This is a genomic window from Variovorax sp. efr-133-TYG-130 (genome assembly GCF_030208835.1).
Classification (GTDB): domain Bacteria; phylum Pseudomonadota; class Gammaproteobacteria; order Burkholderiales; family Burkholderiaceae_C; genus Variovorax.
Genome location: NZ_JARVTD010000031.1, coordinates 168,823 through 223,424 on the forward strand (window position 1 = coordinate 168,823; position 54,602 = coordinate 223,424).

54 protein-coding genes and 1 riboswitch (1 of these 55 running past the window's edge) are annotated in these 54,602 nt (G+C 68.2%); of the genes, 16 read left to right on the top strand and 38 right to left on the bottom strand.

From position 1 onward, the window contains the following. Positions 1-8 precede the first annotated feature (8 nt). The 8 genes from rhtB to QRN67_RS26305 form a co-directional block, all read right to left on the bottom strand. Positions 9-650, bottom strand: a complete 642-nt coding sequence (gene rhtB / locus QRN67_RS26270; RefSeq protein WP_285414224.1) for a homoserine/homoserine lactone efflux protein — start codon at positions 648-650, stop codon at positions 9-11. A 3-nt stretch (positions 651-653) separates the two neighbouring features. Then, positions 654-1,574 carry a hydroxymethylglutaryl-CoA lyase gene (locus QRN67_RS26275; protein ID WP_285414225.1) on the bottom strand — a complete coding sequence of 307 codons (921 nt, stop codon included), beginning with the start codon at positions 1,572-1,574 and terminating at the stop codon, positions 654-656. 137 nt (positions 1,575-1,711) lie between these two features. Beyond that, complete coding sequence (locus QRN67_RS26280) at positions 1,712-2,881, bottom strand: acyl-CoA dehydrogenase family protein (protein WP_285414226.1); 1,170 nt, start codon at positions 2,879-2,881, stop codon at positions 1,712-1,714. Further along, positions 2,878-4,101, bottom strand: a complete 1,224-nt coding sequence (locus QRN67_RS26285; protein WP_081269658.1) for a CaiB/BaiF CoA transferase family protein — start codon at positions 4,099-4,101, stop codon at positions 2,878-2,880. The genes QRN67_RS26280 and QRN67_RS26285 overlap by 4 nt, the downstream gene beginning before the upstream one ends. A gap of 52 nt (positions 4,102-4,153) precedes the next feature. Then, complete coding sequence (locus QRN67_RS26290) at positions 4,154-5,173, bottom strand: Bug family tripartite tricarboxylate transporter substrate binding protein (RefSeq protein WP_106936722.1); 1,020 nt, start codon at positions 5,171-5,173, stop codon at positions 4,154-4,156. 26 nt (positions 5,174-5,199) lie between these two features. Next, positions 5,200-5,589, bottom strand: coding sequence for a cupin domain-containing protein (locus tag QRN67_RS26295; RefSeq protein ID WP_198968860.1), 390 nt, complete (start codon positions 5,587-5,589; stop codon positions 5,200-5,202). Further along, positions 5,586-6,335, bottom strand: a complete 750-nt coding sequence (locus tag QRN67_RS26300; RefSeq protein ID WP_285414227.1) for an IclR family transcriptional regulator — start codon at positions 6,333-6,335, stop codon at positions 5,586-5,588. Before QRN67_RS26300 ends, QRN67_RS26295 begins: the two co-directional genes overlap by 4 nt. Before the next feature lie 93 nt (positions 6,336-6,428). Continuing rightward, positions 6,429-7,349 (bottom strand): 2-hydroxyacid dehydrogenase, encoded by a 921-nt coding sequence (locus tag QRN67_RS26305; RefSeq protein ID WP_285414228.1) that lies wholly within the window; start codon positions 7,347-7,349, stop codon positions 6,429-6,431. A gap of 85 nt (positions 7,350-7,434) precedes the next feature. Here QRN67_RS26305 and QRN67_RS26310 point away from each other — a divergent pair, with 85 nt between their 5' ends. Next, positions 7,435-7,749 carry an EthD family reductase gene (locus tag QRN67_RS26310; protein ID WP_081269654.1) on the top strand — a complete coding sequence of 105 codons (315 nt, stop codon included), beginning with the start codon at positions 7,435-7,437 and terminating at the stop codon, positions 7,747-7,749. Between the two features lie 38 nt (positions 7,750-7,787). Here the strand turns inward: QRN67_RS26310 and QRN67_RS26315 are convergent, their stop codons facing one another. The 10 genes from QRN67_RS26315 to QRN67_RS26360 all read right to left on the bottom strand — a co-directional run bounded on the left by QRN67_RS26315 (position 7,788) and on the right by QRN67_RS26360 (position 19,329). Further along, positions 7,788-8,717, bottom strand: coding sequence for a hypothetical protein (locus QRN67_RS26315; RefSeq protein ID WP_155742593.1), 930 nt, complete (start codon positions 8,715-8,717; stop codon positions 7,788-7,790). A 41-nt stretch (positions 8,718-8,758) separates the two neighbouring features. Continuing rightward, complete coding sequence (locus tag QRN67_RS26320) at positions 8,759-9,724, bottom strand: DUF4349 domain-containing protein (RefSeq protein WP_285414229.1); 966 nt, start codon at positions 9,722-9,724, stop codon at positions 8,759-8,761. A gap of 59 nt (positions 9,725-9,783) precedes the next feature. Further along, positions 9,784-11,808, bottom strand: coding sequence for an acetyl/propionyl/methylcrotonyl-CoA carboxylase subunit alpha (locus tag QRN67_RS26325; RefSeq protein WP_285414230.1), 2,025 nt, complete (start codon positions 11,806-11,808; stop codon positions 9,784-9,786). Further along, positions 11,801-12,475: a DUF4126 domain-containing protein gene (locus tag QRN67_RS26330; protein WP_081269650.1), complete on the bottom strand. Its 675-nt coding sequence runs from the start codon at positions 12,473-12,475 to the stop codon at positions 11,801-11,803. Before QRN67_RS26330 ends, QRN67_RS26325 begins: the two co-directional genes overlap by 8 nt. A gap of 15 nt (positions 12,476-12,490) precedes the next feature. Further along, positions 12,491-12,994, bottom strand: a complete 504-nt coding sequence (locus QRN67_RS26335; RefSeq protein ID WP_285414231.1) for an SMI1/KNR4 family protein — start codon at positions 12,992-12,994, stop codon at positions 12,491-12,493. Between the two features lie 5 nt (positions 12,995-12,999). After that, positions 13,000-13,800, bottom strand: a complete 801-nt coding sequence (locus QRN67_RS26340) for an enoyl-CoA hydratase/isomerase family protein (RefSeq protein ID WP_285414232.1) — start codon at positions 13,798-13,800, stop codon at positions 13,000-13,002. A 16-nt stretch (positions 13,801-13,816) separates the two neighbouring features. Then, entirely contained in the window at positions 13,817-14,683 is an 867-nt protein-coding gene (locus tag QRN67_RS26345) for an alpha/beta hydrolase family protein (RefSeq protein WP_285414233.1), read from the bottom strand. A 21-nt stretch (positions 14,684-14,704) separates the two neighbouring features. Further along, positions 14,705-16,333 carry a carboxyl transferase domain-containing protein gene (locus QRN67_RS26350; protein WP_081269647.1) on the bottom strand — a complete coding sequence of 543 codons (1,629 nt, stop codon included), beginning with the start codon at positions 16,331-16,333 and terminating at the stop codon, positions 14,705-14,707. After that, positions 16,330-18,009, bottom strand: coding sequence for an AMP-binding protein (locus QRN67_RS26355; RefSeq protein WP_285414235.1), 1,680 nt, complete (start codon positions 18,007-18,009; stop codon positions 16,330-16,332). The genes QRN67_RS26350 and QRN67_RS26355 overlap by 4 nt, the downstream gene beginning before the upstream one ends. Before the next feature lie 147 nt (positions 18,010-18,156). Beyond that, complete coding sequence (locus QRN67_RS26360) at positions 18,157-19,329, bottom strand: isovaleryl-CoA dehydrogenase (protein ID WP_081269645.1); 1,173 nt, start codon at positions 19,327-19,329, stop codon at positions 18,157-18,159. A gap of 140 nt (positions 19,330-19,469) precedes the next feature. Here QRN67_RS26360 and QRN67_RS26365 point away from each other — a divergent pair, with 140 nt between their 5' ends. Next, complete coding sequence (locus QRN67_RS26365) at positions 19,470-20,498, top strand: AraC family transcriptional regulator (protein ID WP_285414236.1); 1,029 nt, start codon at positions 19,470-19,472, stop codon at positions 20,496-20,498. 307 nt (positions 20,499-20,805) lie between these two features. Here QRN67_RS26365 and QRN67_RS26370 read toward each other — a convergent pair whose 3' ends face one another. The 4 genes from QRN67_RS26370 to QRN67_RS26385 all read right to left on the bottom strand — a co-directional run bounded on the left by QRN67_RS26370 (position 20,806) and on the right by QRN67_RS26385 (position 24,453). Continuing rightward, positions 20,806-21,132, bottom strand: coding sequence for a thioredoxin family protein (locus tag QRN67_RS26370; protein WP_285414237.1), 327 nt, complete (start codon positions 21,130-21,132; stop codon positions 20,806-20,808). 54 nt (positions 21,133-21,186) lie between these two features. Beyond that, positions 21,187-21,879: an HAD family hydrolase gene (locus tag QRN67_RS26375; RefSeq protein WP_106936710.1), complete on the bottom strand. Its 693-nt coding sequence runs from the start codon at positions 21,877-21,879 to the stop codon at positions 21,187-21,189. A 32-nt stretch (positions 21,880-21,911) separates the two neighbouring features. Continuing rightward, positions 21,912-23,795, bottom strand: a complete 1,884-nt coding sequence (gene thiC / locus QRN67_RS26380; protein WP_285414238.1) for a phosphomethylpyrimidine synthase ThiC — start codon at positions 23,793-23,795, stop codon at positions 21,912-21,914. A 91-nt stretch (positions 23,796-23,886) separates the two neighbouring features. Next, a riboswitch (TPP riboswitch) is annotated at positions 23,887-23,992 on the bottom strand. Between the two features lie 26 nt (positions 23,993-24,018). Beyond that, positions 24,019-24,453 carry a YchJ family protein gene (locus tag QRN67_RS26385; RefSeq protein ID WP_106936708.1) on the bottom strand — a complete coding sequence of 145 codons (435 nt, stop codon included), beginning with the start codon at positions 24,451-24,453 and terminating at the stop codon, positions 24,019-24,021. Positions 24,454-24,588: 135 nt separating this feature from the next. On the opposite strand from QRN67_RS26385, the gene QRN67_RS26390 reads away from it, so the two are divergent. Then, positions 24,589-25,347 carry a helix-turn-helix transcriptional regulator gene (locus tag QRN67_RS26390; RefSeq protein ID WP_285414239.1) on the top strand — a complete coding sequence of 253 codons (759 nt, stop codon included), beginning with the start codon at positions 24,589-24,591 and terminating at the stop codon, positions 25,345-25,347. A gap of 22 nt (positions 25,348-25,369) precedes the next feature. Here QRN67_RS26390 and iaaH read toward each other — a convergent pair whose 3' ends face one another. From iaaH to QRN67_RS26430, 8 genes are all read right to left on the bottom strand, one after another. Beyond that, positions 25,370-26,887, bottom strand: coding sequence for an indoleacetamide hydrolase (gene iaaH / locus QRN67_RS26395; protein ID WP_285414240.1), 1,518 nt, complete (start codon positions 26,885-26,887; stop codon positions 25,370-25,372). A 97-nt stretch (positions 26,888-26,984) separates the two neighbouring features. Then, positions 26,985-27,818 (bottom strand): metallophosphoesterase, encoded by an 834-nt coding sequence (locus tag QRN67_RS26400; RefSeq protein ID WP_285414241.1) that lies wholly within the window; start codon positions 27,816-27,818, stop codon positions 26,985-26,987. Next, positions 27,815-28,945, bottom strand: a complete 1,131-nt coding sequence (locus tag QRN67_RS26405; protein WP_285414242.1) for an acyl-CoA dehydrogenase family protein — start codon at positions 28,943-28,945, stop codon at positions 27,815-27,817. Before QRN67_RS26405 ends, QRN67_RS26400 begins: the two co-directional genes overlap by 4 nt. 118 nt (positions 28,946-29,063) lie before the next feature. Further along, complete coding sequence (locus QRN67_RS26410; protein WP_081269638.1) at positions 29,064-30,314, bottom strand: glutamate carboxypeptidase; 1,251 nt, start codon at positions 30,312-30,314, stop codon at positions 29,064-29,066. A gap of 85 nt (positions 30,315-30,399) precedes the next feature. Beyond that, a complete protein-coding gene (locus QRN67_RS26415; RefSeq protein ID WP_285414243.1) occupies positions 30,400-31,584 on the bottom strand; it encodes an acetyl-CoA C-acyltransferase in 1,185 nt (394 codons plus the stop codon). 56 nt (positions 31,585-31,640) lie between these two features. Further along, positions 31,641-33,461 carry a bifunctional isocitrate dehydrogenase kinase/phosphatase gene (gene aceK / locus QRN67_RS26420; RefSeq protein WP_081269636.1) on the bottom strand — a complete coding sequence of 607 codons (1,821 nt, stop codon included), beginning with the start codon at positions 33,459-33,461 and terminating at the stop codon, positions 31,641-31,643. A gap of 41 nt (positions 33,462-33,502) precedes the next feature. Beyond that, a complete protein-coding gene (can, locus tag QRN67_RS26425; protein ID WP_285414245.1) occupies positions 33,503-34,237 on the bottom strand; it encodes a carbonate dehydratase in 735 nt (244 codons plus the stop codon). Between the two features lie 29 nt (positions 34,238-34,266). Further along, a complete protein-coding gene (locus tag QRN67_RS26430; protein WP_081269634.1) occupies positions 34,267-34,662 on the bottom strand; it encodes a MerR family transcriptional regulator in 396 nt (131 codons plus the stop codon). A 120-nt stretch (positions 34,663-34,782) separates the two neighbouring features. Between QRN67_RS26430 and QRN67_RS26435 the strand changes: the two genes are divergently transcribed. From QRN67_RS26435 to QRN67_RS26450, 4 genes are all read left to right on the top strand, one after another. Then, positions 34,783-35,853, top strand: coding sequence for an MBL fold metallo-hydrolase (locus tag QRN67_RS26435; RefSeq protein ID WP_285414247.1), 1,071 nt, complete (start codon positions 34,783-34,785; stop codon positions 35,851-35,853). 9 nt (positions 35,854-35,862) lie between these two features. Further along, positions 35,863-37,170: a leucine-rich repeat-containing protein kinase family protein gene (locus tag QRN67_RS26440; protein WP_285414249.1), complete on the top strand. Its 1,308-nt coding sequence runs from the start codon at positions 35,863-35,865 to the stop codon at positions 37,168-37,170. Next, a complete protein-coding gene (locus QRN67_RS26445) occupies positions 37,167-38,087 on the top strand; it encodes a pseudouridine synthase (RefSeq protein WP_285414251.1) in 921 nt (306 codons plus the stop codon). Before QRN67_RS26440 ends, QRN67_RS26445 begins: the two co-directional genes overlap by 4 nt. 68 nt (positions 38,088-38,155) lie before the next feature. Continuing rightward, a complete protein-coding gene (locus tag QRN67_RS26450; RefSeq protein ID WP_285414253.1) occupies positions 38,156-38,926 on the top strand; it encodes an SDR family oxidoreductase in 771 nt (256 codons plus the stop codon). A 16-nt stretch (positions 38,927-38,942) separates the two neighbouring features. Here QRN67_RS26450 and QRN67_RS26455 read toward each other — a convergent pair whose 3' ends face one another. Genes QRN67_RS26455 through glyQ form a run of 7 tightly spaced genes read right to left on the bottom strand, consistent with a single transcriptional unit; the run spans position 38,943 to position 45,208 of the window. Continuing rightward, a complete protein-coding gene (locus QRN67_RS26455) occupies positions 38,943-39,914 on the bottom strand; it encodes a M48 family metallopeptidase (protein WP_285414254.1) in 972 nt (323 codons plus the stop codon). 17 nt (positions 39,915-39,931) lie between these two features. Further along, positions 39,932-40,702, bottom strand: a complete 771-nt coding sequence (locus QRN67_RS26460; protein ID WP_081270145.1) for a lysophospholipid acyltransferase family protein — start codon at positions 40,700-40,702, stop codon at positions 39,932-39,934. Further along, a complete protein-coding gene (gene gmhB, locus QRN67_RS26465; RefSeq protein WP_081270146.1) occupies positions 40,702-41,280 on the bottom strand; it encodes a D-glycero-beta-D-manno-heptose 1,7-bisphosphate 7-phosphatase in 579 nt (192 codons plus the stop codon). Before gmhB ends, QRN67_RS26460 begins: the two co-directional genes overlap by 1 nt. Then, on the bottom strand, positions 41,277-41,810 hold the full coding sequence (locus QRN67_RS26470; RefSeq protein WP_285414256.1) for a DUF6036 family nucleotidyltransferase: 534 nt from the start codon (positions 41,808-41,810) through the stop codon (positions 41,277-41,279). The genes gmhB and QRN67_RS26470 overlap by 4 nt, the downstream gene beginning before the upstream one ends. Then, entirely contained in the window at positions 41,800-42,129 is a 330-nt protein-coding gene (locus QRN67_RS26475) for a hypothetical protein (RefSeq protein WP_081270148.1), read from the bottom strand. Before QRN67_RS26475 ends, QRN67_RS26470 begins: the two co-directional genes overlap by 11 nt. A 25-nt stretch (positions 42,130-42,154) precedes the next feature. Next, on the bottom strand, positions 42,155-44,296 hold the full coding sequence (gene glyS / locus QRN67_RS26480) for a glycine--tRNA ligase subunit beta (RefSeq protein WP_285414257.1): 2,142 nt from the start codon (positions 44,294-44,296) through the stop codon (positions 42,155-42,157). Positions 44,297-44,299: 3 nt separating this feature from the next. After that, on the bottom strand, positions 44,300-45,208 hold the full coding sequence (gene glyQ, locus QRN67_RS26485; RefSeq protein WP_056577308.1) for a glycine--tRNA ligase subunit alpha: 909 nt from the start codon (positions 45,206-45,208) through the stop codon (positions 44,300-44,302). 200 nt (positions 45,209-45,408) lie between these two features. On the opposite strand from glyQ, the gene QRN67_RS26490 reads away from it, so the two are divergent. From QRN67_RS26490 to QRN67_RS26500, 3 genes are read left to right on the top strand one after another with little or no spacing between them, the layout of a single operon-like run. After that, positions 45,409-46,386, top strand: coding sequence for a diacylglycerol/lipid kinase family protein (locus tag QRN67_RS26490; RefSeq protein WP_285414260.1), 978 nt, complete (start codon positions 45,409-45,411; stop codon positions 46,384-46,386). Positions 46,387-46,404: 18 nt separating this feature from the next. Beyond that, positions 46,405-47,226, top strand: coding sequence for a metallophosphoesterase family protein (locus tag QRN67_RS26495; protein WP_285414262.1), 822 nt, complete (start codon positions 46,405-46,407; stop codon positions 47,224-47,226). Positions 47,227-47,236: 10 nt separating this feature from the next. Then, positions 47,237-48,079 carry a phosphatase PAP2 family protein gene (locus QRN67_RS26500; protein WP_285414263.1) on the top strand — a complete coding sequence of 281 codons (843 nt, stop codon included), beginning with the start codon at positions 47,237-47,239 and terminating at the stop codon, positions 48,077-48,079. Positions 48,080-48,090: 11 nt separating this feature from the next. Here the strand turns inward: QRN67_RS26500 and QRN67_RS26505 are convergent, their stop codons facing one another. Next, a complete protein-coding gene (locus QRN67_RS26505) occupies positions 48,091-49,161 on the bottom strand; it encodes an asparaginase (protein WP_081270152.1) in 1,071 nt (356 codons plus the stop codon). Between the two features lie 148 nt (positions 49,162-49,309). Here QRN67_RS26505 and QRN67_RS26510 point away from each other — a divergent pair, with 148 nt between their 5' ends. From QRN67_RS26510 to QRN67_RS26535, 6 genes are all read left to right on the top strand, one after another. Next, a complete protein-coding gene (locus QRN67_RS26510) occupies positions 49,310-49,999 on the top strand; it encodes a TetR/AcrR family transcriptional regulator (RefSeq protein ID WP_172839924.1) in 690 nt (229 codons plus the stop codon). Positions 50,000-50,156: 157 nt separating this feature from the next. Further along, positions 50,157-50,744, top strand: coding sequence for an NAD(P)H-dependent oxidoreductase (locus QRN67_RS26515; RefSeq protein ID WP_285414265.1), 588 nt, complete (start codon positions 50,157-50,159; stop codon positions 50,742-50,744). Further along, the gene (locus QRN67_RS26520; protein WP_285414267.1) at positions 50,741-52,015 is read left to right on the top strand and encodes an amidohydrolase family protein; all 1,275 of its coding nucleotides are present in this window, start codon (positions 50,741-50,743) and stop codon (positions 52,013-52,015) included. Before QRN67_RS26515 ends, QRN67_RS26520 begins: the two co-directional genes overlap by 4 nt. Before the next feature lie 17 nt (positions 52,016-52,032). Beyond that, positions 52,033-52,896, top strand: coding sequence for a creatininase family protein (locus tag QRN67_RS26525; protein ID WP_285414268.1), 864 nt, complete (start codon positions 52,033-52,035; stop codon positions 52,894-52,896). 75 nt (positions 52,897-52,971) lie between these two features. Continuing rightward, positions 52,972-53,955 carry an ABC transporter substrate-binding protein gene (locus QRN67_RS26530; RefSeq protein WP_285414269.1) on the top strand — a complete coding sequence of 328 codons (984 nt, stop codon included), beginning with the start codon at positions 52,972-52,974 and terminating at the stop codon, positions 53,953-53,955. A 19-nt stretch (positions 53,956-53,974) separates the two neighbouring features. Continuing rightward, on the top strand, positions 53,975-54,602 hold the 5' portion of the coding sequence (locus QRN67_RS26535; protein WP_081270157.1) for an ABC transporter ATP-binding protein. 209 nt of this gene lie beyond the right edge of the window; 628 of the gene's 837 nt are visible here — the first part of the coding sequence; its start codon is at positions 53,975-53,977; its stop codon lies beyond the right edge, outside the window.

The window sequence follows — 54,602 nt, forward strand, 5'->3', positions numbered from 1 at the left end:
CGAATCTATCAGGCGCTTCGCTTGAAGAGGAACAGGAAGGCGCCCATGCTCATGAGCACGCCGCCGAAGACGCGGTTCTGCGCGCGCCGGGCACGCACGCTGCGCAGCACGCCCTGCAGCCGCGCGGCCAGCCAGGCGTAGCCGTGCATCACGGTCACGTCGACCATCACCGTCGTGGCCAGCAGCACCAGCAGCTGCAGCCACAGCGGGCGCGTTGGCTGGATGAACTGCGGCAGCACCGCGGCCATGAAGACGATGCCCTTGGGGTTGGTCACGTTGGTGAGAAAGCCGCGCAGCACGCGCTGCGGCGCCGTGAGGTCGGGCTCGCGCGCGGCCTCGCCGCCGTCTGCACTCGCCGCCGGCGCCACGGGCGCGCGCCACTGGCGCCAGCCCAGCCACAGCAGATAGCACGCGCCAACCACCTTGATCACCGTGAAAGCGGTGGCCGAGGCGGTGAGCACCGCGCCCACGCCGAGGCCGGCCACCAGCAGGATCACCGCCAGCCCCAGCTGCAGGCCGACGATGGTCGCGGTGGTGCGCCGCACGCCGTAGCTGAGGCCGTGGCTCATGCTGAGCACGGCGCCCGAACCGGGCGACACCGCGATGACGCAACTCGCCACCAGGAATGCGAGCCAGACATTCAGGTCCATGCTTCAACCCGCCCGCTTGGTGCGGATGGCCTTGGACGCGCGCGAGTTCGGCTCGCGGCCCAGTGCCTCGCTGATGTACACGCCCGCGTCGATCAGCCGGTCGAGGTCGATGCCGGTCTCGATGCCCATGCCGTGCAGCATGTAGACCACGTCCTCGGTCGCCACGTTGCCCGTCGCGCCCTTGGCGTAGGGACAGCCGCCCAGGCCGGCCGAGGACGACTGGAAGTTCCACACGCCCAGTTCGAGCGCCGCCAGCGTGTTGACCAGCGCCTGCCCGTAGGTGTCGTGGAAGTGCCCTGAAACGGCGTCGACATCGAAGTGCGCCAGCGTGGCTTCCATGGCCGCCTGCACCTTGCGCGGCGTGCCCACGCCGATGGTGTCGGCCACGTCCACGCGCTGCACGCCGATGCCCTTCATGAGCTGCGCGAGATAGCCGACCTTGGCCGGCGCGATCTCGCCCTCATAGGGGCAGCCCACGGTGCACGACATGGCGCCGCGCACGCGAATGCCCTTCTCGAGCGCAGCGGCCACCACGGGCGCGAAGCGCTCGATGCTCTCGGCGATCGAGCAGTTGATGTTCTTCTGGCTGAAGGCTTCGCTGGCGGCGCCGAACACCACGATCTCGTCGGGCCATTCTTCGCGCGGCGCGGCAATGGCGGCCTCGAAGCCCTTCATGTTCGGCGTGAGCACCGAGTAGCGCACGCCGGGCTGGCGGCGGATGCCGTGCATCACCTCGGCGTTGTCGGCCATCTGCGGCACCCACTTGGGCGACACGAAGCTGGTGACCTCGATCTCCTTCAGGCCCGCGTCCTGCAGGCGGTGCACGAGGCCGATCTTCACTTCGGCCGAGACCGGCTGCTTTTCGTTCTGCAGGCCGTCGCGCGGGCCGACGTCGACGATCTTGACTTGGGCGGGGAGTTTCATGGGATGTCTCTTGTATCGCGGGAGGATGGAAGACCGCCTGCGATTGTCCGACACCTGCAAATGCCCTGCTCGCCGCACGAGTCGCGGAAGGTAGCAATGCCTGCCTGCGGGGTTGCAAATGGTGCCAGCCGCGCGGCTCAGTACGACTTGGGCAGCCCCAGCGCCTTCTCGGCGATGAAGTTCAGGATCATCTGCGGGCTCACCGGCGCGATGCGCGGTATGTAGCTCTCGCGCAGCAGCCGCTCCACGTGGTATTCCTTGGCATAGCCCATGCCGCCGAGCGTGAGCACCGCGTTCTGGCAGGCGTCGTGCGCAGCCTCGGCCGCGAGGTACTTGGCGGCGTTGGCCTCGACGCCGCAGGGCTCTCCCGCGTCGTACAGCGTGGCGGCCTTGAGCATCATCAGGTCGGCCGCCTCCAGGTTGGCCCAGGCACGCGCCAGCGGATGCGCCACGCCCTGGTTCTGGCCGATGGGCCGGCCGAACACGACCCGCTCCTGCGCGTACTGCGAGGCGATGCGCAACGCCGCGCGGCCGATGCCGATGGCTTCCGCCGCGATGAGGATGCGCTCGGGGTTGAGCCCGTGCAGGATGTATTCGAAGCCCCTGCCCTCCTCGCCGATGCGGTCTGCCTCTGGCACCGCGAGCCCGTCGATGAAGAGCATGTTGGAGTCCACCGCCGCGCGGCCGAGCTTGTGGATCTCGCGCACCTCGACCTTGCTGCGGTCCAGCGGCGTGTAGAAGAGCGTGAGGCCCTGCGTGGGCTTCTTCACCTGGTCGAGCGGCGTGGTGCGCGTGAGGATCAGCATGCGGTCGGCCACCTGCGCGGTCGAGATCCAGATCTTGCGGCCGTGCAGCAGGTAGCCGCCATCGGGCTGGCGCACCGCCTGCGTCTTGAGGCTGGTGGTGTCGAGCCCCGCGTCGGGCTCGGTCACGGCGAAGCAGGCCTTCTCGGTGCCGGCGATGAGCGGCGGCAGGAAGCGCTGGCGCTGTTCCTCTGTGCCGAACACCACCACCGGGTTGAGCCCGAAGATGTTCATGTGCACCGACGACGCGCCCGACATGCCCGCGCCCGACGCACTGATGGCACGCATCATCAGCGCCGCCTCGGTGATGCCGAGGCCCGCGCCGCCCTGTGCCTCGGGCATGGCGATGCCGAGCCAGCCGCTCTCGGCCACGGCGCGGTGGAACTCGTGCGGGAACACGGCGCGGTCGTCATGGTCGCGCCAGTAATCGGCGGGGAAGTCTTCGCACAGGCGATCGATGGCCGCGACCAGCGAGCGCTGGTCATCGTTCAGGGAAAAATTCATTCGCTGTCTTTCGTTGGTTCCGGTTGCAGCGTGACGCCGCGCGCCAGCATGGCTTCGATGCTCTCGTCGTCGTAGCCCGCCTCGCGCAGCAGCTCCACGCTCTGCTCGCCGATGCGCGGCGCAAGGCGGCGTATGGCGGTGGGCGTGGCGCTGTAGCGGCCGACCGGCGCGAGGGTGCGGATGCGCCCTTCGCTCGGATGGTCGAACTCGGGATAGAAGCCCACGGCACGCAGGTGCGGGTCGTCGAGCAGGCTGTCGGTGCTGTGCAGGCGCGCGACCGGAATGTCGGCCGCCGCCAGCGCGGCGAACCATTCGTCGCTGGTGCGCGTGGCCATCACCTCGGCAACGAAGGCGTACACGGCGCCGATGTTCGCGGCGCGCGCGGTGTGCGTGCCGAACATGGGCGAGTCGCGCAGCTCGGGCCGGCCGATCACGTCGAAGAAGGCCTGCCAGTGCTTGTCGTTGTAGATCAGCACGCTGAGGTGCCCGTCCGAGGTCGCATAGGGCTTGCGGTGCGGCGCGAGCAGGCGCGCGTAGCCGGTGGGGCCGAGCGGCGGCTCGAAGCTGTGGCCGCCGAGGTGATCACCCATGACGAACTGCGAGAGCGCCTCGAACATCGGCACCTCCACCGCCTGGCCCTTGCCGGTGCGCTGCGCATGCAGCACGGCGGCCAGCAATGCGATGGCCGCCTGCAGACCCACGGCGCGGTCGGCCAGCGTGACGGGCGCGTAGCGCGGCTCGCCGCCGCTTTGCTGCGCGAACAGCGAGGCGATGCCGGCCGCGCCTTGAATCAGGTCGTCGTACGCGGGCTTGCCCGCGTAGGGACCCTGCTCGCCGTAGCCGAAGGCGCCGAGGTAGACGATCTTGGGGTTGGCCGCCGCCACGGCTTCGTAGCCGAGCCCCAGTCGCGCCATCGCCTGCGGTCGCGTGTTGTAGATCAGCGCATCGCAGCCCGCCGCCAGCTTCAAGCAGGCCTCGCGGCCCTCGGGCTGCTTGAGGTCGAGCACGATGGAGCGCTTGTTGCGGTTGAGGTGCATCGCCATCGCGCCCATGCCCGCATGGCGCATCGGACCCACGGCGCGCAGGTTGTCGCCGCCGGGCGGCTCGACCTTGACGATGTCGGCGCCGAGGTCGCCGAGCGTCTGGGTGGCGTAAGGGCCCATCACCACGGCCGTGAGGTCGAGGATGCGGATGCCTTGGAGAGGTCCGGATGTACTCATGTCTTTGCGTTGGCTCCTTCCCCCTCTGGGGCGAGGGAGAAATTCAGTTCGCTCATTCGGGTTGAATGCCGGCGGCCTGGATCAGCTTCTTCCACTTCGCCAATTCAGATACCGTGAACGCCCCCAGCTCCTCCGGCGTGCTGCCGAAGGCATCGAAGCCCAGCTTCGCCACGCGCTCGCGGAAGACCGCTCCGTTCGCCATGTCCGACAGCACCTTGTTGAGCTTCAGCACAATGTCGCGCGGCGTGCCGGCCGGTGCGAACACGCCGTTCCACGAGGTGATGTCGAAGCCTTTCAGCTCCGGCGTGTCGGCCAGCGGCGGCAGCTCGGGAAAGAGCTTGGTGCGCTCCTGCGTGGTGACGGCAATCGCGCGCATCTTGCCGGCCTTCACCGTTGCCAGCCCCGCGGCGAGGTCGACCACCATCATCGACACCTGCCCGCCGATCAGGTCGGCAATCGCGGGCGGCGTGCTCTTGTAGGGCACGTGCAGCATCGGCACGCCGCTCATGCGCGACAGCGTGGCGCCGCTCACGATGCCGGTGCTGTTGCCGCTCGCGTAAGTCAGCTTGCCGGGATGCGCGCGGCCCCAGGCCAGCAGCTCGGCCACGCTCTTCACGGGCAGGTCGTTGTTCACCACCAGCATGAACGGCAGGTTGCCCATGCGGCTGACGGGCGCGAAGTCTTTCACCGGGTCGTAGGGCAGCGACTTCATCAGGCTCGGGTTGGCCGAGTGCGTGGTGTTGGTGGTCATGAACAGGGTGTAGCCATCGGGCGCCGCCTTGGCGACGTACTCGGCCGCGATGACGCCGTTTGCGCCCGCCCTGTTGTCGACGATGACCGAGCCCTTGAGCGCATCGCCGAGCATCTGCCCGGCGATGCGGGCCACAGCGTCGGTGCCGCTGCCGGCCGCGAAGGGCACGACGATGCGTATCGGCTGCTTCGGGTAGCCGCCGTCCTGGGCGAAGGCCCAGGGCGCCGCACTGGCCAGGCCCGTGGCGGCACCGATGGAAATGAAACGGCGGCGGCTTGCCACCACGACCGATTTCTCGGTCGCGTTCTTCGTTGTCTGCATTTGCTTGTCTCCGGGTTGTTGTCGCTTCAGGGCCGGATCACGCGCTCCGGCGATTCCTCGTACGGCGGGCTGTAGATCACCAGCACGCGCACCGGCTCGTCGCTCACCACCGTGAAGGTGTGCATCGCGTCGGCCGGGAAAAAGCAGCTGTCTCCAGGGTGCAGCTCCTGCCGCTGTCCGCCCACCTCGGCGACCGCGCGGCCTTCGAGCATGTAGCAGACCTGCTCGATGCCAGGGTGCGCATGCGGCAGCGCGCCCTTGCCCTTCTGGATGTGGCCGACCAGCACCTCGAGCTGCTTCGCGCCCACCGTCTCGGGGCCGATCAGCCGCTTGTTCAGCGTGCCGGTGTGGTTGGCGGGGTGGTAGCCGGCGATGTCGGCTTCCCGGACGAAGTAGCGGGCTGTGGAGGTGGTCATCGGGGGTTCTCGGTCTTGGGTTCGATGGCGAGGCAGGCGGAGCGCAGCATCGCGGCGATGTCTTCGATGCGCGGCTCCATGCGGTAGCGCGGGCCCGCGACCGAGATGGCGTAGGCCTCGCCGCCGATGCGCAGCGGCCAGGCCAGGCCGATCAGGTCGGGAATGCTTTCGCCGAGGTTGCCGTACCAGCCGCGCGCGGCGCCGCGCTGCAGCTCGGCTTCGATGGCTTCGGCGGTGGTGCGCGTGGCTTCGGTCAGCGGCGCGAGCGCCATGCCGTCCAGCATCTTGCGGCGCGCCTCGGGTTCGAGCGTGGACAGCAGCGCGCGGCCCAGCGAGTTGGCATAGGCCGGGCGCGTTTCACCCGACTCGGCGGAATAGCGGATGGCTTGCGGTGCGCTCAGCACCTCCAGGTACACCACCTGGCCCGCGTCGCGGAATTTTCCGAAGACCACCGTCTCGCGCGCCGCGTCGCGCAGTTCTTCCAGCGTGGCTTTCACCCGGTCGAGCACCGGGTCGTGGGCGGCGATGACCTGCGCCATCGCCAGCAGCCGGCCGGTCGGGTAGTAGCCCTGGCGGCGGCCGGTTTCATACATGTAGCCCTGCTCTTCGAGGGTACGGATCAGCCCCAGGCAGCTGGACACCGGCATGTCGAGCAGCCGTGCCATTTCCGAAAGCGCCAGCGGCTGCTTCTCCCGCGCGAACAGCTCGACGATCTCGATCACTCGAAACGCAGTTTTCACAGTCATGAAAAGATTTTCATGCTTGTGAAAAACTCGCGCTTCAGGGTTTCCCCTGCCCGCGCCGAATTGCGCCAGCGCCGGAAGCGGTGGCGCCCGCCTTCAGTAGCCGCGCGCCGGATCGACCACGCCGGCGATCGGCAGGCCCTGCTCCATCGCGCGGATCTTCCCGGCGATCTGGGCGATCGACTCCTCGCGCAGCGTGCGCGCCGAGCCGTGCGGCGTCACGGTGATCTTCGGATGGCGCCAGAAGGCATGGTCCGAGGGCAGCGGCTCGACCTGGAACACGTCGAGCGTGGCGCCCGCGAGCTCGCCTGCATCGAGCATCGGGATCAGGTCGTCTTCCACCAGGTGGCCGCCGCGCGCGATGCTGATCAGGTAGCCCCCGGGCTTGAGCCTGCCGAGCGTCTTGCGGTTGAGGATGCCGCGCGTGGCCTCGGTCAGCGGCAGCAGGTTGACCAGCACGCGCGTGGACGACAGGAACTCGTCGAACTGCGCCTCGCCGCTGAACACCTGCACGCCGTCGATGTCCTTCGGCGAGCGGCTCCAGCCTAGCACCGGGAATTCGAACTGCGCCACGGCCCTGACCACGCGCTCGCCGAGCACGCCCAGGCCCATGATGCCGACCGGGAAGTCGCGCCGCAGCTTCGGCTTGCGATAGCTCCACTTGCCCTCGCGCGCATCGGCCTCGTAGGCGTCGAACTCGCGGAAGTGGCGAATGAGCGTGTGGCACACGTACTCGGCCATCTGCACCGACATGCCCGCGTCGTCGAGCCGCACGATGCGCGTGTGCGCCGGCACCTTGAGCTTGAGCAGCGCATCGACGCCCGCGCCGATGTTGAAGATGCCGCGCAGCTTCGGCTGCTCGTCGATGAGCTCCTGCGGCGGCGCCCACACCACGGCATGGTCGGCCTGCGGCGCGCCGGGCTTCCAGGGCTCGATGACGGCATCGGGGAGTTCGGCCTTGAGGCCTTCGATCCAGGGGTCTGGGCGGTTGTCGGTGAGGTAGACGGTGATTCGCATGGGCCCGAATCTTAGTGAAGCCGCTGACGCGGCGCGCACGGATGGCTATGCTCGAACGCCCAACTTCATCAGGAGACAGACACCCATGATCAAAGTCAGCGTGATGTACCCCCACACCCCCGGCGCGCGGTTCGACCACGACTACTACCGCGACAAGCACATGCCGCTGCTCAAGGCCCGCATGGGCGACGCCTGCCTCTCGTACACCATCGACAAAGGCCTGGCCGGCGGCGCACCGGGCTCCGCGCCCACCTACGTCGGCATGTGCCACGTGTTCAGCGAATCCGTCGAAGCCTTCCAGAAGGCCTTCGGCCCGCACATGAAGGAGATCATGGGCGACGTGAAGAACTACACCGACATCGCGCCGGTGATGCAGATCAGCGAAGTGGTGGTGGGCTGACGCGAGTCAGGCCAGCCATGCGCGTGGCGTGTCGGTCTTCAAGTCGGCACCCGCATCAAGTCTTTGGGAATACGAGCAACCAGCCCGATGCCGGGGTCATGCGCCCGAGCAGGATCGCCCAGTTGCGTGGGGTCCACGCTCCAGAGGCGCGCAAGCGCCGCTACATGCTCTTCGCCAGGGATGGCACTGGCTTTGCCTTGCCGGGCTTGGACAATGGACTCGCGCGGCGGCACACCCGACGCCACGAGGGCATCCTGCCGCGCGCTCTCTGCCCCGGCGAGCTCAAAGATCCGATCTGTGGCGTCCGACACGGACAGGCCGTCGAGCCGAGGGAACCCCAGCGTCGCCTCCTCCGGCGATTGCCTGCCGATGTTTGCGTAGACGCCGCCATCTCCATAGCCGAAGACCCGTTCCGACGCGCCGCGCACTGCACGCGCCCAAGCAACGAATCCGACGACACGATAGCTTCCGAAGAACTGCACCTCTTCGAACCGGCTCTTCAGACGTTCAAAGATCACGTCGAAGGCCCGTCCGATTCCGCAATGGTCACCATCTTCGGTGTTGATGGGATACGGCAAGGAAGTACCCACCAGAAGAACCCACCCATCGGTCACTGGAGATGCGAAGACCCATTTCGCGGCGTCGTCAGAAGCCGACCATCGGTATGCCGCCGCCATGCCGGAGGCCCAGTTGGCCGGCGCCTTCGCATGAAGGCCAAGCGCCTCGAGCACGACCTCGGGGCTGGATGCCCGAACGGCGAACCAGTTGACCTTGTAGCCGAAGGGCTGTGGCAGATCCGGCGTCGGATCGAAGTGCGGTTCGATCTCTTCGGGCGGAGCCGCTGTCGACCCGCCCTTCGACAAGCCCGTTGACGGCATCGTCCCAGACTCGGCATCGCCCAAGCCGGTCTCCTCATCCGTCGCCTTGCCAATGCCAAGACCTGCGAGAAACTTTCGAAATCGTCCCATGCACCCCTCTCGTCGTCGCCAACTTCCAGGGCGCCAGTCTCTCACGCCACCTTGATCCGCCGGCGGCGCCACAGCACCCGCACCAGCCACCCCAGCGGCAGCACCACCAGCACCAGCCACGGCAGCACCGCCGCGATGAAGGTGATGAGCGCGCCCACGCTCTCCGCCAGCACCGAGCCCGCGTTGCGCAGCGCCTGCCGCATCGGGCTGTAGCCGTCGCCGTTGCTCACCAGCGCGCGCTTGGGCGTGAACTGGATCTGGATGTGCTGCTTGCTGGTTTCCTGCGCCAGCACCTTGCGCTGCGTGGCGATGGCGTCGAGCTCGGCCTGGGTGTCCGACAGCGTGCGCTGGATCGCCAGCAGGTCGGCCATGGTGCGTTTGGTGACGGTGTCGCGCAGCATGACGCGCAGGCTGTCGCGGAACTCGGTGCGGTTCTTGATGCGGGCCTCGACGTCGATCACTTCGGCGGTCTTGTCCTCGCTGGTGGTGGTGTGCGAAACCACGTTCGCCACGCCGGCCAGGCCGCCGAGCAGCTTCTCGACATCGGCGGGCTCCACGCGCATCTCGAGCATGGCGTTGCCGGGCTGCTGCGGCGTCTCTCTCAGCAGCGAGGACGACAGCAGCTCGCACTTGAGCGTGCCGCACAGGTCGCGCACCTTGCCCCATGCGTCGGCCAGTTGCTCCGCCGGCACCTCGACGTTCAAGTCCTGCCGCACGGCGAGGAAGCGCTGCAGCGGCGAATCCTGCGCCGACGACGCCTCGGCCGCCGACGGCTCCGCGGCCGTGTCGGCCATGCGCGAGCGCGACTCCTTCATCGCCACGCCACCGCCGTAGCCGGCGGCGGCCTGCATGGGTGCGGGCGGAGGCGCCGGCCGGGCGAGCGAGTCGTCATGCCCGTTGTTGCGGCCGCAGCCGGCCAGCGACAGGGCGGCAGCCAAGGCCAGCAGGGCGAGCCCCGAGCGATGGCGGGCGAAGAAGAAAGAAGCGAAGGGCCTGCGAGCGGTCATGAAAATCCCTTTGAAAGAATGACTACCGCAGCTGATACGGGCCAGCGCCCGGAACGGGGTTAAACCGTTGCGGCGGCCATTCGCAACAATTCGTCGCCTTCGGCCACCTGCTCGCCGGGGGCGAACATCAGTTCCTCCACGGTGCCGTCGGCGGGTGCCGCGATGGTGTGCTCCATTTTCATCGCTTCCATCACCGCGAGCGGCTGGCCGCGGCTGACCTTGTCGCCGGCCTTGACGGCGAACGACACCACCTTGCCCGGCATGGGCGCGGTGAGCCGGCCGCCTTCGGCCTGGGCGTCGCCAGCGTGGGCGAGGCGGTCGATGGTGGTGATCTTCGTCGCGCCCTTCGATGCGAAGACGTGGGCCGTGGCGCCGTCGAGATGCACGTCGAGCGTCTGGCGCATGCCGGCGAACTCGACCTCGAATTCGCCCGACGGGAACTGGCCGATCACCAGCGGACCCTCGGTGCCGCCGGCTTCCAGCCACAGGCCGCCGTCGCGCTTGTAGGTGAGCACGGCGGCCTGCTCCGCACCGCGGAACTCGAAGTCGAAATGACGCCGGTATTCGCCCAGCGAGCGCCAGCCGTCGCGGCGGGCAAAGGGGTCGGGCATCTTGCCGGGCCATTCGGTGACCAGCGTTCGCGTGATGGCGGCGGCGGCGGCCAGCGGCAGGCCCAGCGTCTCGCGGTCGAACAGCACCGCGCGCTCGCGCTCGATCAGCGCGGTGTCGAGGTTGGCCCTGGAGAACGATTCGGTCGCTAGGATGCCGCGCAGGAACTGCACGTTGGTCTGCACGCCCACGATCTGCACCTGCGCCAGCGCGGCGTCGAGCCGCGCCAGTGCTTCGTCGCGCGTGGCGCCGTGCACGATGAGCTTGGCGATCATCGAGTCGTAGAACGGCGAGATCTCGCCGCCCTCGCGCACGCCATCGTCGATGCGCACCCCGGCGCTCGCGCCGGTCAGTGCCATGCGTTGGAACGCCATCGCCTGAGGCTTGCGGTACACACGCAGGGTGCCGGTGGCGGGCAGGAAGTTGTTGTCGGGGTTCTCGGCGCAGATGCGCGCCTCGATGGCGTGGCCGTGGATCTTCAGGTCGGCCTGCTTGGCGGGCAATGCCTCGCCCGAGGCCACGCGCAGTTGCCATTCGACGAGGTCGAGGCCGGTGATGGCTTCGGTCACAGGGTGCTCGACCTGCAGGCGCGTATTCATCTCCATGAAGAAGAAGTTCATCTCCCCGCCTTCGCGCTGCTCGACGATGAACTCAACGGTTCCGGCGCCCACGTAATTCACGGCGCGCGCGGCCGCCACGGCGGCATCGCCCATCTGCTTGCGCATGGCCTCGGTCATGCCGGGCGCGGGCGCTTCTTCCAGCACCTTCTGGTGGCGGCGCTGCACCGAGCAGTCGCGCTCGAACAGGTAGACGTAGTTGCCGTGCGTGTCGCCGAACACCTGGATCTCGATGTGGCGCGGGCGCTGCACGTATTTCTCGATCAGCACCGCGTCGTCGCCGAAGCTGTTGATGGCTTCGCGCTGGCACGATGCGAGCGCGGCAGCGAAGTCCTCCGCCTTGTCGACCGCGCGCATGCCCTTGCCGCCGCCGCCCGCGCTCGCCTTGATGAGCACCGGGTAGCCGATGCGGTCGGCCTCGCGCTGCAGCAGTTGCGGGTCCTGGTCGTGGCCGTGGTAGCCGGGCACCAGCGGCACGCCGGCTTTCTCCATCAGTTGCTTCGATTCGGCCTTCAGTCCCATGGCCTTGATGGCCGAGGGCGGCGGGCCGATGAAGACCAGGCCGGCGTCGGCGCAGGCCTGCGCGAACTCTTCGTTCTCGCTCAGGAAGCCGTAGCCCGGGTGCACCGCCTCGGCGCCCGTGGCCTTGGCGGCCTCGAGGATCTTCTCCCAGCGCAGGTAGCTGTCTTTAGGGGCGCTGCCGCCGAGGTGCACCGACTCGTCGCAGGCACGCACGTGGTTGGCATGCGCGTCGGCATCGGAATACACGGCGACCGTGCGAATGGCCATGCGGCGCGCAGTTGCCGCGACGCGGCAGGCGATCTCGCCACGGTTCGCAATGAGGATCTTCTTAAACATTCGGAGTGTCTCCCGGAGGATTCTTTTTCAGTTGAAACGCGGGCACCACGCCCGGATCGGGTCGGCCGCTGAAGATGCGGGCCACGCGGGCGAACAGCGCCTTGAGGAAACGCCAGCTCTTGCGGATGAGCCACACGCTCAGCACAAGCACCAGCACGAACAGCACGAGAAAGACGAAAGGGTGCGCCACCGCCAGCCACAGCCCGGCAGGCACCATGGAGTCCTCGACCAGCGAGGCGCCCACGTTCGAGAACGGCTCGGGCGAGGTGTTGATGGCCGCGCGCGTGGTGGCCTTGGCCGCGTGCGCCGTGGCAGCGAAGCCGCCGCCCAGCAGCGCCGCGACGATGGCCATCACGCCGTGGTCGGTGCCGAACACGCTGGCAGCGAGCGCGGCACCGGCCGGGATGCGGATGGCGGTGTGCACCACGTCCCACAGCGAATCGAGGCCGGGAATCTTGTCGGCGAAGAATTCGATGAACACCATGAAGCCGCTGGCCGCGATGACCACCGGGTGCGCCAGCAACTGCAGGCCGCTGGGTAGCGGAACCCAGCCGAAGTAGCCGACGATGCCCGTCAGCAGCACGACCAGGTAGAGCCGCACGCCGCTGGCCCAGCCGATGGCGGCTGCCAGTGCGATGAGCTGGGGCATGTCGAGGCTGGTGTTCATGGCGGCGGCTCTCTATCAGTCGAATTCGATGGTGCCGGCTTCCATGGAAGCCACGAGGTCCGCGAGCCATGCCTCGACCGACGCATGTTCGACGGGGCGGTCTTCGTCGGCTTTCCAGAAGGCGACGAGCTGCCCCGGCTGCCCGCCGCCCTCGGCATCGATGTCGACGCACAGGTAGCTGCCGCCGCCGTTCGACAGAAACGGCACCCAGCCGCGCCGCCAGGTGGCGGGGTCTTCGAAGTCGGTGCCGATCATGTCGTCGAGCATCTCCTTGGTGTCGGCGATGTCCTCGAGCGCGCTGAACATGCGGTTGCCCTGCAGGCTGTCGAAGCTGCTGTCCGGCTGGCCGTTGCGCCAGCGGTAGAGCGCACGAAAAGCCTCCGGCAGCTGCAGCGAGAACTTCGCTTCGAATGCGTCGAGGCCGGCATCGCTCACGCCGGGCTGCAGCACCGCGTGGTAGTCCGCGCGATGCGCGGCCAGCCACGCATCCATGCGTTCGACGAGTGCGTCGTGCGCCATGGTGCTCAGGCCTTGCCCGTTTCCAGCCACGAGGGCTTGCGCTTCTGCAGGAAGGCCTGCACGCCCTCGCGGCCTTCGTCGCTCGCGCGGATGTCGGCGATGCCCTCGACGGTCTTCGCGATCAGCGCATCGTCGATCTCTCGGCCGTCCACGTCGGCGATCAGCTGCTTGCAGGCGCGCACGGCCGCAGGGCTGGCGCCGGTCAGCGCCTTCAGCAGTTCGTCCACCTTGGCATCGAGCGCGTCGGCGGCCACCACTTCATGCACGAAGCCGATGCGGTGCGCCTCGGCGGCGGTGAAGCGCTCGGCCGTGAGGAAGTAGCGCTGCGAGGCACGCGTGCCCATCGCGCGCAGCACATACGGGCTGATGGTCGCGGGCACCAGGCCGATCTTCACCTCGCTCAGGCAGTACCAGGCGGTGTCCACGCTCACCGCCATGTCGCATGCGGCGACCAGCCCCATGCCGCCCGCGTACACGTCGCCCTGCACGCGCGCGATGGTGGGCTTGGGGCACTCGGCAATCGTGCGCAGCATGGCGGCCAGCTTGCCCGCGTCGGCGATGTTCTCGTCGCGCGTGTAGTCGGCCATGCGGCGCATCCAGTTGAGGTTCGCGCCCGCGCAGAAGGCCGGGCCGTTGGCGCCGAGCACGATGGCCTTGACCTGCGGCAATGCGCCGGCCTCGGTGAAGGCCTGCGTCAGCTCGGCGATGACGACGTCGTCGAAGGCGTTGCGCGCGTCGGGCTGGTCGAGCCAGATGCGGGCGATGGCGCCGTCGATGCGCAGTTGCAGTTTGGTGTATTCGCTCATGTCTCTTGTCGTTTGTTCATTGAAGGCGCTGTGGCAACCCCAGCTTCGCAAGGAACTGATCCACCATCGGCACCCAGATGGCCGCGTTGTCCCGCCCTTCGAAGAAGGCGTGGCCGTCGTCGCCGTAGGGCGGCACGGCCTCGAAGCGCACGTCCACGCCCCTGGCCTTGTAGGCGTCCAGCAGCCGGCTCGCCAATGCGGGGCCGAAGAAATGGTCGTTCTGCGAATAGACCCACAGCATCGGCACCTTCGTGGTCGAGGCATAGCGGCCGAAGGCGTCCACCAGGCCGGCCTCGTTGCACACGTCGTCCGGTCCGCGCGAGCCGCGTCCGCCCGCGAAATTGATGGTGCCGATCACGCCGGCCGGGTTCAGGCTCGACAGTGCCAGCACGCCGAAGCCGCCGGCCGACTTGCCCAGCAGCACGATGCGCTGCGCGTCGGCATACGGCAGCGCGCGGGCGTAGTCGAGCGCGGCGCCGATGTCCTTGGCGCTCTCCAGGCCGGCGCGCACGTAGTCGGGGTTGCTGCAGCTGAAGTAGTTCTCGGCCCACGGCCCGTCGGACTTGCCGTAGCCGCGGCGCATCGGGTTGATGACCAGGAAGCCGTGGCGCGCGAACATCTGGGCCTGCCGTGCATAGCGGTCCTGCATCTTCGCGAAGTCGGAAGGCGAACGCGGCGTGCCGTGGTTGATCACCAGCACCGGAAACGGCCCGTCGCCCTCGGGCTTGTATTCGGTGGCCGCGAGCTTGACGTGCGACTCGCCGAAGAAGCCCTTGACGGTCATCGGAATCTCGACGTCGCGGCGCGCCACGTCCTGGGCCTGCGCGCCGAGCGCGCAGCACAACAGTGCGGTGGCAATGAACGCGAGCTTGCGCAACGTCATGAAGGATTCCTCGGGCGCCTCTTACATCCGGAAGATGCCGAACTTCGGCTCGGGCACCGGCGCGTTGCGCGCGGCCGCCAGGCCCAGTGCCAGCACGCGGCGCGTGTCCGCCGGATCGATGATGCCGTCGTCCCACAGACGCGCGGTGGCGTAGTAGGGGTGGCCCTGGTCCTCGTACTGCTGGCGGATAGGCGCCTTGAAGGCCTCTTCCTCTTCCTTGCTCCAGCTGCCGCCCTTGAGCTCGATGCCGTCGCGCTTCACGGTGGCCAGCACGCTCGCGGCCTGCTCGCCGCCCATCACGCTGATGCGCGCGTTGGGCCACATCCAGAGGAAGCGAGGGCTGTATGCGCGGCCGCACATGCCGTAGTTGCCGGCGCCGAAGCTGCCGCCGATGATGATGGTGAACTTGGGCACGTTGGCGGTGGCCACGGCCGTCACCATCTTGGCGCCGTGGCGCGCGATGCCTTCGTTCTCGTACTTGCGGCCCACCATGAAGCCGGTGATGTTCTGCAGGAACACCAGCGGGATCTTGCGGTGGCAGCACAGCTCGATGAAGTGCGCGCCCTTCTGCGCCGACTCGCTGAACAAGATGCCGTTGTTCGCGATGATGCCCACCGGCATCCCCTCGATCTCCGCAAAGCCGCAGACCAGCGTGGCACCGAAGCGCGCCTTGAACTCGTGGAACTCACTGCCGTCGACGATGCGCGCGATGATCTCCCGCACGTCGAAGGGCTTGCGCGTGTCGGTGGGGATCACGCCGTACAGCTCCTCGCGCGGGAACTCGGGGGCGCGCACCGCCTTGCCGTCCGCAGCCTCGGCGCCCGCATTCTTCGCATTGAGGTTGGCCACCGCCGTGCGCGCAAGCGCCAGCGCATGCAGGTCGTTCTGCGCGAGGTGGTCGACCACGCCCGACAGGCGCGTGTGCACGTCGCCGCCGCCCAGGTCTTCGGCCGTGACCACTTCGCCCGTGGCCGCCTTTACCAGCGGCGGGCCGCCCAGGAAGATGGTGCCCTGGTTCTTCACGATGATCGACTCGTCGCTCATGGCCGGCACATACGCGCCGCCGGCCGTGCATGAGCCCATGACCACCGCGATCTGCGGGATGCCCTGGGCGCTCATGTTGGCCTGGTTGTAGAAGATGCGGCCGAAGTGGTCGCGGTCGGGAAACACCTCGTCCTGGTTCGGCAGGTTGGCGCCGCCCGAGTCGACCAGATAGATGCAGGGCAGGCGGTTCTGCTCGGCGATTTCTTGCGCGCGCAGGTGCTTCTTCACCGTCATCGGGTAGTAGGTGCCGCCCTTCACCGTGGCGTCGTTGCAGACGATCATGCAGTCGACGCCGTTCACCCGGCCGATGCCCGCGATGATGCCCGCGCCCGGTGCCGACTCGGCCCCCTTGGCGTCGAGGTACATCGCATGCGCGGCCAGCGGCGCGATTTCGAGGAAGGGCGTGCCCGGGTCGAGCAGTTCCGCCACGCGGTCGCGCGGCAGCAGCTTGCCGCGCGCGGTGTGCTTGGCGCGCGCGGCCTCGCCGCCGCCCTGCTCCACTTTGGCGAACTGCTGGCGCAAGTCGTCGACCAGCGCGCGCATGGCGGCTGCATTGGCCTGGAAGTCGGCCGAGCGGGCGTTCAGTTTGGTTTCGAGTTTGCTCATGCGGTTTTTTCTTGGCTGAGGCCGAGTTGCTCTGTCATGGCTTCGCGGATCTTGAATTTCTGGATCTTGCCGGTGACGGTCATCGGGAATTCGGTAACGAAATGGATGTACCTGGGCACCTTGTAGTGCGCGATCTGGCCCTTGCAGAAGTCGCGGATCTCCTCGTCGGTGGCGCTCTGGCCGGGCTTGACGATGATCCACGCGCACAGCTCTTCGCCGTAGTTCCTGTCGGGCAGGCCGACCACCTGGACGTCCTGCACCTTGGGGTGGCGGTAGAGGAACTCCTCGATCTCGCGCGGGTAGATGTTCTCGCCGCCGCGGATCACCAGGTCCTTGATGCGCCCGACGATGTTGACGTAGCCCTCGGCGTCCATGGTGGCGAGGTCGCCGGTGTGCATCCAGTGTTCGGGGTCGATGGCTTCGCGCGTCCTGGGCTCGTCGTCCCAGTAGCCGTGCATCACCGAGTAGCCGCGCGTGCACAGCTCGCCCGACTGTCCGGGCGGCATGATCGCGCCGGTCTCGGGGTCGACGATCTTCACCTCGAGGTGCGGCTGCACCGTGCCCACGGTGGACACGCGGCGGTCCAGCGGCGTGTCGGTGCTGCTCTGGCAGCTCACGGGGCTGGTCTCGGTCATGCCGTAGGCGATGGTGATCTCGCTCAGATGCATCTGGCTGACCACGCGCTTCATCACCTCGATGGGGCACGGCGAGCCTGCCATGATGCCGGTGCGCAGCGTGGAGAGGTCGAACTCCTTGAAGCGCGGATGGTCGAGCTCGGCGATGAACATGGTGGGCACGCCATGCAGGCCGGTGCACTTCTCGGCCTGCACCGTCTCGAGCACGGTGAGCGGATCGAACCCGTCGTTCGGGTACACGATGGCCGAGCCGTGCGTGAGGCAGGCCAGGTTGCCCAGCACCATGCCGAAGCAGTGGTACAGCGGCACCGGAATGCACAGCTTGTCGACGGGCGACAGCTTCATGCATTCGCCGATGAAGAAGCCGTTGTTCAGGATGTTGCGGTGCGTGAGCGTCGCGCCCTTGGGAAAACCGGTGGTGCCGCTGGTGAACTGGATGTTGATCGGGTCGGTGGCCTTCAGCGTCTTCTGGATCTGCGCGATGCGCGGATCGGCCGCATCGCCGCTGGCGAGCAGTTGGCTGAAGCGCCGCATGCCGGGCTGTTCGTCGCCCTGGCCGGGCCTGTCGATCCAGAAGATGTGCTGCAGCAGCGGCAGGCGCGCGGGGCCCAGCTCGCGCAGCATGCCCAGGTAGTCGCTGGTCTTGAACTGCGCCATCGTCACCAGCGCCTTGCAGCCGACCTTGTTGAGCGCGTACTCGAGCTCCGATGTGCGGTAGGCGGGGTTGATGTTGACGAGGATCAGGCCGACCTTGGCGGTGGCGATCTGCATCAGCACCCACGGCACGTTGTTGTGCGACCAGATGCCGACGCGGTCGCCGGTCTTCAGCCCCAGGCCCAGCAGCGCGCTGGCGAGCCTGTTGGATTCGGCCTGCAGTTCGCGGTAGGTGAAGCGCTGGCCTTCGTGGCGGCTGATGAGCGCTTCGCGGTCGGGCTGCCTGTCGACCATGTCGTCGAAGAAGTCGCCGATGGGTTGTTCGATGAGGGGGACGTCGGTGGCGCCCTTGCCGTAGCTCTCGGTCAGTGCTGCAGTCATGTTCATTTCCTTCCTTGTCTCCTTGTCTTGCTCCTTCCCCCTCTGGGGGAAGGCTGGGATGGGGGCAAGCGGCGCTTGTTCAGCCTCAGGCCTCATCGAACGCCGCTTGCCCCCACCCCTGCCCTCCCCCGGAAGGGGAGGGAGAAAAACAGCCTATGCCGTTTCAGCGAAAAGCTCGCGACCGATCAGCATGCGCCGGATCTCGCTCGTGCCCGCGCCGATCTCGTAGAGCTTCGCATCGCGCCACAGCCGCTCCACCGGGAACTCCTTCGTGTAGCCCACGCCGCCCAGCGCCTGGATCGCCTCGCCGGCCATCCACGTCGCCTTCTCGGCCGAGTACAGGATGGCGCCGGCCGCGTCCTTGCGGAAGGTGCGCGCATGGTCGTTGCGGTCGCAGGCCTTGCCAACGGCGTACACATAGGCACGCGTGGCCTGCCAGGTCGAATACATGTCCGCCAGCTTGCCCTGCATCAGCTGGAACTCGCCGATGCTCTGGCCGAACTGCTTGCGGTCGTGAATGAAGGGCAGCACCGCGTCCATGCAGGCGGCCATGATGCCCAGCGGGCCGCCCGAGAGCACCGCGCGCTCGTAGTCGAGGCCGCTCATCAGCACCTTGGCGCCCATGCCTTCGCCGCCCAGCACGTTCTCTTCGGGCACTTCGCAGTTGTCGAAGAAAAGCGGGAAGGTGTTGGAGCCGCGCATGCCGAGCTTGTCGAGCTTGTTGCCGGCCGAGAAGCCCTTGAAGCCCTTCTCGACGATGAAGGCCGTCATGCCGCGCGCGCCCATCTCGGGTTCGGTCTTGGCGTAGATGACCAGCGTGTCGGCGTCGCCGCCGTTGGTGATCCACATCTTGCCGCCGTTGAGCACGTAGTAGCCGTTCTTCTTCTCGGCCTTGAGCTTCATGCTCACCACGTCGGAGCCGGCATTGGGCTCGCTCATGGCCAGCGCGCCCACGTGTTCGCCGCTCACCAGCTTGGGCAGGTATTTCTTCTTCTGCGCATCGCTGCCGTTGCGGTGGATCTGGTTCACGCACAGGTTGGAGTGCGCGCCGTAAGAAAGGCCTACCGAGGCCGAGGCGCGCGAGACTTCTTCCATCGCCACGATGTGGGCCAGGTAGCCCAGCTCGGTTCCGCCGAACTCTTCCTTCACCGTCATGCCGTGCAGGCCGAGGTCGCCGAGCTTCTTCCAGAGGTCGTGCGGGAACAGGTTGTCGCGGTCGATGTCGGCGGCGCGGGGGGCGATCTCGTTGGCGGCGAAGTCCTGGATCGCGCTGCGCAGCGAGTCGATGGTCTCGCCCAGGTCGAAGTTCAGGCCGGGATCGTGCATGTGTCTTGTCTCCTCTGAAGGGGTCGGCGCGCAGTGCTACCCGCGCTGGATGGCGCTTGAAAGATCGCAGCTTACGCCTGGGCACGCCTCAATTGGCGCCACAATGGTTGCAAATTGCGCCACGACCGATCCGCAAAGCCATGTCGTCCCCGTCCTTCCTCAGACCCGCCCGCGCCGTCACGCCGATGGCCTTCGTGAGAGCCATCGTGCAGGGCTACGAGCGCTACGGCATGGACCCGGCCGAGGCCCTGAAGGCGGCACAGATCACGCCGCGCGAGCTGGCCCGGCCGGGCGCGCGGGTGACGGCCGCGCAGTTCGAGGCGCTGTCGGAACACGCCATGCAGGAGCTGGACGACGAGGCCCTGGGCTGGTTCGCGCGGCGCCTGCCCTGGGGCAGCTACGGCATGCTGTGCCGCGCCTCGCTCACCTCGCCCGACCTGGGCGTGGCCATCAAGCGCTGGTGCCGCCACCACCGCCTGCTGACCGAGGACATCGGCCTGGCGCTGGATGTGGCGGGCGGCGTGGCCACCCTGCGAATCACAGAGAACCGCCCGCTGAACGAGGCCTTCCGCGAGTTCTGCCTGGTGACGAGCCTGCGCTTCATGCACGGCTACATGTGCTGGGCGATCGATTCGCGCATCTCGCTGCGCAGCGCGGGCTTTCCGTTTGCCGCTCCACCGCACAGCGACGCCTATGCGCCGATGTTCACGCCGGAGGTGCGCTTCGACGCGCCGCAGGCGAGCATCAGCTTCGACGAGCGCTACCTCGCCCTGCCGCTGCAGCGCGACGAGCGCGCGTTGCGCGCCATGCTCAAGCGCGCACTGCCGCTGACCATCCTGCAGTACCGGCGCGACCGTCTGCTGGGGCAGCGCGTGCGCGAGCTGCTGCGATCGCGCGCCAGCGAGGCGACCACGGCCGAGGCGCTGGCGGGGCTGCTGAACGTGTCGGGCCGCACGCTGCACCGGCAGCTGCACGAGGAAGGCACGTCGCTGCAGACGCTGAAGAACGAGGTGCGCCATGAGCTGTCCGTGGAGCTGCTGCGGCGCACCACCCGGCCGATCAAGCAGGTGGCGCTGGCGGTGGGGTTCCGCAACGAGAAGAGCTTTTCACGCGCGTTCCTGCAGTGGACGGGGCATGCGCCGAGGGACTTTCGGCAGCTGGGGTTGTAGCGGGGGCGCGTTTGGGCGCCGTTGTTGCTTCGGGGCGTGTGCTCAGGGCATCGGGTACTCCCCTCCGCGAATGTCCCCCGGCCTGCGGCCTCCTCCTTTATTTCGCTGCGGGGAGCACCCGACGCCCTGAGCACGGGGCGCGCCGCTGGCGCTCGGCCGATCAACCGGCGCTCTGTCCAACGCTCACGACGATGGGGTGCCTTGCGCAGCGAAATAAAGGAGGAGCCCGAAGGGCGGGGGACATTCGCGGAGCAAGGTACCCCGTCGGCGTGAGCGTCGCCCCGAATCGACACAACCCACTGAGTCGTCAGGCCGACTGCGTGATGGACGCCAGCGCGTCGGCAATGGATTGGCTGTCTTCCGGCCGCACCAGCTTCGCGACTTCCTTGCCGTCGCGCATGAACACCAGCGTGGGCCACAGCCGCACGTTGAACGAACGGCCCAGCGGCCGGCCGCTGCCGTCTTCGGCCTTGATGCGGCGCACGTCCGGATATTTGGCAAATGCTTCCGCGATGTTCGGCTGCGCGGCCTTGCAGATGCCGCACCAGTTGGTGCCGAACTCGACCACGGCGGGGCCGGTGAGCGCATCGATCTCGGCGCGGTCGGGTTGCTCGGTCTTGTATTCGGAAGTCATGTGGCGATGTTCCTGTGCTGAAGGGCTGTCGATGCCCTTCATTGCACCAGAAACTCAGGCCGCCTGCAGGTCGTAGCCTGAAAGCAGCGCGGGCAATTCGGCCATGTCGCTGAACACGCGCACCACGCCCACGCTCAGCAGCGGCCCCGGCCCGCTGTGGCCCGATTCGCCGGTGCTGTAGCCGAACACGGTCGCGCCCGCGGCCACGCCCGCCATCGCGCCGGTGACGGTGTCCTCGACGATCGCGCAGCGGCGCGGATCGACGCCCAGCGCCTCGGCTGCCGCCAGGTACACGTCGGGATGCGGCTTGGAACGCGGCATTTCATGGCCGCTGAAGATGCGGCCCTGGAAGCAGTCCAGCAGGCCGACCTTGGCCAGCTGCAGCTCGACCTTGTGGCGGTCCGCGCCCGAGGCGCAGGCGATGCGGCCCTTGAGCCGCGCGTGGATCGCGCGGATGGCGGCCGGTGCGTTCGGAATCGCGACGAGGTCGCGCTCCAGTGCTTCGTTGCGCCGCGCACGGAAGCTGCGCAGCCACTCGTCGGTGATCTTCACGCCGGTCTTCGACTCGATGAGCGCGGCCTCGTCCTTCACCGCCTTGCCAGTGAAGGTGTTCATCGATTCCTCGGTGCTGAGGTGCCAGCCGAGCTCGCCGAGCATCTCGGCGAGCACGCGGTTGGTGATGGGTTCGGAATCGACGAGGACGCCGTCGCAGTCGAACAGGACCGCGGAAAAGGGAAAAGGGGTCATGCCTCCATGGTAGCAACGACCCCGCTGCAAGCTCAGGACACGGCCTTGATCGGGATGTAGATCTCGCCGCCGCCCGCCATGAATTCCTTCGACTTCTCTTCCATGCCCTCGGTCATGGCTTCGGCTTCGGCCACTCCCTTCTTCGCGGCGTACTCGCGCACTTCCTGCGTGATCTTCATCGAGCAGAACTTGGGGCCGCACATGGAGCAGAAGTGCGCCACCTTGCTCGAGTCCTTGGGCAGGGTCTCGTCGTGGAATTCGCGCGCGGTGTCGGGGTCCAGGCCCAGGTTGAACTGGTCCTGCCAGCGGAACTCGAAGCGCGCCTTGCTCAGCGCGTCGTCGCGCGAGCGCGCGCCCGGGTGGCCCTTGGCCACGTCGGCCGCATGCGCGGCGATCTTGTAGGCAATGATCCCCTGCTTCACGTCGTCGCGGTCGGGCAGGCCCAGGTGCTCCTTGGGCGTCACGTAGCAGAGCATCGCGGTGCCGGCCCAGCCGATCATGGCCGCGCCGATGGCGCTGGCAATGTGGTCGTAGCCCGGCGCGATGTCGATTGTCAGCGGCCCCAGCGTGTAGAACGGCGCCTCGTGGCAATGCTTGAGCTGCTCGTCCATGTTCGACTGGATCATGTGCATCGGCACGTGGCCCGGGCCTTCGATCATGGTCTGCACGTCGTGCTTCCAGGCGATCTGCGTGAGCTCGCCCAGCGTGCGCAGCTCGGCGAACTGCGCCTCGTCGTTGGCGTCGGCGCCCGAGCCGGGGCGCAGGCCGTCGCCGAGCGAGAAGCTCACGTCGTAGGCCTTCATGATGTCGCAGATGTCCTCGAAGTGCGTGTAGAGGAAGCTCTCCTTGTGATGCGCGATGCACCACTTGGCCATGATCGAGCCGCCGCGCGACACGATGCCCGTCATGCGGTCGGCCGTGAGGTGGATGAACGGCAGGCGCAGCCCGGCGTGGATGGTGAAGTAGTCGACGCCCTGCTCCGCCTGCTCGATCAGCGTGTCGCGGTAGATCTCCCAGGTGAGGTCTTCGGCCACGCCGCCCACCTTCTCCAGCGCCTGGTAGATGGGCACGGTGCCGATGGGCACCGGCGAGTTGCGCACGATCCAGTCGCGCGTGGTGTGGATGTTCTTGCCGGTCGACAGGTCCATCACGTTGTCGGCGCCCCAGCGGATGGCCCACACCAGTTTCTCGACCTCTTCCTCGATGCTCGAGGTGACGGCCGAGTTGCCGATGTTGGCGTTGATCTTCACCTTGAAGTTGCGGCCGATGGCCATCGGCTCGACTTCGGGGTGGTTGATGTTGGCCGGAATGATGGCGCGGCCGCGCGCCACCTCGTCGCGCACGAATTCGGGCGTGATGATGCGCGGAATGCTCGCGCCCATGGGGTTGCCCGCCACGCGCTTCGCACGCTCCTCGTTGGCGAGGTACTCGGCCATCCACTCGCGCTTGCCGTTCTCGCGCAGGGCCACGTACTCCATCTCGGGCGTGACGATGCCGCGGCGCGCGTAGTGCATCTGCGTGACGTTGGCGCCCGACTTCGCGCGGCGCGGCTGGCGCTGCAGCGCCGAGGCACCGGCGCGCAGCTCGGCCAGGCGCTGGGCGTCGCGGTCTTCGTTCTTGGCGCCGTCGTCCAGCGCGTGGTGCGAGCGGCCCTCGTAACTTTCAGTGTCATTGCGCTCGATGACCCAGGCGCCGCGCACGTCGGGCAGGCCGCGGCGCACGTCGATCTCGACCTTGGGGTCGGTGTAGGGGCCGGAGGTGTCGTAGAGCGAGACGGTCTCGCCGTTGGTCAGCAGCACGTCGCGCACCGGCACCTGCAGGTCGGGCCGGCTGCCCGGAATCACGCACTTGTGGGACGCGGGAAAGGGCTCGCGCGTGAGCGAAAGCAGCGAGGTGAACTTGTCGGGGGCATTCATCGGAGGCACTCCTTGTTGAGGAAAAGGGTGCTCCGCAATCGCTCGGTGGACTTCGGGAAGCCCGTCACGGAAGGGGGAGTGACGGACCGGAGTCAGGGAGTGCAGCTCTTCTTACGCCGGTATGACCCGGATCAAGTTCGCGGGTCGGCAGCTTTGCCATCTCAGCACGCCACATGCGTGCACCCCGGAGCGGGGCCGATTGTGCGAGCCGCCGGGCGGCGCGTCAAGCCAGGGGCTGCTGCAGGTCGCCGTCGAGATAGAACCAGCGCGCGCCCTCGCGCACGAAGCGGCTGCGCTCGTGCAGCCGGGTCGCGGCGCCGGTGGCCGCGCTGCGCTGGCGGGCGACGAACTCGACCTCGGCGTGGTCGGCGTCGAGCACGGAGCGCGAACGGATGTCCAGCCCCAGCCACTTGACCCCGGGCTCGAACTCGATGGAGGCCGGGCGCCTGGCCGCGTCCCAGGTGGCGAGCAGGTACTCGCCGCGCTCCAGCACGAAGGCCGAGTAGCGAGAACGCATCAGCGATTCGGCGTCCGGCGCCGGCGTGTTCTCGAAATCGTCGAGATAGCGGCCACAGCACAGGGCGTAGCCGATGGGCTTGTCGCGGCGGTCGGTACGGCCGCAGGGACAAGGTCCGGTGGTGGGATCGATGGCACTCATGAAGACCGCTATTGGAACACCTCGCGGGCCGGGTGCCGAGAGGGCAAGCCCCGGGGTGCCGCGCCGAGGGCATTCACCCTTGGCGCGGCGCTTGCTAAACGCTAGCTTCACAGCGATTCCACCGGAAGAACCGCGATGTACCTCACAGGCACTGAACAGCAGGCGTTGCGCGGCGTTTTCACGCTGCTGGCGCAGGACGCCGCCGGCAACGAGCGCGATATTCGCGAAAGCCTGGGCCGGGCGCTGCTCGACCTGCTGCGCGCGGACCAGTTCGCCTCGTTCGTGTGGGATGCGGGCAGCCGCAGCTTCGGCGCGCGCGTGGCGATCAACATGGAGCCCGCCAACCTCGACAGCTATGCGCAATGGCACCAGCACAACGACCCGATCACCTTCGTGCTGCAGTCGCGCCGCCGCGCCACGCGCGTGACCGAGGTGATGCCGCAGCGCGCCCTGATGCGCACCCCGTTCTTCAACGACTTTCTCTCGCGCGACGGCCTGCACTGGGGCATGAACCTGCATGCCTTCGAGGGCGAGCGCGCGCTGGGCGACCTGCGCATCTGGCGGCGCAAGGGACGCGGCGATTTCGGCGACCACGAGAAGGCGCTGCTGGACCTGATCGAGCCGGCGTTCGCCGGGGCGCTCCTGCGGGCGCAGCGGGCAGCCGCTTCAGCCGCCCCGAGCGACACGCGCGAAGCCGCATGGGCCTTGCTGAGCGTGCGTGAACAGGAGGTGGCCCGCTGCGTGCGCGAAGGGCTCACCGACAAGGAGATCGCGCGGCGCATGGCAGTGGGCGTGCCCACCGTGCGCACCTACCTGCGGCGCATCTTCGACAAGCTGGGCATCGAGCGCCGCGCGGCGCTCGCGGGCTGGAGCGCGCCGCCGGCCGGGCGCTGAACACGCACGCCGGCTTGCCTGCCTATTTGGGCGCGTTCAGCCGGCCGAGCACCTGTTCCACGGCGAGTCCCACGGACAGCAGCTTGCGGTCGCTGCCGGCCGGGCCGTCGAGTTCCAGCCCCACGGGCAGGCCCGTCGTCGCGCCGAGGCCCGAAGGCAACTGCACGCCCGGAATGCCGGCGTTGCTGCCCGGGTCGGTGTTCTGGATCAGCGCGCCGAAGTTCTCCGGGCTGCTGGCCTCGGGCGCCGCGGCCAGCGCCACGCGCGGCACGGTCGGGAACACCAGCGCGTCGAGCCTGTTGCTGGCGAAGGTGTCGCGGTAGAGCTTCTGCAGCGCGGGGCGGGCGACGCGCATCGCGTTGTCGTACACCGGCTTCGCATCGACCGTGCCGGTGGGCGCCGGCAGCTTGCGCGGGATCACGAAGGCGTCGAAGGTGCCCTTGACGTCGGGGCTGGCAATGCCTGCGGCGAGCTGCGCGATGTCCATGCCAGTGCGGTACTTCGCGAGGTAGGCCGCCATGTCGTCGTTCGCCTCGTAGAGCGCGAGCGGAAAGCCGATCGCGCCGTTGAGCTCCATCAGCTTCGGCATTTCCACATCCACCAGCGTGACCCCGGCCGCGCGCAGCTTGGCCAGCGCGGCGTCGGTGGCGGCGCGCGTGTCGGCATCGAGGTTGGCGTAGAAAGCCTGCACCACGCCGAGCCGCACGCGCTTCAGGTCGGCGGGCCGGAGCGGCTTGCCGCCGGCGATCACGCCGTCGAGCAGCGCCACGTCGGCCATCGACTGCGCCATCGGCCCGGCCGTGTCGCGCGTGTGCGAGATCGGCGCGATGCCCTGCTGCGGATAGCGGCCCATGCTCGGGCGCAACGACGCGCAGCCGTTGAACGCGCACGGAATGCGCACCGAGCCGCCGGTGTCGGTGCCGAGCGCGGCCGGCACCATGCGCGCGCCGAGTGCCGCGCCATTGCCCGAAGAAGAGCCGCCCGCGATACGGCTCGCGTCGTAGGCATTGCGCACGCCCACCTCGGGCCCGCTCTGGAACGCGGGGTTGTAGCCGGTGACGCCGAAGGCCAGCTCGTGCATGTTGGTCTTGCCGAGCACCACCGCGCCGGCGGCGCGCAGCCTGGCCACCACGGGGGCATCGGCGCCGGGCACGAAGCCCTTGAGCGCAGGCGTGCCGGCTGTCGCGGGCAGGCCCTGCACCTGGATGTTGTCCTTGATGGCCACGGGCAGCCCCGCGAGCGGCTTGCAACTGCCGCCGCGCTTGCGCAGCGCATCGGCGGCGCGCGCCTGCTTCAGTGCGCCGGCTTCGTCGAGCGCGATGAAGGCATTGAGGTTCGCCCTGGCCTTGGCCTGGGCGATGTAGGCCGTGACCAGCTGCTCGCTGGTGACGGTACCGGCGCACAGCTGCTTCGCGGCTTCGGTCGCGGTCAGCATGGCGATGTCAGGCGCGGCGGCGGTCTGCGCCTGCGCCGGCAGGCTGGGGGCGCCAAGGCACAGCAGGGCCAGGGCGGTGGCGGGAACGGATTTTGAAATGGACATGGCGAAGGCCTCCGACAAGAGAGGCCGCCATGCTGCGCTTGCGTCGCGCGGTTGTCTGTCGTCGAAACCGATGACAGGCTGACGGATGGGTAACCGGCTAGCGGAACATCACCCACTCGGGCCGCATGTTGAAGCGCACCGGCAGGATGCTCACGCCGAGGCCGCTGGTTACGTACATGCGCCTGCCCTTGTGCGAGATCCAGCCGTAGGCCCATTCGCGCGGCGCCGCGCCGGGCACGATCAGTGCGCCATGGCCCGGCACGCTGACCTGTCCGCCGTGCGTATGCCCCGCGACCACGAGGCCTCTTGTGCGCGGCATGGTCGCGAGGCTGAAGGGGTCGTGCATCATGACCAGTGTCGCTGCCTCGGACGGCACGCCGGCCAGCGCGCGCATCGGGTCCGAATGGCCGGTCGAGTGATCGCCGATACCGACCACCCAGAGGTCGTGGCCGGGCACTTGCACCGAAGCGTTTTCCAGCACCCGGATGCCCTGCGCGGCCAGTGCCTTGGCGATGCGTTGGCCGTCATGCCACCAATCGTGGTTGCCGAGCACTGCATACACGCCGTGCGGCGCCTTCAGGCGGCCGAACACCACGGCCATGTCTTCGATGGGCAGCGACTCGTCGCCACCCGAGCCAGCCAGGAAGTCGCCGGGCAGCAGCACGATGTCGGGCTGCGCTGCATTGATGTCGTCCACGACGCTTGCGGCGCGCCCAAGGCCGTTGACGCGCCATGCCGAACGCGAGGTAAGGTGCCAGTCGCTCGCCACCGCCACCTTCAGTCCCGGCGGCGCCTGCCATGCAGATGAGCCCAGGGGTTCTACACGCACGGCCACCCAGCGCGGCTCGATGACGAAGCCCCATAGCGCGAGCCCCGCCAGCACGCATGCCGTGGCAATCCAGCCCCACCGCCGTCCGCTGCGCCGGTTCACGCCAGCGCGCGTTGAATCAAGAGCTTCTGGATGTCCGAGGTGCCTTCGTAGATCTGGCACACGCGCACGTCGCGGTAGATGCGCTCCAGCGGGAAGTCGTTCACGTAGCCGTAGCCGCCCAGCGTCTGGAGGGCGGCGCTGCACACGCGCTCGGCCATCTCGCTGGCGAAGAGCTTCGCCATGGCCGCCTCCTTCAGGCAGGGCCGGCCGGCGTCGCGCAGCGCGGCGGCATGCCAGATGAGCTGGCGCGCCGCTTCGAGTTGCGTCGCGCATTCGGCAAGGCGGAAGCCAACGGCCTGCTGGTCGAAGATCGAACCGCCGAAGGCCTGGCGTTCCTTGGCATAGGCCAGCGCCACGTCGAAGGCGCTGCGCGCCATGCCCACGCTCTGCGCTGCAATGCCGATGCGCCCGCCCTCGAGCGCGCCGAGGGCGATCTTGTAGCCCTCGCCTTCGGCGCCGATGAGGTTTTCCACCGGGATGCGGCAGCCGTCGAAGTTGATCTGCGCGGTGTCGCTGCTGTGCTGGCCCAGCTTGTCTTCCAGGCGCGCGACGTTGTAGCCGGGCGCGTCGGTCGGCACCAGGAACGCGCTCATGCCGCGCTTGCCCGCGCCTTTGTCGGTCACGGCAATGACGACGGCCACATGGCCGTTCTTGCCGCTGGTGATGAACTGCTTGACGCCGTCGATCACGTAGGCGTCGCCGTCCTTGCGCGCCGTGGTGCGCAGGCTCGACGCATCGCTGCCGGCCTGCGGCTCGGTGAGGCAGAAGGCGCCGAGCATGCGCCCCTGCGCCAGCGGCTCGAGCCACTGCTTCTTCTGCTGCGCGTTGCCGTAGCGCATGAGGATGGCGTTGACGGGGCAGTTGGTCACGCTGATGGCCGTGCTGGTGCCGCCGTCGCCGGCCGCGATTTCTTCCAGCACCAGCGCCAGCGTGAGGTAGTCGAGGCCGGCGCCGCCATGCTCCTCGGGCACGCAGATGCCGTAGGCACCCAGCGCCGCGAGGCCGTGGTGCGCTTCCTTCGGAAAGCTGTGCTCGCGGTCCCACCTGGGGGCGTTGGGCCACAGCTCGGCTTGAGAGAAATCGCGCACCGCGTCGCGGATGGCTTCCTGGTCTGCTGTCAACAACATGGCAGTTCCTTCTATGTGAAGAGGCGGTCGCCGCCGGGCCGCCCCAAGGCGGACCGCGCCTCCCCCTCGGGGGGTGGAGTTACACGAGCAAGGCGAGTGAAAAGCCGGGGGGCACCATTCACTTTCCGGCGCCGAGGTCCATGATCAGGCGGGCGGCCATGTACAGGCGGCGCGGGATGGCGCTGATGTCCACGTACTCGGCCTTGTCGCTGTGGTAGCCGAAGCCCGGCAGGCCCAGGCTTTCGATCACGGGCTTGCCGGAGAGCGCGGCATAGGCCGCGTCGGTGCCGCCGCCGGTGCGTTCTTCCACGCCCAGCGTGCCGCCGGCTTCCTTGTAGTACGCCACTGCCTTGTCGACCAGCTTCTTGCCGCCCTCACCAGCATTGAAGGCCGGGCGGCCGCGCGTGACGATCACCTTGACGTCGGCCTCGGGCAGCTTCTTCTGCTGCGCGCGCTCTTCCAGCGTCTTCATGGCGGCGTCGAAGTCTTCGTTGCGGGCATAGCGCACGTCGGCGTTCAGCGTGGCGGTGGCCGGGATGATGTTCGACACGTTGCCGGCCTTGGCGATGGTCCAGTTGAAGCGCAGGTTCTTCGACTTGTCGTCGATGTTCATCGTGCGCAGCACCAGGTCGGAGGCCTCGACCAGCGCGTTCACGCCCAACTCGGGCGCCGCGCCCGCATGCGATGCCTTGCCGGTGATGTTGACCTGCACGTACGCGATGCCAGAGGTGCCGAGCGAGAGCTTCTCGTCGCCAGCGCTGGTGGGCTCGAAGGAGAGCACGTAGTCGGCCAGCTTGGCTTCTTCCTGGATCAGGTCGCGCGAGCCGAAGGAGCCTTTTTCCTCGTCGGTGTTGAACAGCACGGTGATGGTGCCGTAGTCGCGCACGCCGTATTCCTTGAGCAGCTTGAGCGTGTGCAGGATGACCGCGTTGCCGCCCTTGTCGTCGGCGATGCCCGGGCCGTAGGCCTTGTCGCCCTCGACGCGGAACGGAGCCTTGGCGAGGATGCCTTTCAGGTACACCGTGTCCATGTGCGACATCAGCAGCAGGTTCTTGCCGCCGCGGCCCTTGATCTTGCCCACGATGTTGTCGCCCACCACGATGCCGGCCGACTTGCTGCGCGTGACGGTGAAGCCCAGGTTCTTGAGTTCGCCCTCGAGGTAGTTGCCGGCGGCGGCGATGCCTTCGGCGTCACCGGTGCCGGTCTCGATGTTGACGAGTTTCTCCAGCGTCTTGATCACCGCGGGCTGCTCGTCGGTGGCAGCCTGGAACAGCACGTTGTCGCGCTTCTGGGCCCAGCTGGCGGCGGGCGCCAGGAAAGCGGCGGCCAGCAAGGCGGCAATGGCGGTACGGTGGATGGATGGGCGCATGAAATCTCCTGCTCTACGCATTTATTTGAATGTCTGAATGAAAAAAGCCGGGAGCGCCCGTGCTCGGACGCTCCCGACGCTGCTCTTATAGCAATTCGAGTGCCACGGCGGTGCCTTCGCCGCCGCCGATGCACAGCGTGGCCACGCCGCGCTTCTTGCCGCGCGCCTTCAGCGCGTGAATGAGCGTGACCATGATGCGCGCGCCGCTGGCGCCGATCGGGTGGCCCAGCGCGCAGGCGCCGCCGTGCACGTTGACGATCTCGTGCGACACGTCGAGCTCGTGCATCAGCGCCATCGGCACCACGGCGAAGGCTTCGTTCACTTCCCACAGGTCCACGTCCTTCACGGCCCAGCCGGTCTTCTTGAACAGCTTGGCGACAGCGCCCACGGGCGCGGTGGAGAACCACTCGGGCTGCTGCGCGTGCGTGGCATGGCCGACGATGCGGGCGATGGGCCTGGCGCCGATCTTCTTGGCATGCGACTCCGTCATCATCACCAGCGCGGCGGCGCCGTCGTTGATGGACGAGCTCGATGCGGCGGTAATGGTGCCGTTCTCTTTCTTGAACGCGGGCTTGAGCGTGGGGATCTTGTCGAGCTTGACCTTGCCCGGGCCTTCATCGACCGAGACCACCGTGTCGCCGCCGCGGCCCTTGACCGTGACGGGCACGATCTCGTCCTTGAACAGGCCGGTCTCGGTGGCCTTCTTGGCGCGCTCGACGCTGGCGATGGCGAAGGCGTCCTGCTGCTCGCGCGTGAACTTGTACTTGGCGGCGCAGTCCTCGCCGAAGGTGCCCATCGAGCGGCCCGGCTGGTAGGCGTCTTCGAGGCCGTCGAGCATCATGTGGTCGAAGATGCGGTCGTGGCCCATGCGGTAGCCGCCGCGGCCCTTGAGCATGAGGTAGGGCGCGTTGGTCATGCTTTCCATGCCGCCCGCGACGATCACGTCGTGCGTGCCGGCCAGCAGCAGGTCGTGCGACAGCATCGCGGCCTTCATGGCCGAGCCGCACATCTTGCTGAGCGTGACCGCGCCCGCGCTGTCGGGCAGGCCGCCCTTGTAGGCCGCCTGGCGAGCCGGGGCCTGGCCCTGGCCGGCCATCAGGCAGTTGCCGAACAGCACTTCGCCCACGCTGCCGGGCGCGATGCCCGCGCGCTCGACGGCGGCCTTGATGGCGGCGCCGCCCAGGTCGTGCGCGGAGAGCGACGAGAAGTCGCCCTGGAAGCTGCCCATGGGGGTGCGGGCAAGGCCGACGATGACGATGGATTCGGACATGTGGAGGTCTCCTTCAGGAATGATGTGAAAGCGGAAATCGAAAACGGCCGTACGGGTCAGAAGTGCGTCGCGTGCCCTTCGTGCTGGAAGCGCTGCGACTCTTCGTAGGGGAACACATCGAGCATCTGCCCGGCCTGGATGCGTTCCTTGTGGTGCTGCCAGAAGGCGGCGTCGAGCAGGTCGGCGTGGTGGGCCATGAAGGCCTCGCGCACGTCCTTGTTGCCCAGCAGGAAGGGCTCGAAGGTTTCGGGGAACACGTCTTTCGGGCCGACCGAATACCAGACCTCGCCGCTCATTTCTTCTTCCTCGTTGCGCGGCTCGGGCACCTTGCGGAACTTGCAGTCGGTGACGTATTCGATCTCGTCGTAGTCGTAGAACACCACCTTGCCGCCGCGCGTGACGCCGAAGTTCTTCCACAGCATGTCGCCGGGAAAGATGTTGGCCGCCACCATGTCCTTGATGGCATTGCCGTACTCCACCACCGCATGCTCGAGCTGCTCTTTCGCGCGCCTGGCGTGCGCCGGGCTCTCGGGATGGGCCAGCGTGTCGAAGGCTTCCTGCAGGTAGATGTTCAGCGGGATCATGCGCCGCTCGATGTACACGTGCTTGAGCACCAGCTCCATTTCCCCGTTGCCGTCGCGGTCGCCGATCTCGAGCTGGCTGGGCGCGAACTTGCGGATCTCCTCGATCAGCCCGGGCTCGAAGCGGTCGAGCGGAAAACCCACGTCGCTGTACTCCAGCGTGTCGGCCATGCGGCCCACGCGGTCGTGCTGCTTCACGAGCATGTACTTGCCCTTGATCTGCTCGCGCGTGGTGTCCTTTTGCGGCGGATAGAAGTCCTTGATGACCTTGAACACGAACGGGAACGACGGCAGGTCGAACACCAGCATGACCATGCCCTTGATGCCGGGCGCGATGCGGAAGCGGTCGCTCGAGTAGTTCAAGTGCGAGAGGAAGTCGCGGTAGAACAGCGTCTTGCCCTGCTTGGCGAGGCCGAGCGCGTTGTAGATCTCGGCGCGCGGCTTGCGCGGCATGAGCGAGCGCAGGAACTGCACCCAGGCCGAGGGCACTTCCATGTCGACCATGAAGTACGCGCGCGCAAAGCTGAAGAGCATCTGCAGGTCGTCTTCGCCGAACAGGGCAGCGTCGATGTAGAACCTGCCGCGGCTGTCGTGCAGTATGGGCAGCGAGAACGGGATCTCGGTGAAGCCGTTCATGATCTTGCCGACCACGTACGCGCCCTTGTTGCGGAAGAACAGGCCCGACAGCACCTGCAGCTGGAAGTTGGCGCGCAGCTTGACCTGGTGGAAGCGGTTCAGGATGACATGCGCCACGCGCTGTGCGTCGCGCCGCTTGTTGGCGAAGCTGCCGAGCAGGGAAAAGTCGTCGAGCATCTGCTCGACGGTGTCGGCCAGCGTGTCGGGCGACGGGTAGTAGGGCCGATAGGTGGGCGCGCCGCGCGGCTCGATGTACTCGGTGCTGATGGCCGGGCGCACGAAGATGAAGTCGTTCTGGAAGTACGCGCGGTGCAGGATCTTGGTGGTCACCGAGTTGAAAAAGCTCTCGGCCAGCTCGGGCTGGTGGTGGTTCACCAGCAGGCCGATGTAGTGCAGCTTGACCTGGTGCCACACGTCCATGGGCTGCTCGCCGGCCTTGAACTCTTTCTCGAGTCGGGCCACGGCCTCGCTCACCCGCAGGTCGTAGAACTCGATGCGCTCGCGCTGCGCACGCTGCTGGCCGTGCCAGTCGGCGGTTTCGAAGCGGTGCTTGGCACGCGCCGACTCGGCCCGGAACAACCGGTAGTGCCGGTTGAAGCCGTCCATCATCGCCTTCGCAATGTCATAGGCCAGCGGCGAATCGAGACGCTGCGGGAACATGGCGGGACGGACGGGGTGGAGGACGACGGCGCTGCCGCCGCTCAGGTGGCCGCGGTGGTGCCGTCGACCTCGGGCTGCGCCGCCGTGATCGACTTCACCGATGCCCCGGGCTTGCTCCACTTGTGGCGGATGCGCTGCACCGCGGCCTTGTAGATGGCGTCGAGCGGCTGGGTGCCGTCCACGCTCAGGCCGAGGTCCTGCAGCAGGCCGTCGTGCACGCCGAAGGTCCAGCCGTGGATGCGGACCTTCTGGCCGCGCGCCCAGGCGTCGACCATGACGGTGCTGACGGCCACGTTGACCACCTGCTCGGCCACGTTGAGCTCGCACAGCGCATCGACGCGGGCTTCCTCGTCGGGCAGGCTCTCGAGCATCACGTGGTGGCGGTCGCGCACGTCCTGGATGTGGCGGATCCAGTTGTCGGCCAGGCCGATGCGCTTGCCGCTGAGCGCGGCCTTGACGCCCGCGCAGCCGTAGTGGCCGACCACCATGATGTGCTCGACCTTCAGGTGCTCGACCGCGAACTGGATCGCCGAGAGCGCGTTCAGGTCGGAGTGCACCACGATGTTGGCCACGTTGCGGTGCACGAACACTTCGCCCGGTTCCAGGCCGGTGATCTGGTTGGCGGGCACGCGGCTGTCGGAGCAGCCGATCCACATGTAGCGCGGCGTCTGCTGCTTCACCAGGCCGGTGAAGAAGCCGGGGCGGTCACGCTCCATCTGGGCGGACCAGGCACGGTTGTGGGCGAAGAGGTCGTTGAGGTTATCGGTGTCGGACATAGTCAGCTATTGTCGATGAGTCGTGTTTTTCAGGCTTTGGCAGCCTTTTGCGCCCTGGCCAGCGTGGCGCGCCCCTTTTTCTCATGTTCGCGGACTTCCGCAAGGTTGGCTTGCAACTCGGCCAGCTGCGCCTCGAGCTGGGCACGGTGCGCGCCCAGCACGCCGAGAAACTTTTCCAGCTGCGGCACCGTGTCGCGCGGGCTGTCGTACATGTCGAGGATGTCCTTGGCCTCCGTCAGGCTCAGGCCGAGGCGCTTGGCGCGCAGCGTGAGCGTGAGCCGGGCGCGGTCGCGCGCGCTGTAGATGCGCTGCAGGCCGGCGCGTTCGGGCGTGAGCAGGCCCATGTCCTCGTAGAAGCGGATGGCCCGCGTCGTGAGGTCGAATTCCTTCGCGAGCTGGCTGATGGTGAAGGTTTGCGCAGGCATGACGACGGTGGAGGCGAAAGGGACGCCGAAAGGAGGGTTACCGGGGCGACAGCAGGTTTCCCCCGCGATCCCTACAATGGAGCCCTCATTCCATGACGTTTACGTAAACGTCAATCTTACATGAACCTCCTCGAACGCGAACTCCACTATCCCCTGGGCGACACGCTGCCCCAGCCCGGCGAAGCCATGGAAGTGGCGCCCGGCGTGCGCTGGATCCGCATGCGGCTGCCCTTCGCGCTCGACCACATCAACCTCTGGCTGCTGCGCGACACCATCGACGGCGTGGCCGGCTGGACGGTGGTCGACTGCTGCATCGCCCACGACGAGGCCCGCGCGCAGTGGGAACAGATCTTCGAGACGCAGCTGCAGGGCCTGCCGATCCTGCGCGTCATCGTCACCCACATGCACCCCGACCACATCGGCCTGGCGCACTGGCTGTGCCAGCGCTGGAACGTGCCGCTGTGGATCAGCTCGACCGACTACCACGTGGCGCGCGTGCTCAGCACCGCCGGCGACACCCTGGCCGGCGGCGAACAGGCCGCGCGCTTCTTCGCCTCGCACGGGCTGACCGACCCCGAATCCATCGCCAAGATCCGCGCGCGCACCAACTACTACGCGAACATGGTGCCCTCGGTGCCCGACAGCTTCGTGCGCATGCTCGACGGCGACACCGTCATGATCGACGGCCATGCCTGGCGCTGCATCAGCGGCTACGGCCATGCGCCGGAGCACATCTCGCTGTACTGCGACGAGCTCAAGCTGCTGCTGGGCGGCGACATGATGCTGCCGCGCATCTCCACCAACGTGAGCGTGCATGCGGGCGAGCCCGAAGCCAATTCGCTGCGGCTGTTCCTGGACAGCATCGACAGGTTCAAGGCCCTGCCGGCCGACGCGCTGGGCCTGCCCTCGCACGGCAAGCCATTCACCGGCATCCACCGCCGCGTCGACCAGCTGCAGGAGCACCACCGCGACCGACTGGCCGAACTGCTCGAAGCCTGCGTGGCGCGCCCGCTCACCGCGGCCGAAGGCCTGCCGATCCTGTTCAAGCGCGAACTCGACCTGCACCAGATGACCTTCGCCATGGGCGAGACCGTGGCCCACCTTCACCTGCTGTGGTTCTCGGGCCAGGTGAAGCGCGAGCTGGGCAAGGACGGCATCTACCGCTTCGGCCCCCAGGCCACCACGGCTTAGACTCTCCGGATGGACGACACGCTGGCACAGCTGCGCGCGGGCCGGCTGGCAGGCGCAACAAGAATCGACCTCTCGTGCGGGCTCACCGAGTTTCCGCGAGAGGTTTTCGACCTGGCCGATTCGCTCGAGGTGCTGAACCTGTCGGGCAATGCGCTCGACACCCTGCCCGACGACCTGCACCGCCTGCACAGGCTGCGCGTGCTCTTCTGCTCCGACAACCGCTTCACCGAACTGCCCGAAGCCGTCGGCCGGTGCCGCAGCCTCGACATCGTGGGCTTCAAGGCCAACCGGATCCGCAGCGTGCCGGCCGCCGCCCTGCCGCCTTCGCTGCGCTGGCTGATCCTGACCGACAACCGCATCGAAGAGCTGCCCGATGCGCTCGGCGCCTGCACGCGCATGCAGAAGCTGATGCTGGCGGGCAACCTGCTGCGCGCGCTGCCGCCTTCGATGGCCGGGCTCGAACGCCTCGAGCTGCTGCGCATCTCGGCCAACCGCTTCGAGACGCTGCCCGAATGGCTGCCGACGCTGCCACGCCTGTCGTGGCTCGCCTGCGCCGGCAACCCCTTCGACACGCAAGCCGAAGACGCCGCCATCGCAGCGCAGTCGGTGCCGCATGTCGACTGGCATGAGCTGACGCTGGGCCGCAAGCTCGGAGAAGGCGCATCGGGCGTGATCCACCAGGCGACGCTCGGCGCATCGCAACAGGTGGCGGTCAAGCTCTTCAAGGGCGCCGTCACCAGCGACGGCTGGCCGCACAGCGAAATGGCCGCCTGCATCGGCGCGGGCGCGCACCCCACGCTGATCGCCGCGCAAAGCCGCATCGACGGGCATCCGCAAGGCACCGAAGGCCTGGTGATGGGGCTGGTCGACCCGCGCTTCAGCACGCTGGCGGGGCCGCCCAGCCTGGCATCGTGCACGCGCGACGTCTATGCGGACGAAGCACGCTGGCCCGCGGCCATCGCCCTGCGCATCGCGCGGGACATCGCCTCGGCCATGCAGCATCTGCATGCGCGCGGCATTCTTCACGGCGACCTGTATGCGCACAACATCCTGCGCAGCCCCGAAGGCGAAGGCCGGCTCGGCGACTTCGGCGCGGCCTGGATGACCGGCTCGCTCGGTGAGGCCCAGGCACGTGCATTCCAGGCGCTCGAAATTCGCGCCTTCGGCTGCCTGCTCGAAGAGCTGCTCGAGCGCTGCACCGATGCCGTGCCGGCCTCGGTGAGCGCCTTCAAGGACCGCTGCCTGCAGCCTGTTCCCGCCGCGCGGCCTTCGCTTGCCGAGGCGTTGCCGCTGCTGCGGCAGGCAACCGCGCGATGACGAGACGCCGTCCGCCGCAGCTGCCGCTGCCCACGCGCGACGGCGTGGGGCCAAGCTGCGTCGGGCTGCCGCACGGCCCATGGCCGACCATCGCCGAGTTCCTGATCGAGCGCTTCCCCGCCATCACGCGCGAGGCCTGGCTCGAACGCATCGCGGCCAACGACGTGATCGACGAGCACCACGTGCCGGTGACGGCGCAGCGCCGCTACCAGTCGCCGCTGCGCGTGTACTACTACCGCTCGCTCGACAACGAAGTGCACATTCCTTTCGAGGAGCAGGTGGTGTTCCAGGACGACCAGCTGCTGGTGGTCGACAAGCCGCCTTTCGTGCCGGTCACGCCCACCGGCAAGTACCTGCAGGAAAGCCTGCTGGTGCGGCTCAAGCGCAAGCTGAAGATCGACGACCTGGTGCCGCTGCACCGCATCGACCGCAGCACTTCGGGGCTGGTGCTGTTCTCGGTGCGCCAGGAAACACGCGGCGCCTACCAGGCGATGTTCCCCGAGCGCCGCATCGACAAGCACTATGAAGCGGTCGTGCCCTGGCAGGACGGCGTCTCGTCGGTGCCCTCCACCTACCGCAGCCGGCTGGTCGACGACGACCATTTCATGCGCGTTCGCGAGGAGCCCGGCGAACCCAACTCGGAGACGCACATCGAGCTGCTGGCCGCGCGCGACGGCCATGCGCTGCTCAAGCTCTCGCCCGTCACCGGCCGCAAGCACCAGCTGCGCGTGCATTGCCTGGCGCTGGGCATGCCGATCGTCAACGACCCGATCTACCCCGTGCTGCTGCCCGAGAACACCGACGATTTCGACAAGCCGCTGCAGCTGCTGGCCAAGTCGGTGGCCTTCACCGACCCGGTCACGGGCGAGCCGCGCCGCTTCAGCAGCCCCCGGAACCTGTCGCTGGCACCAAGGTGACGCGGGCCGGGCGCGGTGCGCACTAAGCTCGTTTCCTGAAAATCTTTCATTCAGGAGACAACCGCACCATGGACACCACCCAACTCTTCTCGCTGAAGGGCCGCACCGCACTCATCACCGGCGGCTCGCGCGGCATCGGCCGCATGATCGCCGAGGGCTTCCTGGCCCAGGGCGCGCGCGTGTACATCTCGGCGCGCAAGGCCGCGGCCTGCGATCAGACGGCGAAGGAGCTGTCGGCCTTCGGCCACTGCGTGTCGCTGCCGGCGGATGTGTCGACGGTGGAAGGCGCGCAGAAGCTGGTCGAGGCCTATGCAAAGCACGAAGGCACGCTCGACATCCTGGTGAACAACGCGGGCGCGGCCTGGGGCGCGCCCTACGCGGAGTTTCCGGAAAGCGGATGGGACAAGGTGGTGGACCTGAACCTCAAGACACCGTTCTTCCTGACCCAGGCGCTCACGCCGATGCTCAAGAAGGCCGCCACGGACCACCTGGCGAAGGTGATCAACATCGCCTCGATCGACGGCATTTCCGTCAATCCGCAGGAAACCTACTCGTACGCCGCCAGCAAGGCCGGCCTGATCCAGCTGACGCGGCGCATGGCCCTGCGGCTGGCGCAGGAGCGCATCGTGGTGAGCGCGATCGCGCCCGGCGCCTTCGCTTCGGACATGAACAAGGACGCGCGCGACCACGGCGACGAGGTCAAGGGCCGCATTCCCGCCGGGCGCATCGGTGTGCCGGAAGACATGGCGGGCGCTGCCATCTACCTGGCGTCTCGCGCGGGCGACTATGTGATGGGTTCGACGCTGGTGGTGGACGGCGGCGTCACGCACGCGCGCTGACACTCAACCAAGGGCTTCAGGACCAGCGGGGAACCGCTTCGTCCTTGAGCTGCCGGCGCAGCTGGTCGTAGTCGGGCACCACGCTCTCGACGGTTTCCCAGAAGCGGTGCGAATGGTCCATCACGCGCAGGTGGGCCAGTTCATGCGCGACCACGTAGTCGATCACCGGCATGCGGAAATGAATGAGCCGCCAGTTGAGCCGGATCGACCCGTCGGCGCTCGCGCTGCCCCAGCGCGTGGCCGCGTTCGACAGCGACAGCTTCTGCCAGCGCACGCCCAGCAGCGGCGCGAAATGGTCGAGCCGCTCGATGAAGAGCTTGCGCGCCTGCCGCGTGAGCCAGGCCTGCGCCGCGTCGCGGATCTGCGAAGGCTCGGCGTTCTGCGCTACCGCCAGGCGCAGAACGCGCGGCCCGTCGCCGACTTTTTCGTCGAGCGTGCCGCCCACGCTGGCAAAGCCGTGCTTCGGGTCGAGCCGGATCACCACCGGCTCGCCGAGGAACGGAAACTCCGCGCCGTCGCGCCACTCGATGCGCGTGGCCTCGACGCGCGCGTGGCGCTGCTGCGTCTCGGCCAGCTTGCGCAGGATCCAGTCCGACTTCTCGCGGATGGCCGCGTCGACATCGCGCAGCGCCACCCAGCGCGGCGCGCGCACCGACAGGCCCTCGGCCCCGACCAGGAAGCCGATGGTCTTGCGGTTGCCGCGCTTGAATTCATAGGCCACCCGCGCAGAGCCGAGCACCAGTTCGCGCGTGGCCTTCGGATGCGCGAAGCTGGCGAGCGTCAGCGTGTCGGCCAGCGGCACGGCCGGCGGGCCGGGCACCAGGTCGCGCGGCGCAGGCGGCGCGGCGGGAACGATGGCGGGAGGCGCGGCCACGGGGCCGGCAGGCTTCTTCGCGCGGCGCGGCGGCTTGGGTGCCGGCGCACGCGGGGCGAACTCGCTCCCCAGCCCTTCGAACAGGTCGAGCGTGAACTGCAGCAGGCCCCCCATGGCGGGTTCTCTTTCGTTCAGCTCGCCGCTTCTTGCTGCAGCTGCGGCGGGCTGTCGCGATAGGCCTCGGGGTCGAGGCGGCGCATCTCGGCCTCGATCCAGGCCTCGACCTCGCGCATCAGCTCGTCGGGCTTGCGGCCGACGCTGGAGATGGCCGGGCCGATCGACACATCGACCACGCCCGGGCGCTTGATGAAGGCCTTGCGCGGCCACACCTTGGCCGAGGTCACGGCAATGGGAATCACCGGCACGCCGGTCTCGCAGGCCAGCCGCGTGCCGCCGCTCTTGTAGGTGCCCTTCTGGCCGCGCGGAATGCGCGTGCCTTCGGGGAACATGATGATCCAGATGCCTTGCGCCAGCAGCTTGCGGCCCTGGTTCACCACCTTGTTGAAGGCCTGCGCGCGCTGGCTGCGGTCGATGTGGATCATGTCCAGCCGCGCCATCGCCCAGCCGAAGAACGGGATGTAGATCAGCTCTTTCTTGAACACGTAGGCCAGCGGGTGCGGCATCAGCGTGGGCATCAGGAAAGTCTCGAGCGTGGACTGGTGCTTGACCAGCAGGATCGCGCCGGCGAGCTTGTCGGTCGGCAGGTTCTCCATGCCGCTCACGCGCGTCTTGATGCCCAGCAGCACGCGCGCGCCGCCGATGGCCCAGCCGAGCCAGCGCTCCGCCATCCAGTAGAGCGGAATGCCGCGCTTCCAGAGCGAGCTGACGCACATGATGATGCCCCAGGGAATCACGGTGACGAGCATCCACAGCGCGTGGAGAACGGAACGGAAAAACGCCATCAGACAGTCACCTGCAACGCGGCCCGCGCTTCGCGCGCGAGCAGAAAATCGACAAAGGCGGCGAGATCGGTGTGGACCACCGTGTTCGCCGGGTATTCGGAAGGCAGCGGATCGACGCCGCGGCAGGCCGCGCCCATGCCCGTGAGCAGGAGGTGCGGCTCGCAGCCGGCGGCCGCGCCGGCCTGCAGATCGCGCAGGCTGTCGCCCGCGGTCGGCACGCCTTTCAGATCGATGCCGTAGCGGTCGCCGATCTGCAGGAACAGGCCCGGCTTCGGCTTGCGGCAGTCGCAGTCCTCGTCGGGGCTGTGCGGGCAATAGAACACCGCGTCGATCCTGCCGCCCACCGCCGCCAGCATCTTGTGCATCTTGGCGTGCATGGCGTTGAGCGAGGCCATGTCGAAGAGCCCCCGGCCCAGGCCCGACTGGTTGGACGCGATCACCACGTGCCAGCCCGCATGGTTGAGCCGTGCCACGGCTTCCAGCGCACCTGGCAGCGGCGTCCACTCGATGTCGCTCTTGACGAAGTCTTCGCGGTGCACGTTGATCGTGCCGTTGCGGTCGAGGATGACGAGTTTCATGAATGCACTCCCGCTTCGATGCGACGCCGTTCGATCCAGTCGCCAATTTGCGCCACCGGGTATTTCGCCACATCCAGCAACGCAGCGCGCTCGCGCAGGACCACCGGCGACACCAGCTTGAGCCTGAGCAGCTCGCGCACGAAATCGGCGTCTTTCTCGCGTCCCGCCACACACTTGGACAACGCCAGGTCGTGCAACTCCGGACACACCACCGTCAGTTCACCGACATAGTGAAGGCTGGCGCGCTGCATCCAGTCGCCCGGCATCACCGCCGTTTCCGGGCCCACGCCGTCCGCGTGATAGCCGAAGGTGTCGTCGAAGCTCGACAACGCGCCGATGGCGCCATCGATCAGGTCCGACTTCTCGGGATGCAGCGCCGGATAGAGATCGAGTTCGCGCGAGACCAGCAGGCTCTGCGGCGCATCCTGCAACAGGAAGAGCAGCGCCTGGCTGCCGACTACGACAAACGACTGCTCCTGCGCAATCGCGGCCGCCGCGCGCAGCACATGTTCCGCTTCGCTACGCTGCATGTGCGCCTTGCCGCGCCGCACGCAGGAGTTCGCCGCGTTCGCGCTGCGTCATGAGGACGCCGACGGGAGAAACATTGCGCAGCGCCACGGCGTGGTCGTCGGTGCCGCAAGTAGCGGCCTCGATGGCATCGACACCCGCCGCCAGCATGGCCCGCCACTCGTTCCAGTAGGCGTCGGACCGGGTCGCTCCGGCCAGCGCCTGCCATCGTTCGAGCGTTGCCGAAACATCCGCGATCCGCCCCGGATCGGCACGCAGTCGCGATACCGCCAGGCGGTGCGCCTGGAGCAGGAAATCGTCGATCTGTTGTTGCCGGTTCATGGGGCGAATTATCGAGCGCGGAAACTCAGACGGCCAGCCGCTCGAGCTGCGCCACGCGGTTCATCGCGGCGTGCAGCGACATCAGCAGGCCCAGGCGGTTCAGCCGCAGGTCGGCCTGCTCGGCATTGACCATCACGCCGTCGAAGAAGGCGTCGACCGGCTCGCGCAGCGCGGCCAGCGTCTGCAGCGAGGCGGTGTAGTCGCCGGCTTCGAACTGCGCGTTGGCGGCGGGCACGACCTGCGCCATGGCTGCGTGCAGCGCCTTCTCGGCGGGCTCCTGCAGCAGCAGTTCGCTGACGTGCGCGTCGGCCTCGGGGGCCTTCTTGAGGATGTTGCCGATGCGCTTGTTCGCGGCGGCCAGGGCGGCGGCGGCGGGCAGGGCGGCAAAGGCGCGCACCGCCGCAAGCAGCTTGGGCACTTCGCCCAGGCGCTGCGGGCGCGGCGCCAGCACGGCGTCGACCTCCTGCGCGCTGGCGCCCTGCTCGCGCAGGCTGCCGGCGAGGCGGTCGAGGATGAAGTCCTGCAGCTCGCCCGTGGCGCGGCCGCTGTCGAAGCCGGCGATGCCGCCGAACTGCGCGGCGGCGTCCTGCAGCAGCGCATCGAGGCCCAGCGGCAGGTCTTTTTCGATCAGCATGCGGATCACGCCGAGCGCATGGCGGCGCAGCGCGAACGGGTCGCGGTCGCCGGTGGGCAGGTTGCCGATGCCGAACATGCCGACCAGCGTTTCCAGCTTGTCGGCCAGCGCGACCACCAGGCCCACGCTGTTGCGCGGCAGCTCGTCGCCGGCAAAGCGCGGCTTGTAGTGGTCCTCGATGGCGTCGGCCACCGCGGCGTCGAGGCCGTCGTGCCTGGCGTAGTAGCGGCCCATGGTGCCCTGCAGCTCGGGGAACTCGCCGACCATGTCGGTCACGAGGTCGGCCTTGGCCAGTTGCGCGGCCTGGGTGGCTTGCGCGGCCAGCGCCGGGTCGCCCAGCTTCTCGGCAATGCCGCGCGCGATGCGCATCACGCGCTCCACGCGCTCGCCCTGCGTGCCCAGCTTGTTGTGATAGACCACCTTGCCCAGCGACTCGACGCGCGAGGCCAGCGACTTCTTGCGGTCCTGGTCGAAGAAGAACTTGGCGTCGGCCAGGCGCGGGCGCACCACGCGCTCGTTGCCGCCGATGACCGCGCTCGCGTCGTCCGGGCTGATGTTGCTGACGACCAGGAACTTGTTGGTGAGCCTGCTCGATGCGTCGAGCAGCGGAAAGTACTTCTGGTTGGCCTTCATCGTGAGGATCAGGCACTCCTGCGGCACTTCGAGGAACTCGCGCTCGAAGCTGCAGACCAGCACGTTGGGGCGCTCGACCAGCGCGGTCACTTCGTCGAGCAGCGCGTCGTCGTGGATGGGCACCGAGCCGCCGCCGACCTTCACCGCCGCCGCGGCCAGCTGGCGCGCGATTTCGGCGCGCCGCGCCTCGAAGCCGGCGATGACGGCGCCTTCTTCCTGCAGTTGCAGCGCATAGCTGTCGGCGTTGCGCAGCACGACCGGATCGACCGCCGCCTCGAAGCGGTGGCCGTGGGTGTCGCGGCCGGCCTTCAGGCCCAGGGCCTCGATCGGCACCACGGTGTCGCCGTGCAGCGCCACCAGGCCGTGCGCCGGGCGCACGAAGCTCACGCTGGTCCAGCCCGGCAGCTCGCAGCCGCTTTCGAGCTGGTAGCTCATGACCTTGGGAATCGGCAGCTTGGCGATGGCTTCCGCCAGCGCCTTCTGCAGGCCTTCGGCCAGCGTGGCGCCCTTGGCGGTGCTTTCGTAGAACAGGGCTTCGGCCTTGCCGTCCATCGCGCGCTTCAGGCCGGGCACGGCCGAGGCGTCGGCACCCAGCGCGCCCAAGCGCTTGAGCAGCGCCGGCGTGGCCTGGCCCGAGGCGTCGAGGCCCACGGCCACGGGCATGAGCTTCTGCGACACGGCCTTGTCGGCGGCGCGCTCGGCCACGTGCGTGAGGTGCGCGGCCAGGCGGCGCGGCGAGGCGTACGGCGTGAGCACCGCGCCGGCCTCGGCCAGGCCTTGCGCCACGAGCTGTTCTCGCAGCACGCCCGCAAAGGCGTCGCCGAGCTTCTTCAGCGCCTTGGGCGGCAGTTCTTCGACAAACAGTTCAACCAGCAGGGAATTCTTCATGGGACTCGTCATGGCTCAGGCCGCCTTCTTCGGTGGCATTTGTGCGACCCATTCGCGCGGGGCCATCGGAAAGCCGAGCCGCTCGCGGCTGTCGTAGTAGCTCTGCGCGACGCTGCGCGCCAGATTGCGGATGCGGCCGATGTAGGCCGCGCGTTCGGTCACGCTGATCGCGCCGCGCGCGTCGAGCAGGTTGAAGCTGTGCGCGGCCTTGAGCACCTGCTCGTAGGCCGGCAGCGCGAGCTGCTCGGTCATGAGGTGCTTGGCCTGCTTCTCGTGCGCGTTGAAGGCGGTGAAGAGGAACTCGGCGTCGCTGTGCTCGAAGTTGTAGGTCGACTGCTCGACCTCGTTCTGCTTGTAGACATCGCCGTAGCTCAGGCCGTCGGTCCAGGTCAGGTTGTAGACGTTGTCCACGCCCTGCAGGTACATGGCCAGGCGCTCCAGGCCGTAGGTGATTTCGCCGGTGATGGGCTTGCAGTCGATGCCGCCGACCTGCTGGAAATAGGTGAACTGCGTCACTTCCATGCCGTTGAGCCAGACTTCCCAGCCCAGGCCCCAGGCGCCGAGCGTGGGGTTCTCCCAGTCGTCCTCGACGAAGCGGATGTCGTTCTTCTTCAGGTCGAAGCCCAGGGCTTCGAGGCTGCCGAGGTAGAGCTCGAGGATGTTGGAGGGCGCGGGCTTCAGCACGACCTGGTACTGGTAGTAGTGCTGCAGGCGGTTCGGGTTCTCGCCGTAGCGGCCGTCCTTGGGGCGGCGGCTGGGCTGCACGTAGGCGGCTTTCCAGGGTTCAGGGCCGAGGGCGCGCAGGAAGGTGGCGGTGTGCGAGGTGCCCGCGCCCACTTCCATGTCGTACGGTTGCAGCAGCGCACAGCCCTTGTCGGCCCAGTACGACTGCAGTTTGAGAATGATTTGCTGGAAGGTCAACATGAAGCTGGCCGGCGGGGCCGGACATTGGACGGTAGCGCGGCGAAGCACCGCGAAAGCGGGCGATTTTACGTTCGGAGGGCAACTCTCCCACAGCGGCTCGGGAAGTCGCCTGCTCGCGCAGTGGCGCCGCGGGTGAGACAACACCCCACCCCGTACAAATCCGCCCGCCTCCGCCCCGCGCCGCCCCACCTTCCAGAAACATGCCAGCGCCAGAAACCGGACCCGACTCCCCCCTGTTCATCGTGCTCAATGCCGGCTCCGGCAGCGAGGACGCGGCCGAGGCCCGCCGGGTCATCGAGGAAGGCTGCGCGGCCGCCGGGCGCAAGCACCGCATCTTCCTGATCGACGGGCCCGGCCGGGTCCAGGCGCTCGCGCGCGAAGCCGTCGAGCGCGCCCGCGCCGTGGGCGGCGTGGTGGTGGCCGCGGGCGGCGACGGCACCATCAACGCGGTGGCCCAGGCCACGCTGGGCAGCGGCTGTGCCTTCGGCGTGCTGCCGCAGGGCACCTTCAACTACTTCAGCCGCACCCACGGCATTCCGCGCGACACGGCGCAGGCACTGCACATCCTGCTGACCGAGCAGCCCCGGCCGGTGCAGGTCGGGCTGGTGAACGACCGGGTGTTCCTGGTCAACGCCAGCATGGGCCTGTACGCCGAATTGCTGGAAGAGCGCGAGACCTACAAGGCGCGCTACGGCCGCAGCCGCTGGATCGCCCTGGGCGCCGGCCTGCTGTCGGTGCTGCGCGGCCACCGGCACTGGAACCTGCGCATGGCCTGGCGCGGCAACGAGCGCGACATCCGCACGCCCACGCTGTTCGTGGGCAACAACCCGCTGCAATTGCACCAGGTCGGCATTGCCGAGGCCGACGTGCCCGAGCAAGGGCAGCTGGCGGCCATCGTGCTCAAGCCCGTGGGGCCGCTGTCGATGCCCGGCCTGCTGGTGCGCGGCGCGCTCGGCCGGCTCGGCGACGCCGACGAGGTGCTGAGCTTTCCGTTCGAGTCGCTCACTGTGAAAGCCCCCCGCTCGCCGAGCAAGGCGGGGGCACGCCGCGTGAAGGTGGCGACCGACGGCGAGATCGGCTGGGCCGACATGCCGCTGCTTTTTCGCGTGTCGCCCGAGCGGCTGTGGCTGGTGCGCCCGGCGCAGACGGCGCCGGAACTCGAAGCGGCGCGCGAATGAGCGTCCAATGAGCCCCCGATGAGTTGCCTGCTGCAGATCTCCGACCCCCACTTCGGCACCGAGCAGCCTGACGTGCTTCAGGCGCTGGAGCGGCTTTCGGCCGCGCTGTCGCCGGGGGTGGTGGTGTTCTCCGGCGACATCACGCAGCGCGCCACGGTGGCGCAGTTCGCGGCGGCGCGCGCCTTCGCCGACAGGCTTGGCGCACCGGTGCTGGCGGTTCCGGGCAACCACGACATTCCGCTTTACCAGCTGGCCGCGCGCGTCCTGTCGCCCTACGCGCGCTACAGCCAGGCCTTCGGCGACGACCTGGAGCCCGAGTTCGAGTCGCCCGAGTGGCTGGTGGTCTCGGTCAACACCACGCGCTGGTACCGGCACGAAGACGGCGCGGTCTCGCCCGCGCAGGTCGAGCGCGTGGCGCAGCGGCTGGCCTTGGCCGCGCCGTCGCAGGTGCGCGTGGTGGTGACGCACCAGCCGGTGATGGTCACGCGCACGCAGGACCTGGGCAACCGGCTGCATGGGCGCGAGCGGGCGGTGGCGCGCTGGACCGCGGCGGGTGCCGACCTCATCCTGGGCGGGCACATCCACCTGCCGTTCGTTCGTTCGCTGCACGACGCGTTCTCGGGCTGCGCGCGCACGGCTTGGGCGGTGCAGGCCGGCACGGCCGTGTCGTCGCGCGTGCGCGCCGGGTATCCGAACTCGGTGAACGTGGTGCGCGCGGACATCGCCGATGGCCGTCGCGCGTGCCGGGTGGAACGATGGGACTACGTGGCGCGCGACAAAGCCTTCGGCTGCGCTGAAGTATTCGGGCTTTCTCTTGCCAGTGAAGCGGTGCGGCCTTAGGGTGCGCCGCATGTCGACGGAAGCCTCTCTTGCACCCCTCTCCCCTCTTTCCCCCCTTGTCGTCGCCGCCCAGCAGCTCGGCGCGCACGCGCTGCCCTGGTTCCTGTGCCTTCTAGCGCTGTCGGTGCTCGGTGCCGGCGCGGCCTGCCACGTGCTGCAGAAGCGCCACTTCAAGACGCAGGACACCGAAGAGCCCAGCGAGCCGCGCATCGCGCTCGGCCTCGCCTCGGGCTTCGTGCTGATCCTGCTGGCGTCGAGCCTGTTCGCATGGATCGCCTCGAACATCTCCGATGGCCGCGTGCTCGGCCAGGCTGACCACGCGCTGACCGATGCCATCGCCACCCACTTGCCGTGGGCGGCGCTGGTGACGTTCAGCTGGATCACGCACCTGGGCGACGCGGCCTTCCTCGGCCCGGTGTGCCTGCTGGTGGCGGCCGTGCTGTGGTGGCATGCGCACCGGGGCCTGGCACTGGGCTGGATGCTGGCGCTGGGGGGCATCGTGGTGCTGAACCCGGCGCTCAAGCACATCTTCGAGCGGGCCCGTCCATTGCACGAACACGGCCTGGCGCTGGAGACGAGCTACAGCTTTCCCAGCGGCCACAGCGCCGGCGCGATCGTGAGCTACGGAATGCTGCTGTACCTGGTGTTGCGCACGCTGCCTGCGCGCTGGCATGTGCCGGGTGCAATGGCCGCCGCCGGGGCCATCGTCACCATCGCCTGCAGCCGCATCTTCCTGCAGGTGCATTTCGCAAGCGATGTGGCGGCCGGCCTGCTGACCGGCTTCGCCTGGCTGCTCGTGTGCGTGGGCAGCCTGGAGTACGCGCGGCACCGCAAGAGCCGCACCGCGCGCTGAGCCCCGCGGGCTCAGTACTCCCAGAAGATCCGCTGCAGTTCCTTGGTGTCGCTGGTCTTGGTCAGGGCGACCATGGCCAGGATGCGCGCCTTCTGCGGGCGCAGGTCGTGCGCCACCACCCAGTCGTACTTGTCGTCGGGCTGCTCGGCGTTGCGGATGACGAAGCCGTCGGGCACGCGCGAGCTGCGGATCACGATCACGCCGTCGGCGCGCGCCTTCTGCAGGTTGGGCACGATGCGGTCGGCCACCGAGCCGTTGCCGGTGCCGCCGTGGATCAGCGCCTTGACGCCGCTCTTGGCGATGGCGTCGATGGCGATCGACGACACGCCCTCGTAGCCCATCGCGATTTCCACCGGCGGCAGCGCGCTGATGTTGTCGATGTTGAACTCCGAGTTCATGGTGTGGCGCTTGACCGGCGCGCGGAACCAGTAGTTGCGGCCCTCGACCACCATGCCCAGCGGACCCCACTGGCTGGAGAAGGCGCTGGTCTTGATGTTGACGTTCTTGCTCACGTCGCGGCCGCTGTCGATGTTGTCGTTCATCGTCACCAGCACGCCCTTGCCCATGGCGTCCTTGCTGCCCGCCACGCTCACGGCGTCGTACAGGTTGAGCGCGCCGTCGGCCGACAGCGCGGTGCCCGGGCGCATCGAGCCGACCACCACGATCGGCTTGCTGGTGTGCACGGTGAGCGTCAGGAAGTAGGCGGTTTCCTCGAGCGTGTCGGTGCCGTGCGTGATGACGATGCCGTCCACGTCGCTCTGCTTCGACAGCGCCGACACGCGCTTGGCCAGCGTCAGCAGGTTGTCGTTGGTGAGGCTTTCCGATGCGACCTGGAACACCTGTTCACCGCGCACGTTGGCCACCTTGGAGAGCTCCGGCAGGCCTGCGATGAGCTTTTCGACACCGACCTTGGCGGCCGCGTAGGTGGCGCTGTTGACGGCCGATGCGCCCGCGCCCGCGATGGTGCCGCCGGTCGCCAGGATCACCACATTGGGGAGCGCCTGCTGTGCCTGCGCGAGCGCACTGGCGGCCAGCAATGCCGCGCCGGCCGCGAAGGCCCTGAAACGGGGGGAAAGATACATGGAGAGCTCCTTGGTTGAAATGAATTATTCGAGGCGGCGAGGAAGATACATGAACCATGCCGGCATGCCTTGCGCGCTCATGCCGGCATGGCATGCGTCCATGCGCGAAGGATTACCATCGACCGCGCGCACTGCTGCCACCCTTGCCATGAACGCCGAATCCGCCGCCCTTCCCGCCCCGACCGCCGTGACTCCCGCCCAGGAAATGCCCGCGCCCGACGGCCCGCTGTCGCGCGCGCGCCCGGGCCGCGAACGCATCATGGCGGCCATCCGCACGGCAGCGGTGGCGGAGTTCAGCCTGCACGGGCTCAAGGGCACATCGACCCAGGCCATCGCGGCGCGCGCGGGCCTGACCAAGCCCCAGCTGCACTACTACATCGCGGGCAAGGAAGAGCTCTACGAAGAGCTGCTGATGCAGGTGCTGCATGCGTGGAAGGTGGTGTTCTCCTTCGAGGACGCGAGCGACCCGGCCACGGTGCTGGGCGACTACATCCGCAAGAAGCTCGACCACGCCATCGACAGCCCCGAGATGTCGCGCATCTTCACGCGCGAGATCCTCGACGGCGGGCGCAACCTCGACCGCTACTGGCCCAACGCGCGGGCGTGGACGCAGAAGAAGGTCGACGTCATCAACGGCTGGATCGCGCGCGGGCAGATGCGCCCGCTCGATGCGCGCATCCTGCTGATGCACATCTGGGCCATGACCCAGAGCTACGCCGACTACGCGATCCAGACGCGCGTGATGCTCGGCCTGCCGCCCGACGCACCGATCGACCGCGAACCGATCGCGCGCGAACTGGTGGCGTTCGTGCTGGGCGGCTGCGGCATCAAGGCGTAGCCGGGTGGGCGGCACGGCCGCCGCGCACCTCCGCAGTCGCCGCGTTGCACGGATTCGGTGCAGCAGCGGCGTGCCCACCGCGCTTTCCGGGCCACAGCCGCTGGCACGTCGCTTGCATAACCTGACCACTTGCTCTGATTAAGCGGTCAAAAACACCATGCGCGTGCTCGTCGTCTACTGCCACCCGGTCGAAACCAGCTTCCATGCCGCCCTGCACCAGGAGGTGCTGAAGAACCTGCGCGCCGCCGGGCACGAGGTGGACGACTGCGACCTCTATGCCGAGGGCTTCAACCCGGTGCTGTCCCGCGAGGAACGGCTGGGCTACCACGACGTGCCGTCCAACCAGCTGCCGCTCGCGCCCTACGTGGAGCGGCTGCAGTGGGCCGAGGGCATCGTGTTCTGCTTCCCCACGTGGTGCTTCGGCCTGCCGGCGATGCTCAAGGGCTACTTCGACCGTCTCTTCATGCCCGGCGTGGCCTTCGACATCAGCGACCCGGCCAACGTGAAGCCGATGCTCACGCACATCAAGCGCATCAGCGCCGTGGTCACCTATGGCCGCCCGCGCTGGATGGCGATGTACATGGGCGACCCGCCACGAAAGATCGTGACGCGCTACATGAAGCGGCTCACCGGCCAGAAGGCCAAGGTGGACTACCACGCCCACTACCACATGAACATCGCGACCGAGCCCCAGCTCAAGCGCTTTATGGCGCGCGTGGGCCAGGCGATGGCGCGCTTCGCATGAACGCGCCCGCGCACATCGACAACCTGCGGCTGCCGCGCTGGCTGCTGCCGGCGGACTGGCCGCTGCACGAGGGCGTGCCGGTGCTGGCGCGCATCGAGATCGAGGCGGGCCGCGTGCACTCGGTGCGGCCGATGCACGCTGCCGACCTGCCCTCCTCGTCGGGCTGGGACGCCGCCGGCAGGCTGGCGCTGCCCGGCTTCGTCGACGCGCACACGCACCTCGACAAGACTTTCACGCTGCCGCGCATGAAAGAGGTGCGGCCGGGCCTGCTCGGCGCCATCGACGCGATGCTCGCCGACCGCGTGCACTGGACATTCGCCGACGTGCGCGAGCGCGCCTCGCGCGGCCTGCAGTGGGCCTGGGAATGCGGCACCACGCATGTGCGCACGCACGTCGACTGGTGGGAGCCCGAGTCGCTGCCGATGGCCTGGCCGGTGATGGCCGAACTCGCGCAGGAATGGGCCGGCAAGGTGCGGCTGGAGCAGGTGAGCCTCATCAAGCTGCCGCTGTTCGAAGACGCGGCGCAGGCAATGCGGCTGGCCAAGCAGGTGAAGGCCACCGGGCCGCATGCGCTGCTCGGCGGCTTCGTGCACTCCACCAACTGGAGCGAGAACGCGCTGCGCAACCTGCTGGTCGCGGCGCAGGCCTGCGACCTCGACATCGACCTGCATGTGGACGAAGAGCTCAACGCCGCAGCAGTCGGGCTGCAGACCACGGCGCGCATCCTGCGCGAGATCGGCTATGAAGGCCGCGTGGTCTGCGGCCACATCTGCGCGCTCTCCGTCCAGCCCGAGGCGCAGGCCTTCGCCACGCTCGACGCGGTGGCGCGTGCGCCCATCACCGTGGTGTCGCTGCCCGCCACCAACCTGCTGCTGCAGGACGCCGTCACCGGCCGCACGCCGCGCCAGCGCGGCATCACGCTGGTGAAGGAAGCGCGCGAGCGCGGCATTCCGCTGCTGTTCGCGAGCGACAACGTGCAAGACCCCTTCTGCCGGCTCGGCAGCTTCGACCCGGTGGAAGCGCTGGGCACCGCCGCGCTGGTGGCGCAGCTCGACGAGCCCTTCGACAGCTGGTCGCAGACGCTGTGCCGCGGCGACTGGCTGCAGCGCGCGCCGGCGGCATCCAGCCCCACGCTGGTCGGCGCCAGGGCCGATCTCGTGCTGTTCACGCAGGCCGACCGCCACGGCTGGCCCTCGCGCACCGCCCCCCGCGTGGTGCTGCGCGACGGCCGGGTGACGCACGGCGACGCGACGCCTTTCTTCACCAAGTAAAGAACCCAAGGACTCCCATGCTCCACGGCTACATCCCGCCCCACCGCTTCCTGCCCTACCTGAGCTGGACCGAAATCGCCGCGCTGCCCGACCGCGAGAACACCGTCATCGTGCTGCCCTGCGGCGCCATCGAGCAGCACGGGCCGCACCTGCCGTGCTCGGTCGACAGCGTCATCTCGTCGGGCGTGATGGGCAAGGCGCTCGAGAAGCTGCCGGCGGATGTGCGCGCCTTCGCGCTGCCGCCCATCACCTACGGCAAGTCGGAGGAGCACCTGCACTTTCCCGGCACCATGACGCTGACCGGCACCACGCTGCTCGCGACCGTGACCGAGATCGGCGAGTCGGTGTACCGCGCGGGCTTTCGCAAGCTGCTGTTCGCCAACGGCCACGGCGGCCAGCCGCAGGTGCTGGAGATGGCCGCGCGCGAACTGCGCCTGCGCCACGGCGACTTCGTGGTGGTGCCGCACGGCGTGTCGCGCCTGCCGAGCGCGGCCAGCAAGCAGGTGAGCGAGCAGGAGAAGAAGCTCGCGATGCACGCCGGCCATTCCGAGACCGCGCTGATGCTCGCGCTGGCGCCCGAGACGGTGCACATGGAGCGCGCGGTGGCCAACTTTCCGCCGCCCTTTCCCATCAAGCTGCTGTCGGCCGACGGCCGCCCGGCCTGCGCCTGGACCGCGCGCGACTTCGGCCCGAGCGGCGTCATCGGCGACCCGACCACGGCCACGCGCGAACAGGGCGAAGCCATTCTCGAGACGCTCTCCGACAGCTGGGTGCAGGCGCTGACGGAGCTCCACGCGCTGCGCTGGGTCGTGCGCGAGGAAGCCACCTGGGAGCGCGGGCACCAGCAGGGCTTCATCCAGCAGCAGTTCGAAGCCGCCTGAGCCTGCTTCTTGCATCGGCCCGTTCACCGCATTCTTTTTCCCCGAAAACTCTCCAGCCTCCGAAAGGTCCCCACCATGCGCTCCTTCGCACTGTCCCTGGCCGGCGCCGCCGCCATCGCCTTCCTCGCCACCGCGCCCGCGCAGGCCGAGGACAAGTTCACCTACATGACTAACTGGTACGCGCAGGCCGAGCACGGCGGCTTCTACCAGGCCGTGGCGCAGGGCATCTACAAGAAGTACGGCCTGGACGTGACCATCAAGATGGGCGGACCGCAGGTCAACATCACGCAGATGATGGCCGCCGGCCAGGCCGACTGCATCATGGGCTCGAGCGACATCCAGATGATGCAGGTGCGCGAAGGCGGCGTGCCGGTGGTCAACGTGGCGGCTTTCTTCCAGAAGGACCCGCAGGTGCTGATCGCGCACGACGATGTGAAGAAGTTCGAAGACCTGAAGGGCAAGACGCTGCTCATCGGCGCGCAGGCGCAGCGCGGCTACTGGCCCTGGCTGAAGGCCAAGTTCGGCTTCACCGACGAGCAGACGCGCCCCTACACCTTCAACATCCAGCCTTTCGTGGCCGACAAGAACACCGCGCAGCAGGGCTACCTGACCTCCGAGCCCTACGCCATCCAGAAGGCCGGCGTGAAGAGCACGGTGCTGATGTTCAGCGACCACGGCTTCCCGGCCTACGCCACCACCGTGTCATGCATGGAAAAAACGCTGAAGGACCGCAACAAGCAGGTCGCCGCCTTCGTGAAGGCCTCGGCCGAAGGCTGGAAGAGCTACCTCGCCGATCCGGCGCCCGCCAACGCGCTGATCAAGAAGGACAACCCCAACATGACCGACGACCAGCTGGCCTACAGCGTCGCCAAGCTCAAGGAAATGGGGATGATCACCGGCGGCGACGCATCCAAGCTGGGCATCGGCGTGATGACCGATGCGCGCGCCAAGGCGAGCTACGACTTCCTCGTGAGCGCGAAGCTGCTCGACCCGGCCAAGGTCGAACTCGCAAAGACGTACAGCACCGAGTTCATCAAGGACGCCAAGGTCCTGCCCTGATCTTGCCAAGGCCCGCCGCATGAACCGCATCGAACCCCACACCCTGGCGCCACCGCCGGAACTCTCGCCTTCGGTGCCCGCCGTCGAAGTGCTCTCGGCCGAGAAGACCTACCCCAACGGCACGCAGGCGCTGCTGCCGGTGGACCTGTCGATCGCCGAGGGCGAATTCGTCACGCTGCTCGGCCCCTCGGGCTGCGGCAAGAGCACGCTGCTGAAGATGGTGGCGGGCATGCTCGAGCCCAGCGACGGGCGGCTGCTGGTGTGGCGCAAGCCGGTGGGCCAGTTGCACGACAGCGCACGCAAGATGTCGTTCGTGTTCCAGTCGCCCACGCTGATGCCGTGGGCCAGCGTGCGCACCAACGTGCGGCTGCCGCTGGACCTGGCCGGCGTGCCGCGCAAGGAGGCCGACGCGCGGGTGATGGAGTCGCTCGCGCTGGTCGGGCTGGAGAAGTTCGCCGACGCGCTGCCGCGTGCGCTCTCGGGCGGCATGCAGATGCGCGTGTCGATCGCGCGCGGCCTCGTCACGCAGCCCGACCTGCTGCTGATGGACGAGCCCTTCGGCGCGCTCGACGAGATCACGCGCCACAAGCTCGACGCCGACCTGCTCGAGCTGTGGCGCAAGAAGAAGCTCACCGTGATCTTCGTGA

Excerpts from the sequence above, each read along its gene's own strand:
- rhtB (WP_285414224.1), bottom strand. The coding sequence starts at position 650 with ATGGACCTGAATGTCTGGCTCGCATTCCTGGTGGCGAGTTGCGTCATC.
- QRN67_RS26275 (WP_285414225.1), bottom strand. The coding sequence starts at position 1,574 with ATGAAACTCCCCGCCCAAGTCAAGATCGTCGACGTCGGCCCGCGCGAC.
- QRN67_RS26280 (WP_285414226.1), bottom strand. The coding sequence starts at position 2,881 with ATGAATTTTTCCCTGAACGATGACCAGCGCTCGCTGGTCGCGGCCATC.
- QRN67_RS26285 (WP_081269658.1), bottom strand. The coding sequence starts at position 4,101 with ATGAGTACATCCGGACCTCTCCAAGGCATCCGCATCCTCGACCTCACG.
- QRN67_RS26290 (WP_106936722.1), bottom strand. The coding sequence starts at position 5,173 with ATGCAGACAACGAAGAACGCGACCGAGAAATCGGTCGTGGTGGCAAGC.
- QRN67_RS26295 (WP_198968860.1), bottom strand. The coding sequence starts at position 5,589 with ATGACCACCTCCACAGCCCGCTACTTCGTCCGGGAAGCCGACATCGCC.
- QRN67_RS26300 (WP_285414227.1), bottom strand. The coding sequence starts at position 6,335 with ATGACTGTGAAAACTGCGTTTCGAGTGATCGAGATCGTCGAGCTGTTC.
- QRN67_RS26305 (WP_285414228.1), bottom strand. The coding sequence starts at position 7,349 with ATGCGAATCACCGTCTACCTCACCGACAACCGCCCAGACCCCTGGATC.
- QRN67_RS26310 (WP_081269654.1), top strand. The coding sequence starts at position 7,435 with ATGATCAAAGTCAGCGTGATGTACCCCCACACCCCCGGCGCGCGGTTC.
- QRN67_RS26315 (WP_155742593.1), bottom strand. The coding sequence starts at position 8,717 with ATGGGACGATTTCGAAAGTTTCTCGCAGGTCTTGGCATTGGCAAGGCG.
- QRN67_RS26320 (WP_285414229.1), bottom strand. The coding sequence starts at position 9,724 with ATGACCGCTCGCAGGCCCTTCGCTTCTTTCTTCTTCGCCCGCCATCGC.
- QRN67_RS26325 (WP_285414230.1), bottom strand. The coding sequence starts at position 11,808 with ATGTTTAAGAAGATCCTCATTGCGAACCGTGGCGAGATCGCCTGCCGC.
- QRN67_RS26330 (WP_081269650.1), bottom strand. The coding sequence starts at position 12,475 with ATGAACACCAGCCTCGACATGCCCCAGCTCATCGCACTGGCAGCCGCC.
- QRN67_RS26335 (WP_285414231.1), bottom strand. The coding sequence starts at position 12,994 with ATGGCGCACGACGCACTCGTCGAACGCATGGATGCGTGGCTGGCCGCG.
- QRN67_RS26340 (WP_285414232.1), bottom strand. The coding sequence starts at position 13,800 with ATGAGCGAATACACCAAACTGCAACTGCGCATCGACGGCGCCATCGCC.
- QRN67_RS26345 (WP_285414233.1), bottom strand. The coding sequence starts at position 14,683 with ATGACGTTGCGCAAGCTCGCGTTCATTGCCACCGCACTGTTGTGCTGC.
- QRN67_RS26350 (WP_081269647.1), bottom strand. The coding sequence starts at position 16,333 with ATGAGCAAACTCGAAACCAAACTGAACGCCCGCTCGGCCGACTTCCAG.
- QRN67_RS26355 (WP_285414235.1), bottom strand. The coding sequence starts at position 18,009 with ATGAACATGACTGCAGCACTGACCGAGAGCTACGGCAAGGGCGCCACC.
- QRN67_RS26360 (WP_081269645.1), bottom strand. The coding sequence starts at position 19,329 with ATGCACGATCCCGGCCTGAACTTCGACCTGGGCGAGACCATCGACTCG.
- QRN67_RS26365 (WP_285414236.1), top strand. The coding sequence starts at position 19,470 with ATGTCGTCCCCGTCCTTCCTCAGACCCGCCCGCGCCGTCACGCCGATG.
- QRN67_RS26370 (WP_285414237.1), bottom strand. The coding sequence starts at position 21,132 with ATGACTTCCGAATACAAGACCGAGCAACCCGACCGCGCCGAGATCGAT.
- QRN67_RS26375 (WP_106936710.1), bottom strand. The coding sequence starts at position 21,879 with ATGACCCCTTTTCCCTTTTCCGCGGTCCTGTTCGACTGCGACGGCGTC.
- thiC (WP_285414238.1), bottom strand. The coding sequence starts at position 23,795 with ATGAATGCCCCCGACAAGTTCACCTCGCTGCTTTCGCTCACGCGCGAG.
- QRN67_RS26385 (WP_106936708.1), bottom strand. The coding sequence starts at position 24,453 with ATGAGTGCCATCGATCCCACCACCGGACCTTGTCCCTGCGGCCGTACC.
- QRN67_RS26390 (WP_285414239.1), top strand. The coding sequence starts at position 24,589 with ATGTACCTCACAGGCACTGAACAGCAGGCGTTGCGCGGCGTTTTCACG.
- iaaH (WP_285414240.1), bottom strand. The coding sequence starts at position 26,887 with ATGTCCATTTCAAAATCCGTTCCCGCCACCGCCCTGGCCCTGCTGTGC.
- QRN67_RS26405 (WP_285414242.1), bottom strand. The coding sequence starts at position 28,945 with ATGTTGTTGACAGCAGACCAGGAAGCCATCCGCGACGCGGTGCGCGAT.
- QRN67_RS26410 (WP_081269638.1), bottom strand. The coding sequence starts at position 30,314 with ATGCGCCCATCCATCCACCGTACCGCCATTGCCGCCTTGCTGGCCGCC.
- QRN67_RS26415 (WP_285414243.1), bottom strand. The coding sequence starts at position 31,584 with ATGTCCGAATCCATCGTCATCGTCGGCCTTGCCCGCACCCCCATGGGC.
- aceK (WP_081269636.1), bottom strand. The coding sequence starts at position 33,461 with ATGTTCCCGCAGCGTCTCGATTCGCCGCTGGCCTATGACATTGCGAAG.
- can (WP_285414245.1), bottom strand. The coding sequence starts at position 34,237 with ATGTCCGACACCGATAACCTCAACGACCTCTTCGCCCACAACCGTGCC.
- QRN67_RS26430 (WP_081269634.1), bottom strand. The coding sequence starts at position 34,662 with ATGCCTGCGCAAACCTTCACCATCAGCCAGCTCGCGAAGGAATTCGAC.
- QRN67_RS26435 (WP_285414247.1), top strand. The coding sequence starts at position 34,783 with ATGAACCTCCTCGAACGCGAACTCCACTATCCCCTGGGCGACACGCTG.
- QRN67_RS26440 (WP_285414249.1), top strand. The coding sequence starts at position 35,863 with ATGGACGACACGCTGGCACAGCTGCGCGCGGGCCGGCTGGCAGGCGCA.
- QRN67_RS26445 (WP_285414251.1), top strand. The coding sequence starts at position 37,167 with ATGACGAGACGCCGTCCGCCGCAGCTGCCGCTGCCCACGCGCGACGGC.
- QRN67_RS26450 (WP_285414253.1), top strand. The coding sequence starts at position 38,156 with ATGGACACCACCCAACTCTTCTCGCTGAAGGGCCGCACCGCACTCATC.
- QRN67_RS26455 (WP_285414254.1), bottom strand. The coding sequence starts at position 39,914 with ATGGGGGGCCTGCTGCAGTTCACGCTCGACCTGTTCGAAGGGCTGGGG.
- QRN67_RS26460 (WP_081270145.1), bottom strand. The coding sequence starts at position 40,702 with ATGGCGTTTTTCCGTTCCGTTCTCCACGCGCTGTGGATGCTCGTCACC.
- gmhB (WP_081270146.1), bottom strand. The coding sequence starts at position 41,280 with ATGAAACTCGTCATCCTCGACCGCAACGGCACGATCAACGTGCACCGC.
- QRN67_RS26470 (WP_285414256.1), bottom strand. The coding sequence starts at position 41,810 with ATGCAGCGTAGCGAAGCGGAACATGTGCTGCGCGCGGCGGCCGCGATT.
- QRN67_RS26475 (WP_081270148.1), bottom strand. The coding sequence starts at position 42,129 with ATGAACCGGCAACAACAGATCGACGATTTCCTGCTCCAGGCGCACCGC.
- glyS (WP_285414257.1), bottom strand. The coding sequence starts at position 44,296 with ATGACGAGTCCCATGAAGAATTCCCTGCTGGTTGAACTGTTTGTCGAA.
- glyQ (WP_056577308.1), bottom strand. The coding sequence starts at position 45,208 with ATGTTGACCTTCCAGCAAATCATTCTCAAACTGCAGTCGTACTGGGCC.
- QRN67_RS26490 (WP_285414260.1), top strand. The coding sequence starts at position 45,409 with ATGCCAGCGCCAGAAACCGGACCCGACTCCCCCCTGTTCATCGTGCTC.
- QRN67_RS26495 (WP_285414262.1), top strand. The coding sequence starts at position 46,405 with ATGAGTTGCCTGCTGCAGATCTCCGACCCCCACTTCGGCACCGAGCAG.
- QRN67_RS26500 (WP_285414263.1), top strand. The coding sequence starts at position 47,237 with ATGTCGACGGAAGCCTCTCTTGCACCCCTCTCCCCTCTTTCCCCCCTT.
- QRN67_RS26505 (WP_081270152.1), bottom strand. The coding sequence starts at position 49,161 with ATGTATCTTTCCCCCCGTTTCAGGGCCTTCGCGGCCGGCGCGGCATTG.
- QRN67_RS26510 (WP_172839924.1), top strand. The coding sequence starts at position 49,310 with ATGAACGCCGAATCCGCCGCCCTTCCCGCCCCGACCGCCGTGACTCCC.
- QRN67_RS26515 (WP_285414265.1), top strand. The coding sequence starts at position 50,157 with ATGCGCGTGCTCGTCGTCTACTGCCACCCGGTCGAAACCAGCTTCCAT.
- QRN67_RS26520 (WP_285414267.1), top strand. The coding sequence starts at position 50,741 with ATGAACGCGCCCGCGCACATCGACAACCTGCGGCTGCCGCGCTGGCTG.
- QRN67_RS26525 (WP_285414268.1), top strand. The coding sequence starts at position 52,033 with ATGCTCCACGGCTACATCCCGCCCCACCGCTTCCTGCCCTACCTGAGC.
- QRN67_RS26530 (WP_285414269.1), top strand. The coding sequence starts at position 52,972 with ATGCGCTCCTTCGCACTGTCCCTGGCCGGCGCCGCCGCCATCGCCTTC.